Origin of the sequence: Methylophilus sp. UBA6697 (genome assembly GCF_002454655.1) — a bacterium.
Classification (GTDB): domain Bacteria; phylum Pseudomonadota; class Gammaproteobacteria; order Burkholderiales; family Methylophilaceae; genus Methylophilus.
Genome location: NZ_DKJH01000003.1, coordinates 1 through 56,306, shown reverse-complemented (window position 1 = coordinate 56,306; position 56,306 = coordinate 1). Strand labels below are relative to the sequence as shown.

The 56,306-nt window shown below is 51.6% G+C and carries 62 protein-coding genes, 2 tRNA genes and 1 pseudogene (1 of these 65 running past the window's edge); 30 read left to right on the top strand and 35 right to left on the bottom strand.

The window, feature by feature from the left end; genetic code table 11:
- From B3355_RS01540 to B3355_RS01525, 4 genes are all read left to right on the top strand, one after another.
- A protein-coding gene (locus B3355_RS01540) for a DUF4442 domain-containing protein (RefSeq protein ID WP_292779577.1) crosses the window boundary here: on the top strand, positions 1-321 show its 3' portion. 99 nt of this gene lie to the left of the window's left edge; only the last 321 of its 420 coding nucleotides appear in the window; the start codon falls outside the window, past its left edge; it ends in the stop codon at positions 319-321.
- Between the two features lie 253 nt (positions 322-574).
- Complete coding sequence (vapB, locus tag B3355_RS01535) at positions 575-811, top strand: type II toxin-antitoxin system VapB family antitoxin (RefSeq protein ID WP_024929701.1); 237 nt, start codon at positions 575-577, stop codon at positions 809-811.
- Positions 808-1,212 carry a type II toxin-antitoxin system tRNA(fMet)-specific endonuclease VapC gene (gene vapC, locus B3355_RS01530; protein WP_024929700.1) on the top strand — a complete coding sequence of 135 codons (405 nt, stop codon included), beginning with the start codon at positions 808-810 and terminating at the stop codon, positions 1,210-1,212. Before vapB ends, vapC begins: the two co-directional genes overlap by 4 nt.
- 21 nt (positions 1,213-1,233) lie before the next feature.
- A complete protein-coding gene (locus tag B3355_RS01525) occupies positions 1,234-1,464 on the top strand; it encodes a VF530 family DNA-binding protein (RefSeq protein ID WP_019881722.1) in 231 nt (76 codons plus the stop codon).
- A gap of 34 nt (positions 1,465-1,498) precedes the next feature.
- Here the strand turns inward: B3355_RS01525 and B3355_RS01520 are convergent, their stop codons facing one another.
- The 5 genes from B3355_RS01520 to B3355_RS01500 form a co-directional block, all read right to left on the bottom strand.
- Positions 1,499-1,777, bottom strand: coding sequence for a copper chaperone PCu(A)C (locus tag B3355_RS01520; RefSeq protein WP_292779573.1), 279 nt, complete (start codon positions 1,775-1,777; stop codon positions 1,499-1,501).
- A gap of 22 nt (positions 1,778-1,799) precedes the next feature.
- Entirely contained in the window at positions 1,800-1,991 is a 192-nt protein-coding gene (locus tag B3355_RS01515; protein WP_292779571.1) for a DNA gyrase inhibitor YacG, read from the bottom strand.
- Entirely contained in the window at positions 1,988-2,761 is a 774-nt protein-coding gene (gene zapD, locus B3355_RS01510; RefSeq protein WP_024929697.1) for a cell division protein ZapD, read from the bottom strand. The genes B3355_RS01515 and zapD overlap by 4 nt, the downstream gene beginning before the upstream one ends.
- A 69-nt stretch (positions 2,762-2,830) precedes the next feature.
- Positions 2,831-3,430: a dephospho-CoA kinase gene (gene coaE / locus B3355_RS01505; protein ID WP_292779567.1), complete on the bottom strand. Its 600-nt coding sequence runs from the start codon at positions 3,428-3,430 to the stop codon at positions 2,831-2,833.
- Between the two features lie 11 nt (positions 3,431-3,441).
- Positions 3,442-4,281 (bottom strand): prepilin peptidase, encoded by an 840-nt coding sequence (locus tag B3355_RS01500; protein WP_292779565.1) that lies wholly within the window; start codon positions 4,279-4,281, stop codon positions 3,442-3,444.
- Positions 4,282-4,529: 248 nt separating this feature from the next.
- Here B3355_RS01500 and B3355_RS01495 point away from each other — a divergent pair, with 248 nt between their 5' ends.
- Entirely contained in the window at positions 4,530-4,946 is a 417-nt protein-coding gene (locus tag B3355_RS01495; RefSeq protein ID WP_194753103.1) for a hypothetical protein, read from the top strand.
- Positions 4,947-5,009: 63 nt separating this feature from the next.
- Here the strand turns inward: B3355_RS01495 and B3355_RS01490 are convergent, their stop codons facing one another.
- From B3355_RS01490 to recA, 7 genes and pseudogenes are all read right to left on the bottom strand, one after another.
- Positions 5,010-5,939 carry a polyprenyl synthetase family protein gene (locus B3355_RS01490; RefSeq protein WP_292779884.1) on the bottom strand — a complete coding sequence of 310 codons (930 nt, stop codon included), beginning with the start codon at positions 5,937-5,939 and terminating at the stop codon, positions 5,010-5,012.
- A gap of 229 nt (positions 5,940-6,168) precedes the next feature.
- Positions 6,169-6,245, bottom strand: a tRNA-Arg gene (locus B3355_RS01485).
- Positions 6,246-6,365: 120 nt separating this feature from the next.
- A tRNA-Ser gene (locus tag B3355_RS01480) sits at positions 6,366-6,459 on the bottom strand.
- Positions 6,460-6,750: 291 nt separating this feature from the next.
- On the bottom strand, positions 6,751-7,980 hold the full coding sequence (locus B3355_RS01475) for an aspartate kinase (protein ID WP_019881715.1): 1,230 nt from the start codon (positions 7,978-7,980) through the stop codon (positions 6,751-6,753).
- A gap of 25 nt (positions 7,981-8,005) precedes the next feature.
- Positions 8,006-10,571 (bottom strand): annotated as a pseudogene (gene alaS, locus B3355_RS01470) (alanine--tRNA ligase).
- A complete protein-coding gene (gene recX / locus B3355_RS01465) occupies positions 10,546-11,034 on the bottom strand; it encodes a recombination regulator RecX (RefSeq protein WP_292779561.1) in 489 nt (162 codons plus the stop codon). The pseudogene alaS and the gene recX overlap by 26 nt, the downstream one beginning before the upstream one ends.
- A 5-nt stretch (positions 11,035-11,039) precedes the next feature.
- Positions 11,040-12,068 carry a recombinase RecA gene (gene recA / locus B3355_RS01460; RefSeq protein WP_019881712.1) on the bottom strand — a complete coding sequence of 343 codons (1,029 nt, stop codon included), beginning with the start codon at positions 12,066-12,068 and terminating at the stop codon, positions 11,040-11,042.
- 272 nt (positions 12,069-12,340) lie between these two features.
- Between recA and B3355_RS01455 the strand changes: the two genes are divergently transcribed.
- Positions 12,341-12,694, top strand: a complete 354-nt coding sequence (locus tag B3355_RS01455; RefSeq protein ID WP_292779557.1) for a hypothetical protein — start codon at positions 12,341-12,343, stop codon at positions 12,692-12,694.
- A gap of 6 nt (positions 12,695-12,700) precedes the next feature.
- Here the strand turns inward: B3355_RS01455 and B3355_RS01450 are convergent, their stop codons facing one another.
- The 5 genes from B3355_RS01450 to mog are packed head-to-tail and all read right to left on the bottom strand — an operon-like array spanning position 12,701 to position 15,620.
- Positions 12,701-13,204 carry a CinA family protein gene (locus B3355_RS01450; protein WP_292779555.1) on the bottom strand — a complete coding sequence of 168 codons (504 nt, stop codon included), beginning with the start codon at positions 13,202-13,204 and terminating at the stop codon, positions 12,701-12,703.
- On the bottom strand, positions 13,201-13,710 hold the full coding sequence (locus B3355_RS01445; protein ID WP_292779553.1) for a phosphatidylglycerophosphatase A family protein: 510 nt from the start codon (positions 13,708-13,710) through the stop codon (positions 13,201-13,203). Before B3355_RS01445 ends, B3355_RS01450 begins: the two co-directional genes overlap by 4 nt.
- The gene (thiL, locus tag B3355_RS01440) at positions 13,694-14,641 is read right to left on the bottom strand and encodes a thiamine-phosphate kinase (protein WP_292779551.1); all 948 of its coding nucleotides are present in this window, start codon (positions 14,639-14,641) and stop codon (positions 13,694-13,696) included. Before thiL ends, B3355_RS01445 begins: the two co-directional genes overlap by 17 nt.
- On the bottom strand, positions 14,634-14,990 hold the full coding sequence (locus B3355_RS01435; RefSeq protein WP_292779549.1) for a hypothetical protein: 357 nt from the start codon (positions 14,988-14,990) through the stop codon (positions 14,634-14,636). Before B3355_RS01435 ends, thiL begins: the two co-directional genes overlap by 8 nt.
- A gap of 30 nt (positions 14,991-15,020) precedes the next feature.
- Positions 15,021-15,620: a molybdopterin adenylyltransferase gene (gene mog / locus B3355_RS01430; protein WP_047518449.1), complete on the bottom strand. Its 600-nt coding sequence runs from the start codon at positions 15,618-15,620 to the stop codon at positions 15,021-15,023.
- Between the two features lie 171 nt (positions 15,621-15,791).
- Between mog and B3355_RS01425 the strand changes: the two genes are divergently transcribed.
- Together B3355_RS01425 and B3355_RS01420 are read left to right on the top strand one after the other, a co-directional pair.
- Positions 15,792-16,508, top strand: a complete 717-nt coding sequence (locus B3355_RS01425) for a PDZ domain-containing protein (protein ID WP_292779546.1) — start codon at positions 15,792-15,794, stop codon at positions 16,506-16,508.
- A 97-nt stretch (positions 16,509-16,605) separates the two neighbouring features.
- Complete coding sequence (locus B3355_RS01420; protein ID WP_047514325.1) at positions 16,606-18,576, top strand: site-specific recombinase; 1,971 nt, start codon at positions 16,606-16,608, stop codon at positions 18,574-18,576.
- Positions 18,577-18,633: 57 nt separating this feature from the next.
- Here the strand turns inward: B3355_RS01420 and B3355_RS01415 are convergent, their stop codons facing one another.
- Positions 18,634-18,885, bottom strand: coding sequence for a sulfurtransferase TusA family protein (locus tag B3355_RS01415; protein ID WP_019881702.1), 252 nt, complete (start codon positions 18,883-18,885; stop codon positions 18,634-18,636).
- 77 nt (positions 18,886-18,962) lie between these two features.
- Positions 18,963-19,523: a ribosome biogenesis factor YjgA gene (gene yjgA / locus B3355_RS01410; RefSeq protein ID WP_292779541.1), complete on the bottom strand. Its 561-nt coding sequence runs from the start codon at positions 19,521-19,523 to the stop codon at positions 18,963-18,965.
- Between the two features lie 73 nt (positions 19,524-19,596).
- On the opposite strand from yjgA, the gene pmbA reads away from it, so the two are divergent.
- Positions 19,597-20,919 carry a metalloprotease PmbA gene (gene pmbA / locus B3355_RS01405; RefSeq protein WP_292779539.1) on the top strand — a complete coding sequence of 441 codons (1,323 nt, stop codon included), beginning with the start codon at positions 19,597-19,599 and terminating at the stop codon, positions 20,917-20,919.
- A gap of 81 nt (positions 20,920-21,000) precedes the next feature.
- Here the strand turns inward: pmbA and B3355_RS01400 are convergent, their stop codons facing one another.
- The 6 genes from B3355_RS01400 to panC all read right to left on the bottom strand — a co-directional run bounded on the left by B3355_RS01400 (position 21,001) and on the right by panC (position 25,967).
- Positions 21,001-22,095 (bottom strand): MlaA family lipoprotein, encoded by a 1,095-nt coding sequence (locus B3355_RS01400; protein ID WP_349679990.1) that lies wholly within the window; start codon positions 22,093-22,095, stop codon positions 21,001-21,003.
- Between the two features lie 220 nt (positions 22,096-22,315).
- Positions 22,316-23,749: a cryptochrome/photolyase family protein gene (locus B3355_RS01395; protein ID WP_292779537.1), complete on the bottom strand. Its 1,434-nt coding sequence runs from the start codon at positions 23,747-23,749 to the stop codon at positions 22,316-22,318.
- 2 nt (positions 23,750-23,751) lie between these two features.
- Positions 23,752-24,219, bottom strand: a complete 468-nt coding sequence (gene rlmH, locus B3355_RS01390; protein WP_024929681.1) for a 23S rRNA (pseudouridine(1915)-N(3))-methyltransferase RlmH — start codon at positions 24,217-24,219, stop codon at positions 23,752-23,754.
- 21 nt (positions 24,220-24,240) lie between these two features.
- Positions 24,241-24,612, bottom strand: coding sequence for a ribosome silencing factor (gene rsfS / locus B3355_RS01385; protein ID WP_019881696.1), 372 nt, complete (start codon positions 24,610-24,612; stop codon positions 24,241-24,243).
- Positions 24,613-24,626: 14 nt separating this feature from the next.
- Entirely contained in the window at positions 24,627-25,007 is a 381-nt protein-coding gene (panD, locus tag B3355_RS01380; protein ID WP_024929679.1) for an aspartate 1-decarboxylase, read from the bottom strand.
- A gap of 105 nt (positions 25,008-25,112) precedes the next feature.
- Positions 25,113-25,967 carry a pantoate--beta-alanine ligase gene (gene panC / locus B3355_RS01375; protein WP_292779531.1) on the bottom strand — a complete coding sequence of 285 codons (855 nt, stop codon included), beginning with the start codon at positions 25,965-25,967 and terminating at the stop codon, positions 25,113-25,115.
- 171 nt (positions 25,968-26,138) lie between these two features.
- Here panC and mscL point away from each other — a divergent pair, with 171 nt between their 5' ends.
- Complete coding sequence (gene mscL / locus B3355_RS01370) at positions 26,139-26,552, top strand: large conductance mechanosensitive channel protein MscL (protein ID WP_019881693.1); 414 nt, start codon at positions 26,139-26,141, stop codon at positions 26,550-26,552.
- Positions 26,553-26,627: 75 nt separating this feature from the next.
- Here mscL and B3355_RS01365 read toward each other — a convergent pair whose 3' ends face one another.
- Both B3355_RS01365 and B3355_RS01360 read right to left on the bottom strand, forming a co-directional pair.
- Entirely contained in the window at positions 26,628-27,020 is a 393-nt protein-coding gene (locus B3355_RS01365; protein ID WP_019881692.1) for a hypothetical protein, read from the bottom strand.
- Between the two features lie 65 nt (positions 27,021-27,085).
- On the bottom strand, positions 27,086-27,946 hold the full coding sequence (locus B3355_RS01360) for an HlyC/CorC family transporter (protein WP_292779528.1): 861 nt from the start codon (positions 27,944-27,946) through the stop codon (positions 27,086-27,088).
- A gap of 197 nt (positions 27,947-28,143) precedes the next feature.
- On the opposite strand from B3355_RS01360, the gene B3355_RS01355 reads away from it, so the two are divergent.
- Positions 28,144-31,794, top strand: a complete 3,651-nt coding sequence (locus tag B3355_RS01355; protein ID WP_292779526.1) for a DUF748 domain-containing protein — start codon at positions 28,144-28,146, stop codon at positions 31,792-31,794.
- Between the two features lie 57 nt (positions 31,795-31,851).
- Here the strand turns inward: B3355_RS01355 and B3355_RS01350 are convergent, their stop codons facing one another.
- From B3355_RS01350 to B3355_RS01340, 3 genes are all read right to left on the bottom strand, one after another.
- Positions 31,852-32,490 carry a site-2 protease family protein gene (locus B3355_RS01350; RefSeq protein WP_024929676.1) on the bottom strand — a complete coding sequence of 213 codons (639 nt, stop codon included), beginning with the start codon at positions 32,488-32,490 and terminating at the stop codon, positions 31,852-31,854.
- A gap of 73 nt (positions 32,491-32,563) precedes the next feature.
- Positions 32,564-33,175, bottom strand: coding sequence for an L-threonylcarbamoyladenylate synthase (locus tag B3355_RS01345; RefSeq protein WP_292779524.1), 612 nt, complete (start codon positions 33,173-33,175; stop codon positions 32,564-32,566).
- 14 nt (positions 33,176-33,189) lie between these two features.
- Complete coding sequence (locus B3355_RS01340; RefSeq protein WP_024929674.1) at positions 33,190-34,053, bottom strand: 3',5'-nucleoside bisphosphate phosphatase; 864 nt, start codon at positions 34,051-34,053, stop codon at positions 33,190-33,192.
- A 126-nt stretch (positions 34,054-34,179) separates the two neighbouring features.
- Between B3355_RS01340 and B3355_RS01335 the strand changes: the two genes are divergently transcribed.
- The 13 genes from B3355_RS01335 (at position 34,180) to B3355_RS01275 (ending at position 47,525) form a co-directional block, all read left to right on the top strand.
- Positions 34,180-34,725, top strand: a complete 546-nt coding sequence (locus B3355_RS01335) for a septation protein A (RefSeq protein WP_024929673.1) — start codon at positions 34,180-34,182, stop codon at positions 34,723-34,725.
- Between the two features lie 16 nt (positions 34,726-34,741).
- On the top strand, positions 34,742-35,041 hold the full coding sequence (locus B3355_RS01330) for a YciI family protein (RefSeq protein ID WP_019881685.1): 300 nt from the start codon (positions 34,742-34,744) through the stop codon (positions 35,039-35,041).
- Between the two features lies 1 nt (position 35,042).
- A complete protein-coding gene (locus tag B3355_RS01325; RefSeq protein ID WP_033425676.1) occupies positions 35,043-35,306 on the top strand; it encodes a BolA family protein in 264 nt (87 codons plus the stop codon).
- 55 nt (positions 35,307-35,361) lie between these two features.
- The gene (locus B3355_RS01320; protein WP_019881684.1) at positions 35,362-36,171 is read left to right on the top strand and encodes a peptidylprolyl isomerase; all 810 of its coding nucleotides are present in this window, start codon (positions 35,362-35,364) and stop codon (positions 36,169-36,171) included.
- A gap of 162 nt (positions 36,172-36,333) precedes the next feature.
- Positions 36,334-36,591 carry a FeoA family protein gene (locus B3355_RS01315; RefSeq protein ID WP_019881683.1) on the top strand — a complete coding sequence of 86 codons (258 nt, stop codon included), beginning with the start codon at positions 36,334-36,336 and terminating at the stop codon, positions 36,589-36,591.
- Positions 36,588-38,378: a ferrous iron transport protein B gene (gene feoB / locus B3355_RS01310; RefSeq protein ID WP_292779517.1), complete on the top strand. Its 1,791-nt coding sequence runs from the start codon at positions 36,588-36,590 to the stop codon at positions 38,376-38,378. The genes B3355_RS01315 and feoB overlap by 4 nt, the downstream gene beginning before the upstream one ends.
- Before the next feature lie 127 nt (positions 38,379-38,505).
- Complete coding sequence (gene purL / locus B3355_RS01305; protein ID WP_292779514.1) at positions 38,506-42,417, top strand: phosphoribosylformylglycinamidine synthase; 3,912 nt, start codon at positions 38,506-38,508, stop codon at positions 42,415-42,417.
- A gap of 79 nt (positions 42,418-42,496) precedes the next feature.
- Positions 42,497-42,982, top strand: coding sequence for an ankyrin repeat domain-containing protein (locus B3355_RS01300; protein ID WP_292779511.1), 486 nt, complete (start codon positions 42,497-42,499; stop codon positions 42,980-42,982).
- A 169-nt stretch (positions 42,983-43,151) separates the two neighbouring features.
- The gene (locus tag B3355_RS01295) at positions 43,152-43,502 is read left to right on the top strand and encodes a c-type cytochrome (RefSeq protein ID WP_292779508.1); all 351 of its coding nucleotides are present in this window, start codon (positions 43,152-43,154) and stop codon (positions 43,500-43,502) included.
- Complete coding sequence (locus tag B3355_RS01290) at positions 43,502-44,797, top strand: NAD(P)/FAD-dependent oxidoreductase (RefSeq protein WP_292779505.1); 1,296 nt, start codon at positions 43,502-43,504, stop codon at positions 44,795-44,797. Before B3355_RS01295 ends, B3355_RS01290 begins: the two co-directional genes overlap by 1 nt.
- Positions 44,794-46,005: a PQQ-dependent sugar dehydrogenase gene (locus tag B3355_RS01285; protein ID WP_292779502.1), complete on the top strand. Its 1,212-nt coding sequence runs from the start codon at positions 44,794-44,796 to the stop codon at positions 46,003-46,005. Before B3355_RS01290 ends, B3355_RS01285 begins: the two co-directional genes overlap by 4 nt.
- A 33-nt stretch (positions 46,006-46,038) precedes the next feature.
- The gene (locus B3355_RS01280) at positions 46,039-46,623 is read left to right on the top strand and encodes a hypothetical protein (RefSeq protein ID WP_019881676.1); all 585 of its coding nucleotides are present in this window, start codon (positions 46,039-46,041) and stop codon (positions 46,621-46,623) included.
- Between the two features lie 8 nt (positions 46,624-46,631).
- Positions 46,632-47,525 (top strand): SMP-30/gluconolactonase/LRE family protein, encoded by an 894-nt coding sequence (locus B3355_RS01275; protein WP_292779498.1) that lies wholly within the window; start codon positions 46,632-46,634, stop codon positions 47,523-47,525.
- A 173-nt stretch (positions 47,526-47,698) separates the two neighbouring features.
- Here B3355_RS01275 and B3355_RS01270 read toward each other — a convergent pair whose 3' ends face one another.
- The gene (locus B3355_RS01270) at positions 47,699-47,884 is read right to left on the bottom strand and encodes a hypothetical protein (protein WP_019881674.1); all 186 of its coding nucleotides are present in this window, start codon (positions 47,882-47,884) and stop codon (positions 47,699-47,701) included.
- Between the two features lie 196 nt (positions 47,885-48,080).
- Between B3355_RS01270 and B3355_RS01265 the strand changes: the two genes are divergently transcribed.
- Genes B3355_RS01265 through B3355_RS01255 form a run of 3 tightly spaced genes read left to right on the top strand, consistent with a single transcriptional unit; the run spans position 48,081 to position 50,961 of the window.
- Complete coding sequence (locus tag B3355_RS01265) at positions 48,081-48,758, top strand: response regulator (protein ID WP_019881673.1); 678 nt, start codon at positions 48,081-48,083, stop codon at positions 48,756-48,758.
- Between the two features lie 15 nt (positions 48,759-48,773).
- Entirely contained in the window at positions 48,774-50,213 is a 1,440-nt protein-coding gene (locus B3355_RS01260) for a sensor histidine kinase (RefSeq protein WP_292779494.1), read from the top strand.
- The gene (locus tag B3355_RS01255; protein ID WP_292779491.1) at positions 50,164-50,961 is read left to right on the top strand and encodes a ferritin-like domain-containing protein; all 798 of its coding nucleotides are present in this window, start codon (positions 50,164-50,166) and stop codon (positions 50,959-50,961) included. Before B3355_RS01260 ends, B3355_RS01255 begins: the two co-directional genes overlap by 50 nt.
- 7 nt (positions 50,962-50,968) lie before the next feature.
- Here B3355_RS01255 and infA read toward each other — a convergent pair whose 3' ends face one another.
- The 3 genes from infA to serB form a co-directional block, all read right to left on the bottom strand.
- Positions 50,969-51,205 carry a translation initiation factor IF-1 gene (infA, locus tag B3355_RS01250; RefSeq protein ID WP_019881670.1) on the bottom strand — a complete coding sequence of 79 codons (237 nt, stop codon included), beginning with the start codon at positions 51,203-51,205 and terminating at the stop codon, positions 50,969-50,971.
- A gap of 80 nt (positions 51,206-51,285) precedes the next feature.
- Entirely contained in the window at positions 51,286-51,492 is a 207-nt protein-coding gene (locus B3355_RS01245; RefSeq protein ID WP_019881669.1) for a cold-shock protein, read from the bottom strand.
- Positions 51,493-51,737: 245 nt separating this feature from the next.
- A complete protein-coding gene (gene serB, locus B3355_RS01240) occupies positions 51,738-52,577 on the bottom strand; it encodes a phosphoserine phosphatase SerB (protein WP_292779487.1) in 840 nt (279 codons plus the stop codon).
- A 149-nt stretch (positions 52,578-52,726) separates the two neighbouring features.
- Between serB and B3355_RS01235 the strand changes: the two genes are divergently transcribed.
- The gene (locus tag B3355_RS01235) at positions 52,727-53,503 is read left to right on the top strand and encodes an elongation factor-1 alpha (RefSeq protein WP_235272887.1); all 777 of its coding nucleotides are present in this window, start codon (positions 52,727-52,729) and stop codon (positions 53,501-53,503) included.
- 108 nt (positions 53,504-53,611) lie between these two features.
- On the opposite strand, the gene B3355_RS01230 is transcribed toward B3355_RS01235, so the two are convergent.
- Positions 53,612-54,061, bottom strand: coding sequence for a PEP-CTERM sorting domain-containing protein (locus B3355_RS01230; protein ID WP_292779483.1), 450 nt, complete (start codon positions 54,059-54,061; stop codon positions 53,612-53,614).
- Positions 54,062-54,351: 290 nt separating this feature from the next.
- Between B3355_RS01230 and sucC the strand changes: the two genes are divergently transcribed.
- Both sucC and sucD read left to right on the top strand, forming a co-directional pair.
- Positions 54,352-55,521 carry an ADP-forming succinate--CoA ligase subunit beta gene (gene sucC, locus B3355_RS01225; RefSeq protein ID WP_024929658.1) on the top strand — a complete coding sequence of 390 codons (1,170 nt, stop codon included), beginning with the start codon at positions 54,352-54,354 and terminating at the stop codon, positions 55,519-55,521.
- Between the two features lie 2 nt (positions 55,522-55,523).
- On the top strand, positions 55,524-56,306 hold a 783-nt coding region (gene sucD, locus B3355_RS01220), incomplete at its 3' end, for a succinate--CoA ligase subunit alpha (RefSeq protein WP_292779478.1).

Below are 56,306 nucleotides of genomic sequence, written 5' to 3'. Positions count from 1 at the left end.
ACCAATCATCTAGGTACCGTCCACGCCAGTGCTATGCTTGCAGTCGCTGAGGCTGCCTCAGGCGCTTTTCTAGCTAAGCAATTTTCTAGTTATTCAGGGTTTGTGCCTGTTGTTAGGCGTCTCGAGGCGAAGTTTCGTAAACCAGCGGTTGGTCAAATATCGGCAAGATGTGTCTTCACTCCAGAAATACTAGACATTTGGAAAGGCGAGCTGACAAGTCGCGGACGGCTATCCATAGCTATTCCAGTTGAGGTTGTTGATACCGCTGGGATTATCGTTATGTCTGCCACCGTTGAATGGTTTATTTCGAGTGCAGCCTAGCCCACTATTCAACTAGTACGGGCTAAAGCCTTAAAGGTAAAGTACTAGGCATTCACCCGCGAGTGCTCAACATAGCGCAAATGCATTTTACTGGTAAGTAGGCTATGCATTGACGTCCAGTCAACTGCCACTCTTGGCTAAAACAATAAAGTGAATTCATGCATCATTAGCTCTTCAAAAAACACCAGCTTGCAACACTCACACAACCAGCTATATACTAATGCAATATACATTTATTCAATGGAGACTTTGCATGAGTATCAGCACTGTTTTTATCAACAATAGAACTCAGGCAGTTCGGATTCCGGCAGATGTGCGCTTACCTGAAAACGTTAAGCAGGTGACGGTGCGGGCAATTGGCAAAGAGCGGATTATTGCCCCGCTGGAGTCAAGCTGGGATAGTTTTTTCATCAATCCATTACATGCAACTGATGATTTTATGCCTGAACGGGCAACACAAACGCAACCCGAGCGCGAGGCGCTGGAGTGATTCAATACCTGCTTGATACCAATATTGTGATTTATGTGATCAAGCATAGACCGATTGAAGTGCTTGAAACCTTCAATCAACATGCCAATAGAATGGCTATTTCAAGCATCACGTTGGCTGAGTTGTTTCATGGCGCAGAAAAAAGTAGCAAACCATCGCACAACTATGCCGTGATTGAGGATTTTGCCAGTCGGCTGGAGATATTCGCTTACGCAACTAAAGCAGCACATCACTATGGCAGTATCCGCAGTGAGCTAGAGAAACGCGGGCAACCCATAGGCGTGAATGACTTACATATCGCGGCTCATGCACGTAGCGAGGGGCTGGTATTAGTCACCAACAATCTGAAAGAATTCGAACGTGTGCCGGGATTATTACTTGAGAACTGGGTCAATCGCTGATTGAACCGCTTTTTATCACATATGAATACACAACAACCAAATAACCCTTTGCATGGCCTCACGCTTGAGCATGTCGTTGAGCAACTAGTCGAGCATTACGGCTGGGACAAACTCGCACAGAGAGTGAATATCAACTGCTTTAAGAGTGATCCTTCTGTGAAGTCTAGCTTGAAATTTTTGCGGAGGACGCCATGGGCGCGGGCCGAAGTAGAAAGCTTATATCTCGCAACTTTTGCTAAAAGTCACGGCTGATATTGATCGGGGTTTAACCCCATATGAATCGTTTTTAAATCAGGGCGAGGCTTTTACCGGCATGGTGACAAACTGGTCGGTNNTGCATGGTCATGCTGTGCATTTCTACCGTGCCAGCACGCTCTGTTTCTGCATACACAAGGGCGACATCCTGTGCGCTGGATAATGTGACGTAGGCGGCGCCTACAGATTGGCCTGGATTGGAAGCGCGTACCCAGGCATCAGTCAGTTTCACCTCTGCGTGCGCAATGCCTAGCCAGCCGATCAGGCAAACGCTGGTGACGAGGCGGGATAAGAAGGCTGTTTTTTGCATATTCAAGAATCCTGGCAACCAGTTAGTCTGGCTCGTATAAGTCTGGCGGGATGCTATCAGGAATACGAAACTTCTCCGTAGCCCAATCGCCGAGGTCGACCAGTTTGCAACGCTCACTGCAGAATGGGCGGTATGGATTAGCGGTGGAGTACTCTGAAGTTTCGCCACAAGACGGACAAGCCACCTTGCGGGATTTAACGGCGGGCTGTGTCAATTGTGTCCAGCCCCGGTAAAGTTACAGACGATCATCTTAAACGGGATGTCCTGCTCACAACCTTTGGGGCGTTGCACGAAATCCAACTTTTGAAAGCGGATATTGATCGCGTATTTATTGGCACTGACTTCAGGGAAGCATTCGTCGTGGTCTATCTCGATGCGTAACAATTGTGCCGGCTTATGACCGGACAATTGCTGCTGATAAGCGCCATGATGCGCCACCAGTGACAATACCTGGCCGCTGCCGCGCAACAATTGCAGAATCAGTCGAATCGACTCATACATAGGCATCAGTTTGGTCAGCCAGTTGTCGAAATCGTCCTTACGGCGCTCTGCGCCCAGGTAGAGCCAATGACGGTAAGACGGCAAATCAAACTCGCACACGCCACCAGGAATACTGGTGCGTTGCTTGACGCTCATTAACCAGTCATTTTCACGCAACGACTGGCCAAGTTTTTGATGGTCAGAACGCAAAGCGGTGGCACAGCGATCCAGGCTGGACAATGTGCTCGCCAGTGCATTGCGATCGATATTTGGATTGGTTTGCAGAAAGGATAACTGGACTTTGTGTCTGTCCAACTCTTGTAGCAGATCGACTTTCAAATCCCCGCGATCAATCAAATCCAGGATTTGCAGCATGGAAATCAGCGCGACATGATGACTGATCTCATGCCCAATCTCAATGTGGTGCAACATCTTGACGAACAGATCTTCTAGGCGGAGATAAGTTCTGATGCGCTCGTTAAATGGAAACTCGTAGCTCGACACGGCAGCCTTTTCTGTCAGCTGATACTTGAAAAGTATGCAATAAAAGCCTGATTATGAAACCCTTTTCACTCACTGGCAAGTCTTAGAGAAATTTTTATGAAACTCTAGCACTTTTTCCTGCAATTTAGCCAGTGTTTGATCGTTTTCGATCACCGAATCTGCAATGGCTAAACGCTCCTCGCGGCTGCTTTGCGCAGAGATCATGGCCTGTGCCATGCCTTCTGATAGTTGGCTGCGCTGTATCACGCGCGCAAGTTGCATCTGCTCATCGCAATCGACGACCAGCACGTGATCAATCATGCGCCAGTCATCACGGCTTTCCACCAGCAATGGAATCGCCAGCACCACGTAAGCATCGGCATATTGTGCTATCTGCCGGATAGCCTCCAAACGAATGGCCGGATGCATAATTTGATTGAGTTGATCCAGCGCATCTGGCTCGGCAAAGACCAATTCGCGTAATTTTGCCCTATCCAGCTGGCCATCAGCATTAAACATGGCATCGCCAAATTGCGTGCGTACCGCCTGCATGGCCGGGCTACCAGGCGCGCTCATGTCACGGGCGATATGGTCTAAATCGACTACGGGCACGCCTAATGCCATAAACGCGTTGCATACTTCGGTTTTACCACTGCCTATGCCGCCAGTCACGGCCACGACTTTGCTCATGATGGTGCTCGTTACGGTATCAGGTAATAGGAAGCCAGCGCTTGTCCGTAAAACAAGGCAGCAATACCACCCAGGGCTAAAAATGGGCCAAACGGGATCGCGGTTTGGCGTGTTTTGCCTTTCAGCAAGATCAGGCCGATGCCAATCACACTGCCCACCACTGAGCTCAGCAAAATAACGGCGGGCAATAGCTGCCAGCCAAACCAGGCACCAATGGCGGCCAGGAGTTTAAAGTCACCATAGCCCATGCCTTCTTTGCCAGTGACCAGTTTAAATAGCCAGTAGACTGACCACAACACCAGATACCCTGCCATCGCGCCGACGACGGCTGAAGTCAGGTCGGTAAAGCCGTATTTGATATTAAGCAACAAGCCCAGCCACAACAAAGGCAGCGTAATGTCATCGGGTAGCAACTGCGTGTCAAAGTCGATAAACGTCAATGCGACCAGCGCGAACACGAACACTAGGGCAAATACGGTCAACATGCTGTAGCCATACTGTACGGCCACCCCCAGCGACAGCAAGCCAGTTAATAACTCAACCAATGGATAACGCACAGAGATCGAGGCTTGACAGCCGCGGCAGCGCCCACGCAGAAACAGGTAGCTGATGACAGGAATATTTTCGATGGCGGTAATCCGGTGTCCGCAATGCGGGCAAGCCGAGCGCGGGGTCACAAGGTTATATTTGGGCTGCTCCGGCGCAGTTTGCCCTTGTAAATCCAGGCAACTGGCATGCCATTCACGCTCCATCATTTTCGGTAAACGATGTATCACCACATTGAGGAAACTCCCCACCAACAAGCCGATCAGCAGGCACACAGCTTGTAAGAAATGGGGTTGCGTCTGCATTAAACTTAAAACGGGTTCAAGGATTTCTGACATGATACCGATAACATAGTTAAGGTTGCTGCATGATCGCATCGTTAATGCAAGTAAGCAAGGCTAAAAGACGGCAAAACCTGTTTAAAAGCCGCTTTCACCGCCTTGAAAACCACTTGCCTGGCACCATTTATGTGTAAGATGGATACTACAGTGCAACCGACCAGGTATGTATCTGTGTTTAAGTGACATCCGTTATCAAGTGAAGGAAGTTGCCTATGTCTGATCAAATCAAATTTACGCCACCGACCGAAGCAGGCCTCAATCAGGTCGAGTTAAATCAAGTCGAGCATCCTGCCTGGGATGAGCCCGTCATTTGCCGGGTAGAAGTTGACTTGCCAGGCTGGCTGACAAAACTGACCGGACAATCACACTGGGAAGTCTACAGTGAAGAGGAAGAGGAAAACTGCATCAGCTTTGGCATGCGCTCACTACAAACACGCGGCTTGCACAAAGCGGCCGAGCTGATTGCTGAAAAGGATATGCAGGCAGAAGTGACGTTGTACCACAACGGCTACGCAGTGGTCGACGTCAATGGACAGTCATTGTTTGATGGCGCGCTCACCAACGCCACCAATGATTGTGCACGACTAAGCTACTACCACGTCAGTGGCGAGCCAATCGCATTGAACTGATATTGCAAAAGTAGATTGAACTGAAGCTGTCACAGTCAGCCTGGCCACAGGCTGACCGCCTAATTATTGCTGACGACTGACAGAGAAGTTAGCCAAATCCAGCAAGGCCTGCTTGGCTGCTGTTGGCGCGAATACGGATAAGGCCTCACAGGCCAGCCTGGCTTCCTTTTGTGCGACAGAGCGCACGTAATCAAATGCTTTCACCGCATGCAAAATTTCCAGCACAGCGCCTAACTGAGACACCTGCCCTTCCAGCAAGGCCTGCTTCACCAGATCGGCTTGCGCTGCTGGTGCTTGTTGAATCGCATACAACATCGGCAGCGTCACTTTGCCTTCCGCCAGATCATTGCCTAAGGTTTTGCCTATTTTCTCGCTGTCGCCGGTTAAATCCAGCACATCATCAATCAACTGAAACGCAGTGCCTAAATGCATGCCATACGTGGCCAGACCCTCTTCCTGCTCAGCATTGGCCTGGCACTGCACAGCGCCCAAACGTGTCGCTGCTTCAAACAGTTTGGCTGTCTTAAAGTGGATCACCTGTAAATAATCCTGCTCACTGACGCCAATATTGCGCACATTAAGCAGCTGCAACACTTCGCCTTCAGAAATCACATTGGTCGCATCGGCCAAGATCTCCATCACGCGCATGTTTTGCAACTTCACCATCATCTGGAAGGCGCGTGAATACAAAAAGTCCCCCACCAATACACTGGCCGGGTTGCCATACACATGATTAGCTGTCGACTTACCACGACGCAGCTCAGACGCATCTACCACGTCATCATGCAACAAGGTCGCGGTATGAATAAATTCGATGATGGCGGCTAATGAATGGTGCGCCGGCGTCACCGCGCCAGCCAAATCGCCGGACATTAATACCAGTGCCGGACGCAAGCGCTTGCCACCACTGTGGATGATGTATTCCGAAATTTGATTAATCAGCGGAACTTGAGATGACAAAGACTGGCGAATAACGGCATCCACCTGCTGCATATCGCCTGCAATCCGCGCCAAACAAGCATTTAGAGACACTGAAACACCAATGAAAAAACAAAGTTAAAGCATACCATACCTGCCCCGCCTCTCGCTACGCTCAACGCGGCAGAATATACATACAGACAGCCTTGATCATGCAGCAAGTCCGGCGAATAAGCGGCAAATACATGATGGATGACAGAAAAGAAAAAAGCCTTGCTTCCGAAGAAACAAGGCTTTTTATTTTTGGCGCGCCCGGAGCGATTCGAACGCCCGACCCTTTGGTTCGTAGCCAAATACTCTATCCAACTGAGCTACGGGCGCCAAGGTTTGCTGCTATGCAACAAAAACAGCATTATAACACTATTTTAAGCTTTGTGGCGGTGCAGATTCACATCCAACAACCAATCTACCAAAAACAATACCCGCACGGAGCAAGGTTTTTGGCGGTGAGCGAGGGATTCGAACCCTCGATACAGGTTTAAGCCCATATGCTTCCTTAGCAGGGAAGTGCCTTCGACCTCTCGGCCAGCTCACCTTATTAAAACAATCAAGTCCTAATAAAAACCAACACAGCTTACGCTGTTTTCTTTGCAGCATTGCTACTGCATCGAAGGGCGCCATACTACGTGAAAACCCTTCAGAAATCAACGTCAAAAACAAGAATGTTTTATTTCTTTACATAAAGGAAACGTGAAATCAGCGAGCGAGCGGGATGAAGTGCAAGGCGCACGGAACGCAGAAACCGGAATGTACTGTAGTACATGAGGATTTTGAGTACCGCGTAACGCAGCAATTCGCCCGCGCAGCCGCTTATTCCGCGTTTCTATTAAGCGTTTTCTAAACCGAACGCTTTATGCAGCACGCGTACCGCCAGCTCCATATATTTCTCCTCGATCACCACGGCGATTTTAATTTCGCTGGTAGAAATCATCTGGATATTAATGCCCTCTTCGGCCAGTGTACGGAACATCTGGCTGGCAATGCCCACATGTGAGCGCATGCCCACGCCGACCACAGACACCTTAGCGATCTTGTCATCGCCACTGATTTCACGTGCCTGGATATGGCCTTGCACCTTATCGCGTAACAAGGCCAGCGTCTTATTCATTTCATTCTTATGCACGGTAAAAGTAAAGTCAGTGGTGCCATCAGCGCCGACGTTCTGGATAATCATGTCGACATCGATATTGGCATCTGCCACCGGGCCCAGGATTTGATAAGCGATGCCTGGTTTATCAGGCACGCCAGTCACGGTAATTTTCGCCTCATCGCGGTTAAAAGCGATGCCGGAGATAATTGGTTCTTCCATGTTTTCCTCATTTTCTTCGAATGTGATCAGTGTGCCATCGCCTTCTTCTTCAAAGCTGGACAGTACACGCAATTTGACTTTGTATTTACCGGCAAACTCCACAGAACGAATCTGCAGCACTTTAGAGCCTTGAGAAGCCAGTTCCAGCATCTCTTCAAAAGTGATTTTTTCCAGGCGGCGCGCTTCAGGCACCACGCGAGGATCGGTGGTATACACGCCATCCACATCGGTATAAATCTGGCATTCATCGGCTTTTAACGCGGCAGCCAAGGCCACACCAGTGGTATCAGATCCACCACGGCCCAGCGTGGTGATATTGCCATTGGCATCCACGCCCTGAAAACCTGCCACCACACAGACATAGCCGTCATCGAGGTCTTTTTTCAGGTTGTGCTGGTCAATATCCAGAATACGCGCTTTGTTATACGCATCATCGGTCAGAATTTTGACCTGAGTGCCGGTATAGCTTTTTGCCTTGATACCAAGCTCCATCAGCGCCAGGGCAGTCATGCCTATAGTCACTTGCTCACCGGTGGACACCATGACGTCCAACTCACGTGGATCCGGATCCGGCATGATCTCCTTGGCCAAGGAGATCAAACGGTTGGTTTCGCCGGACATGGCAGATACCACGACCACCACTTGATGCCCCATGGCTTTATAGCGCGCAACACGACGCGCCACATGACGGATACGCTCGGGATTGGCGACTGAGGTGCCACCATATTTTTGTACGATTAATGCCATTATTTCGCTCTGTTAATCAATTGAATTAATTTAGTTTTGCTTCTGCCCAAGCCTTCACGCTTGCCAGTGCCTGCGGCAAACTGGCTGGCTCGGTACCACCAGCCATCGCCATGTCCGGCTTGCCACCGCCCTTGCCACCGACCTGGCCTGCCACATGGTTCACCAGCTCACCTGCTTTCACCTTGGCCGTTAAATCAGCAGTTACGCCTGCTGCCAGGCTGACTTTACCGTCAGTCACACTGGACAAGACAATGACGGCAGATTTGAGTTTATCCTTGAGCTTATCCATGGTTTCGCGTAAAGCATTGGCATCAGCACCTTCCAGCGTTGCCGCCAACAATTTGACGCCATTGATATCCAGGGCTTGCGCCGCCAGGTCATCGCCCTGCGAGGATGCCAATTTGGATTTCAAGCGTGCAAGTTCCTTTTCCAGCGACTTTACGTTATCCATCACTTGGGCGATCTTGGCAGGCAGCTCATGCGCTGGCGCTTTCAACTCACCAGCCACCTGATTAATCAGGGCTTGTTGCGTCTGCACCAGCTTCAATGCGCCCTCGCCGGTGGTCGCTTCCACGCGACGCACGCCAGCAGCCACACCGCTCTCAGCAGTAATCTTAAACAAACCGATATCGCCGGTACGGCTGACATGTGTCCCCCCGCATAATTCACGGGAAGTACCAATATCCAGCACGCGTACTTCGTCACCGTATTTTTCACCAAACAGCATCATGGCACCGGTTTGCTGCGCAGACTCAATGTCCATCACACGGGCTTGCGTGGCTGCGTTGGCAAGAATTTCCGCATTCACCAAGGTTTCCACTTTGGCAATCTCTGCATCCGTCAGCGGCGCATTATGCACAAAGTCAAAACGGGTTTTTTCNNCGCATGGTGTTGGCACGCGCTTGCAAATTGACTTTGGCAGCTAACGTATCACCGACTGACAAGCTGCCGGTTTTGAGTACGCCATGGTGACCAAATACCGCCGCCTGGATTTTTTGCGTATCTTCTACAGCAAAAATACCGTTGGCAGACTTGAGTTCACCGCTATCACCAATCTGGCCACCAGACTCGGCGTAAAAAGGCGTGTCATCTAGTACCACCACCCCCATGTCGCCCTCGTTTAAGGTGTTGACCGGGCTACCGTCTTTATACAATGCTAATACGTTGGCCTGCGTTTCCAGCTTGTCGTAACCGTGGAAAGTCGTCGCCGCGCCATCATATTCAAGATTCAGCGCCATCTTGAATTTACCGGCCGCGCGTGCCTGTTCTTTTTGACGCGCCATGGCAGCATCAAAACCAGCCGTATCCACGGTCACTCCACGCTCGCGGCAGATATCTGCGGTCAAATCCAGCGGAAAGCCGAAGGTATCATGCAACTTAAACGCCAGGTCGCCATTAAAAATAGCAGGTTTGGTCGCCAGTTCGGCTTCCAGAATCTGCATGCCGTTTTCAATGGTTTCAAAGAAACGGTCTTCTTCCTGCTTGAGGATGTCGGTGATGCGTACCTGGTTACTAATGAGCTCAGGATACGCCTCACCCATTTCAGCCACCAGATCCGCGACCAGCTTGTGGAAGAATGCGGCCCTACAGCCTAATTTGTAACCATGACGAATCGCGCGGCGGATAATGCGACGCAGCACGTAACCACGGCCTTCATTGCCAGCAATCACGCCATCGGCGATCAGGAAGGAACAGGCACGGATATGGTCGGCCAGCACTTTGAGTGAGGGGCTATCCAGGTCAGCGGTATGGGTTTCGCGTGCAGCTGCTTTAATCAGCGCCTGAAACAAGTCGATTTCGTAGTTGGCATGCACACCCTGCAACACGGCAGAAATACGCTCCAGGCCCATACCGGTATCGACCGACGGTTTGGGCAAGGGATGCATCACACCTGCTTCATCGCGGTTAAACTGCATGAAGACGTTGTTCCAGATTTCGATGAAACGGTCGCCGTCTTCATCAGGTGAACCTGGAGGACCTCCTGGAATATGCGCACCGTGGTCATAGAAAATCTCGGTACAGGGACCACAAGGACCGGTATCACCCATCATCCAGAAGTTGTCAGACGCATAACGCGCGCCCTTGTTGTCGCCAATGCGGACAATTTTATCCGCAGGCACGCCGACTTCTTTATTCCAGATATCGTAGGCCTCGTTATCTTCCGCATAGACAGTGACCATAAGGCGCTCTTTGGGCAAGGCATACACTTCGGTCAACAACTCCCAGGCAAACTTGATCGCATCGCGCTTGAAATAATCGCCAAAGCTGAAGTTACCCAACATCTCAAAAAAAGTATGGTGGCGAGCGGTATAACCGACGTTTTCGAGATCGTTATGTTTACCGCCTGCGCGTACGCATTTCTGGGCTGACGCCGCGCGGGTATAAGCGCGCTTGTCAAAGCCGAGAAACACATCCTTAAACTGGTTCATACCCGCATTGGTGAACAGCAGGGTCGGGTCACCATGCGGCACCAGCGAACTGGAAGTCACCACCTGGTGGCCTTTGGAAGCAAAAAAATCCAGGAAAGCCTGGCGGATTTGCTTGCTGGAAGGGTTACTTCCGTAACTAACTGTAGTCTTCTGGACTGTCATTTTCTGCGTGTCTATTCAAAATATGTTTAATCACTTGAAACGTAAAACCGCGGCTTTGTAAAAAACGGGCTTGTTTCGCCCATTCTTCACGCGTCGTCGCGGCCGCTTTAAACTTTTTGCGCCAGACTTCCCTGGCGCGTGCTACTTCATTCTCTTGCAAACCGGCAACGGCTTCGGCAATCAAGGCGTCATCCACCCCTTTTTCGCGCAACTCGTTAGCCACCCGTGCCGCCCCAAATTTGGCCTGGCGCGCATGCACCATTTGTTCGGTGTAGCGTGCATCACTTAACCAGCCGCGCGCTTGAAAATCTGCGATCAAGGCCGGTATATCATCGGCTTCATCGGCGTAAGCCTTAAGCTTTTGCGCCAGCTCGGCCGCAGAATACTCCCGCTTACTTAATAGCTCCAGCGCACGCCGGCGTAAGGATTTTTCTAACGGCTTTTTTGCTGGGGGTGGTGGCAACGGAATTAATCGTCCTCGCCTCTGGCTGAAGGCATGCTATCGGCCAGCACATTCGAGTTGTCGCGAATCTTGGCTTCGATCTCTGCCGCAATCGCTGGATTTTCACGCAGGAACTCTTTGGCGTTTTCTTTACCCTGGCCGATTTTTTCACCGTTGTAGCTATACCAGGCACCGGCTTTTTCCACCAGCTTGAGGTTGGTGCCGAGTTCAATCACTTCGCCCAGGCGTGAAATGCCTTCGCCGTACATGATGTCAAATTCGGCCTGCTTAAATGGCGGCGCGACTTTGTTTTTAATCACTTTGACGCGGGTTTCAGAACCAATGACTTCATCGCCCTTTTTAATCGCGCCGGTACGGCGGATATCCAAACGTACAGAAGAGTAGAACTTCAGTGCGTTACCGCCTGTGGTGGTTTCCGGGTTGCCAAACATGACGCCAATTTTCATACGGATCTGGTTAATAAAAATCACCAGCGTATTGGTACGCTTGATATTGCCGGTCAACTTGCGCAGCGCTTGCGACATCAAACGCGCTTGCAAACCCATATGGCTATCGCCCATTTCGCCTTCAATTTCAGCACGTGGTGTCAGCGCCGCAACCGAGTCAACGACCACGATATCGACAGAACCAGAACGCACCAGCATGTCTGCAATTTCCAGTGCTTGCTCGCCGGTATCCGGCTGGGAAATCAGCAACTCAGGCACATTCACGCCCAGCTTGGCCGCATATTGCGGATCCAACGCATGCTCGGCATCGATAAACGCGGCCACGCCACCCAGCTTTTGCATTTCTGCAATAGCGGACAAAGTCAGTGTAGTTTTACCCGAGGATTCCGGGCCATAAATCTCCACGATCCGGCCACGCGGCAAACCGCCTACGCCCAGCGCGATGTCCAGACCCAGCGAACCGGTGGAGACGACTTGCAAGTCCTCACCGATATCGCCGTCGCCCATGCGCATAATGGAGCCTTTGCCGAACTGTTTTTCAATTTGAGAGAGTGCGGCGGCGAGCGCTTTGCTTTTGTTGTCATCCATGCTGATTGCTTTCTTTGACCAATAAAAATGCGTTGTTTACACAAACGCTATATACTTCAAACAATAACTTCTAATTATTTCATAAATCGACCATCAGTGAAATGGCGAAGCCATGAATTAGGCGAGTGAATGCCAACTGCGAACGCTCACCGGCGACTGTCAATGAATAACGACAAGATCGCCGATTTGAACGCAGTGGCTGTCAACCGTTAGATGACAGGTGCGTTAAAGCTTCAGGGAGCATTAATTTGTTTTCCGTGTGAGGAGAATTTATGAAAATCGTAAAATATATTTTGACGTTCACGCTGGGCAGCCTGGCTGCCTTTAGCGCACAAGCACAGGACAACTGGTCTGTCGGCGTGGTGGTCGGCAATCCGTACCCACCTGCTTACTACGCACCACCTCCGGTATATTATGCGCCACCACCAGTGGTCGTTTACCGCCATCCGCAAAGTAACTTCTATGGCGTGCCAGCAGTGGCTTATCCGCAACCAGCGCCTGGATTTATCCAGTTTTCGTATGGAAACGGCGGCTATGGCGGTTACAACTACGGCCCGAGAAACTTTTACGGTGGTGGCTGGAATGGCGGCGGCGGCCATGGCCACGGCCACCATCATCACCGCTAGTTTTGATTACAACGCATTAGCCATCTTTAGCAAGCCAGCCAGCAAATAGCTGGCGGCCTGCTCACGCACTTGCGTTCTATCGCCTTCAAAATGACGGGTTTCTATCACCGTAGTATTGCCGCTGTCACCATCACCGCGAGATGCCCAGGCAAAGCACACAGTGCCGACTGGCTTGTGCAGTGACCCGCCACCTGGACCAGCAATGCCGGTGATGGCAGCACTCAGGTGTGCCTGACTATATTGCAACGCCCCCAGCGCCATAGCTTCGGCCACTGGCTCGCTGACTGCACCAAACTCGACAATCAATGCAGCAGGCACACCCAGCATTTCAGTTTTTGCCGCATTGCTGTAGGTGACGAAACCACGGTCAAACCAGCCTGAACTACCGGCGATGGCAGTTACCGCTTGCGCAACCATCCCGCCAGTGCAGGACTCGGCGAGCGCCAGTTGCCAATGCTTTGCTTGCAGCACCTGCCCCAGGCTAGTGCTTAACTCAAGCAGCATAGTCATGACAAAAATCCTTGCGCGACTTGCAATACCAGCATGGCCATGATTGCGGCCAAGACATCATCCAGCATCACCCCAAAGCCACCTTTTACGCGCTGATCGACCCAGCCGATCGGAAAAGGCTTCCAGATATCGAACAAGCGAAAGCTGGCAAATGCCGCCAAGCCCCAGCCCAAGGTGAAGGGCACCGTGATCAACACCGCGGCCATCGCCACCACTTCATCCCACACAATGGCACCATGGTCACTGACACCTAGTGCGCGCCCTGTCACTTCACAACACCAGACGCCGAGCAAGAACAACACGCCTAAACTTAAGCACTGCTGTGCGAGTGGCAAATTCATCAATAGCCAATACAGTGGAAAGCCCAATAATGTGCCGACGGTACCGGGCGCTTTGGGCGACAAGCCGGTGCCCAGGCCAAAACTCAGGCAATGTAAAGGATGTGAAAATAGCAAGCGCCAACTTGGCGGCTGCGGTGGCTGACGGTTATTAGCCAAAATGCGCATACCCTTTCTGCGATAAGTCGATACGGGCCTCACCGTTCAACACCTGCAAACCTGCATGCGCAGTCACTTTGCCGATACGGCTCAAGGGCAACCCCAGTTGCGTTGAAAGTGCCTGCAAAGCATCCCTGTGCTGCGGCGCAGCAGTAAAACATAATTCATAATCATCGCCACCGGCCAACACTGCCTGTTGCAACACAGAGTCAGTCACTGACGACAGCGGCAACAATGGCTTAGGCATCGCCGCCCAATCCAGCTCAGCACCAACGGCAGACGCCTCTAGTATGTGCGCCAGATCTGCCAGCAAGCCATCTGAAATATCCAGTGCGGCGGTCGCCATGCCACGCAATGCCAGCCCTAACGCCACGCGCGGTTGCGGGTGGTGCATGGCCGTGGCCAGCGCAGCGAGTTCTTCGGCATGCACATCCAGCTTGCCTAAACGATGCTGCAACCATAAGGCAGCTTGCCCCAATACGCCACTGACCCAGATATCATCGCCCGCTTGCGCGCCATTGCGCTGCAATGCCTGGCCTTGTGGCACTTCGCCCATGATATTAATCGCGATATTCAAGGGCCCGCGCGTGGTGTCACCGCCAATCAGTGACACGCCAAAAGCATCAGCACAGGCAAACAGCCCTTCACTAAACCTTTGCAACCAGGGCCCATCAACCTCTGGCAAGGCAATGGACAAGGTGGACCATTTTGGCTCGGCGCCCATGGCGGCCATATCACTGACATTCACCGCCATCGACTTCCAGCCGATGGCAAATGGGTCAATATCGGCAAAAAAATGTGTACCTGCCACTGACATATCTGCCGACACCGCTAGCTGATAGCCAGGTCGCACGCGAATCAGGGCCGCATCATCGCCCACGCCCAGATCAGCTTTTGCCGGCCGGGTAAAATATTTGGCGATGAGCGCAAATTCAGCCACGACGACTCTGCCACCAGCGCAACCACACGGTGGCTATGCCCCAAGCCAGCAAAATACCAACGACATCCGCCAGCCAGTCATAGACGCTGGGCTGCCTGGTGGTGGTCAGTATGCCTTGCAATACTTCCATCAGCGCACCAAATGCGGTCAGCCCGAACAAAGTCGTTTTAGGAAAACGTTGAAATGCCAACAAGCCCCAGAAAGTGACACCACCAAAGGCAATCACATGCTGAATTTTGTCTTTGTAAATCGAGCCATCGTTTGTTGGCGCCATTTCCATCAGCAACAAATAGGTCAGCAAAGCAAAACAACTTATAAAAATCAGCCGGGAAATGGTGTGGTAACGCATGCAATCTCTTTAATTACTGAAGAATTGAGTTTATTTACGAATGGCAGATTTAGGACGAAAAGATTTGACGATGGTTTCGTCAGTTTCCAGATAAGGCATCGGTTTGTCGCTGGTCGCCAGCAAATCCAGGCAATACGGCACTGCCGCAAAAATACCCGGCACCAGCGTATTGCCTTCGTTATCTTTAAGGCCTTCCAGCGTTTCCTGTATCGATTTGGGCTGTCCCGGCAAGTTAATCACCAGGCATTGCTTGCGGATCACCGCCACCTGGCGCGACAAAATCGCCGTTGGCACAAAACGCAAGCTGATTTGCCGCATTTGCTCACCGAAGCCTGGCATGTCACGGTCGGCAATCGCCAATGTCGCCTCCGGCGTTACATCCCTGAGCGCAGGGCCGGTGCCGCCCGTGGTAAGCACCAGGTGGCAACCTTCTTCGTCCACCAGTTGCTTGAGAGTCTGGGAAATGGTCGCTTGATCATCGGCAATCAGACGGCTGGATACTGTATATGGAGAGACCAGGGCTTGCGCCAGCCAGGCGGTAAGCGCCGGGATGCCCTTGTCTTCATATACGCCTTGCGAGGCACGATCACTGATAGAAACTAATCCAATGCGCGCGAATTGTTCTTGCATAACCTGGTCTATGTCAATGGTGACTGTGTTAATGTACCAATACATCATAACATTACAACCTGCCATTCGATCATGGAGAATTCGATGAACCCCCTGTGCAAGCCTGGACAGTCCGTTATGCCCGCCCCTTCCTTATCAAGCAAGTGGTCCTTATATATTAAGCATGCTGCCATGCTGGTAGCCCTGGCCTTCAGCCCTGCCACCTGGGCAGAAGACAACCCTTACAGCAACCATTACCAGGCACAAAATCAGGGTGATTTACACTCGTTGCAAGCGAACCCAGAACCGCAGCTGTTCAGTGGTACGCGCCGCGATGAAGACAATATCAGGATGCTGGAAAACGGCTACGACCTGATGGGATTCAGTAGCTTTGAAGCGGGCGAAGTCGATGCCGAGCAAGCCCGCAACCATGGCCGCGCTATCCAGGCCGACAGCATCCTGGTTTATATGAAAAAGGCTGGCGGCGCTTCGCCGTCATCCAGAATGGAAGTCATCAAAGAAGCGGTTAAAAAAGGGCAATCACTGACCGAAAAAGATGTGGCGGCAACCGCCGGCAGCTATCGCTATTACGCCACCTACTGGGCAAAACTGCCACCTCCGCTGCTGGGTATCCATGTGATTAAACTGGTGCCTAAACAGGCGACGCAGGGTGAGAATGTGCCAACTAGCACTGCCAGCAGTGAGGGCGTACGCGTGATTGCAGTGATTCATGGCTCTGCAGCTGAAAAAGGCGGTGTGGTGCGTGGCGATCAATTACTGAGCCTCAACAACGAAAAAGTGGATGATGCGGCCCAACTCTCCAACCTGGTGAGAAAATACCGTGGCAAAGCCGTCAAATTGCAATTAGAGCGACAAGGAGAGCCACTGGCGACTGACGTACAGTTATAACGGCCACGACGTTAGTAGCCCCCGAGCGATTGCCACCCTACTCCTCATGTAAGCGGCCATCCCTTTGTTAAAAATAGAATTACAGAAAGTGTTGTGCATGTTTCAACCTACCTTCGAGCATCAGGCAGCCCGTGAAGCTGCCGGTGACCTGGACGATATCCAATTCTTGCGGGCGCTGTTCGACGATATCCGCCCCAAGGTGTCAACCGACATTGAGAGCGCCAGCAAGGCGTTACAGGCTTTGTGCTTTCTGCTGCAGCAACATCCACAGTATGCCTTGTCATTGCGTAACAGCTTGCTCAGGTTACTGGACGAAAAAAGTGTGATTTCGCTCTATTCCGACCATGGCATCCAGTCTGACCTTGGTTTTTTCACCGAAATCTACCGCCGCCTCTGGCACAAGCTACTGCCCGATGTGCCAGACCCCAAATACCTGAAAGATGTGTTTGGGCAGATATTTCACAAAAACAGTGATGTCGACTGGGTTATTGGTATGCCTGACACCGTCTGGCGCGACTTCATGCAGACACTGGACATCAGCCAGGGTGACGCGCAGCAACAGCAAAACTGTATCCAGGAAGTCAAAGATGCACTACAGGTGCTGTCATATCGCTTATCCGCTTCCGGACTGGATCCCGAGCTGATTTTGCAACATGAAGACCTGGAGTCGAATGGCTCGCCGTTTATTACGCAAAACATCGAAATTCAACAGTTTCTGGCACTGCCGGCGATTCAGGCAGAAGACATCCAGCATTTGTACAGCGTGCTCAAACGCTGCGAGCAGCTGACGTATGAAATCCGCAAATCGAATGCCAAAACCGGGACCAGCATTTCGCTCACGGCGCTGATGCAACGCATATTGCAGCAAATTCAACGCATGCAGTTATTGCTGGATATTTTGCATGGCCTGATCCTGAAGCATGATGTCAGCCATGCCATCACACGCTTGCTCAAACAACTGGTAGATGCCGAATGCAAGAAAAACAACCTGTCTGAATACTGGCGCCAAAATACTGAATTACTGGCCTTGCGCGTGACTGAAAACGCCAGCCACACCGGCGAGCATTACATCGCGCAGCACCGCAATGAATACTTCAAACTGATGGGCTCCGCCATGGGCGCGGGCATTATCATCGCCATCATGGGCATGATTAAAATCATGATTGCCAGCTACCACCTGCCGCCGCTGACAGAAGCAATCTTGTTTAGCCTCAATTACGGCCTGGGCTTTGTCATTATCCATTTGCTGCACTTTACCGTCGCCACCAAACAACCGGCGATGACGGCGGCAACCATCGCTTCCACCATAGATGACCATGGCCACGATAGCAAAAACATCCATAACCTGGTGAATATCGTCGCGCAAACCACCAGCAGCCAGACCATTGCCATTCTGGGTAATGTGGTGGTGGTAATTCCGATGGCGATCCTGATTGACTGGCTGATCATGCAAGCCACCGGCCATCATTTTATTGGCACAGAAAAAGCGCATGCCTTACTGGATAGTAATAACCCGCTAATCAGCCTGACAGTCATGTATGCCGCGGTAGCGGGTGTCTGCCTGTTTTTATCCGGGCTGATCGCTGGCTACCACGACAATTTAGCCGCTTACAACCGGATTCCGGAGCGTTTAGGCCATTTGCACTGGCTGCAAAACCTTCTAGGCAAGGATCGCCTGTGGCGCATTACCGAATATATCCGCCACAACCTGGGAGCGCTGGCGGGTAACTTCTACTTTGGCTGCTTGCTGGGTTTTGCGTCCGGCTTGGGCGTTATGTTGGGCTTGCCGCTGGATATCCGCCACGTCACTTTTGTGGCGGCATTTGCCGGCTACGCTTTGCCAGCCCTGGACTTTCAGGTCAGTCACTACATTATTGCAACCACCATACTCGGCATTGCATTAGTCGGCACCACTAACCTGATCACCAGCTTCGGCCTGGCGATTTATGTAGCGATGAAATCGAGGAAAGTGCGTTACCGTCACTGGAAAGCTTTTTGGCTGGAACTGTTGACTGCGCTGTATCGTCAACCTGGCAAGTTTTTACTACCGCCAAAAAAACCGGAATAAACTTGCAGCAGCAGGCTGTTTTTTACAGCCTGCTTATAAAACATGACGCACAGTCGCTTATTCGCCCGCCAATACAGCTTCTTTTGCAATCAAGAAATGAAATACGCCATTATCCTTGTTCAAGGACAATAATTTGACCGGGTGATTATTGATCAAATTACGAATATTCTGCTCACTGCCAGCGGCGGTGGTTTTTACCAGCATGACCTGCCCCGGCAACAAGTGATCCAGCGCATCCTTTGTTTTCAACATGGGCAGCGGACTTTCCAGACCGGTTAAATCAAGTTCCAGATCAATATGGCTATGCATGTCGCCTCCCCTCTTTCATGTCATTAGCAAGTCGTTGACACAGAGTCGCCACTCGCTAATTCAATCTTGTTTTATGATTAATCGTCCAAAGACTCGTCTTCTGGCATCTCTACATCAAAAGCATCATCTTCGGCACCACTTTTACCCTCCATCACTTCGCGAATCACTTTAAACAGTTCGCGGCTACTTTTGGGTGGCTTGCCTGCGGCGTGCTCTTTTTGTGCATTGCGAATCAGGGTACGCATTTGCTGCACATTGGTTTGCGGAAACTCAGCAATAAACAACTCGATCACTTTAACATCCTCAAGCAAGCGCATACGCCAGCGCTCCATGTGATGAAAGCGGGCATTTTCTTCCTTGTGTTTGCCGTCCCATTTTTGCAGTTGCTCGACGATAGGCGCCAAATCAGTGTCACGCATCAAACGGCCGATATACTGCATCTGGCGACGAATGGCGCCATTCGCGGTAATGCGCTTGGCTTCGGCAATGGCATCCAGCAAGGATTCCTCTAATTGAAGTTTCTTCAATCTATCCTTAGGTAGCGCAACCAATTGACGGCCTATTTCCTGCGCAGCATCCGCCTCTGCTTTCAATCTGGTTTTACTGGGTTGGGAATCATCAAAGGTTTCAGATGTCATGGTAAAAGCAATCTCTGCCAAATCGGGTATGATAACAGTTTTAACTGCCAAGCAAGAAACAAGCGCGTACAGCATGCAATCGGATCAACTTCAACAAATCGCCCAAGACATTATTCAACTGACACGTAAAGCAGGCGCCAGCAGTGCCGAAGCAGAGGTCAGTTTTGGCACCGGCCAGAATGTGTCCGTCAGGCAAGGCGAGACTGAAAACATTGAATACAACCGAGACAAAGGCTGTTCAGTCACGGTGTATTTTGGCCAGAGAAAAGGCTATGCCAGCACCTCTGACTTAAGTCCTCAAGCCTTGAAAGACACGGTTGAGGCCGCCTGTAATATTGCAAAATATACCGCGCAGGACCCATTCTGCGGCTTGGCCGATGCTAATTTGATGGCGACAGAATTTCCAGATTTATCCTTGCACCACCCCTGGCAAATTGACGTCGATGCTGCGCTGGCATTGGCCAAGCGTTGTGAAGCCGCCGCCCTCGCCGTAGATACGCGCATTAGCAACAGCGAAGGTGCCAGTATTTACAGCCAGAGCGGTGCATTTGCTTATGCCAATAGCCATGGTTTTATTGGCGGCTATCCAAGTTCACGCCATAGCATCAGTTGCTCGGTGATTGCCGAAGCAGATGGCCTGATGCAACGTGATTACTGGTATAGCAGCGCGCGCGATGCACATGACCTGGCCACACCGGAGCAAGTCGGCCAGACGGCGGGCTCGCGCACCGTCAAGCGCCTGGGTGCTCGCCCGATCAAAACCGGCCAATACCCGGTCTTATTTGAGGCGCCATTGGCAAGCGGCCTGATCGGTACCTTGATTAGTGCGATCTCTGGCGGCAACTTATACCGTAAATCCTCTTTCTTGCTCGACAGCCTGGGCCAGCCCATTGCCAGCGCATTGCTGCAGATTGATGAAAACCCGTTTGTACTCAAAGGTGCTGGCAGCAGCGCCTTTGATAGCGAAGGCGTGGCTTGCCGCCCACGCACACTGGTTGAAAACGGTGTGTTACAAGGATATTTACTGGGGAGCTATTCTGCCCGCAAGCTGGGCATGCAGTCGACAGGCAATGCCGGTGGTGCGCACAACATTATGGTGCGTTCAACAGGCCATAGCCTTGAGCAACTGTTGCATACCATGGGCACTGGCTTGCTGGTGACAGAGCTATTGGGGCACGGTATGAATATGGTGACAGGTGACTATTCCCGAGGGGCTGCTGGCTATTGGATAGAGAACGGGCAGATTGTGCACCCGGTAGAAGAAATCACCATTGCGGGCAATATGAAAGACATGTTGAAAAGCATTGTTGCGATTGGTAACGATACTATTCCGAACAGCTCAAGACTGACTGGATCGATACTGATTGAGCGTATGACCATCGCCTCTGCGGAATAAATATCGCGGTCACAGCGACAGCAAATAAAAAAGGCTTTGCACAATGCAAAGCCTTTTTTGTATCACCGAAGATGTCGGCTACTATTGCGCGGGCGCCGCAGCATCCAGGGTCAACAAGGTTTCATCAACACCCGCAACCATGGCTGCAGTTGCAGCTTCGTTTTCAACCACGGGTTCTTGTTCTGCAGCAGCTTGATCTGCTTGAGACTGATCCAGCATCGGCGGCAATGCCTCAGGCGCGATTTCCGCGGATTCGCTTAACTCGATGACCATTTCAGCAGCGGTCGCCTCAGAAACGACAGACTCAGAGGCATCCACCGCTTGCGCTGGCTGCGCTACCGGTGCACCTTCAGTGACTGCATTCTCAGTCGCAGTGCCTTCGATTGGCGCGGCAGATTGCAACAATACGGCATCCGTGGTGGCTGGCGTTTGTTCTGAATGGTTTGGCGTATCTTCATCTGCAGGCTCGAACTCATCTTCCAGCAACTCTTTAGGTACCAGGCCATCCTGGATCAGGCTGGCACGGCGTTGCAGGTAAGCATCACGCATAAATGCATAGGGATCAATCGACGCGTTATCCACCAAATCGGTCGCATCCAGCAATTGCGTGCGTTTATCCAGCAACTGTACCGCACGTACCTGGTTGTGGGCACGGATCTGGCCAGTATTATGCAAATAGGTAATCGGGTCGGAAGTCACGGTATCAATGAACAAACCGCTGGCATCACGCACGGTGCTCGGCCCAACAATCGGCAGCACCAGATACGCGCCGGAACCTACGCCCCAGTAACCCAGGGTTTGACCAAAGTCTTCCTGATGTTTTGGCACATTGTCCATGCTGGCCACATCAATAAAACCAGCAATCCCAAAGGTAGAGTTGATGACAAAGCGGCCAGCATCGGTAAAGGCCTGGGCAAACTTCAGTTGCAACAGGTCATTCACGACGGTGGTCAAGGTGCCGAGGTTGCTAAAGAAGTTGCTGATGCCAGTACGCACAGGCGTAGGCGCAACGGCTTTGTAGGCTTTGGCAACCGGTTTCATGGCATAACGGTCAGCCACATCGTTAAATTTATAAATTCCCCGGTTGATGCCTTCCAGTGGGTCTTTATTGGTTGTGGCGCAACCAGAGACACTCACCAAAACTGCAGTCAGTACGATCGCTCTTAATGTTTTCATATTTGTCATTATGTTTAGAAGCTTTTCAAGCGCATTTAAATTGTTGTATCCCCAACACAGCTTGCAGTGTGTACTTCGCAAATGTGTGTCATCTCAGTTAACGGAAATCTCTTCTAAAAGTTGAAGGGATCATTGTTAAAAAGTCGGTTAAATTAACCAGCAGGCGTGATTCAGACCTCACCTTAGCACGAAGTAAAACGATCTTATTCTACATCAAATGTCATCTTTGCTTCACATTATTTTTGTATAAGCGCAAGGCCTCTTCGCGCTGTTGCGCATGATCCACCACAGCCACCGGGTAGTCGAGCACTAAGCCTTTGTCAAACAAGCCTTTTTTACGAAATTTCTCTGCCCATGGCGCATGAATTTGCTGGTCATCAAGACCGGCAAGCTCCGGCACATATTTACGGATAAACTTGCCTTGCGGATCAAACTTTTCTGACTGCGATTGCGGGTTAAAAATCCTGAAATAAGGTTGCGCGTCACAACCGGTCGAGGCTGCCCATTGCCAGCCACCATTATTGGCTGCAAAGTCAAAATCGATTAACTTTTGCTCAAAATAACGCTCACCCCAACGCCAGTCTATGAGCAGATCCTTGACCAGGAAACTGGCGACGACCATGCGCAAACGGTTATGCATGTAACCGGTCTGGTTTAACTGTCGCATGGCCGCATCCACAATCGGAAAACCCGTGCGCCCTTCGCACCAGGCAGCAAACCAGCCAGCGTTATTGGTAAAAGGCAGCGCCTCATACTCCGGCTTATAAGAACGACCTTGTTGCAGATCTGGCCGGTGAAACAGAATCTGGAAATAAAAATCACGCCAGATCAACTCACTCAACCAGATCGCCGCCCCCTCATTACCCGCCAGGGATAACTGCCAGGCCGCATGCGCCAGTTGGCGGATGGAAATTGTGCCGAAACGCAAATGCACCGACAGATAAGACACGCCTTTGACCGCCGGGTAATTACGCGCGTCATGATACTGGTCGATACGATGCAGAAAATCCTCGAATAACTGCTGCGCACCAGCCATACCGGTTGGCAAGCGCAATTCGGCAAGATTGGTGCGCTCAAACCCCAGCGATGCCAGCGTCGGCATGGGCGCTGGCGCCACGGGCGCAAGATGACTGATATATTTTTTGACCGGGTAAGCTTTTAAATAAAAGGCATTCAACTTGGCCAGATGGGCATTTTTATACGGGGTGAACACCCCATACGGCTTGCCGGTTTGTGTCATCACCTCATCTTGCTCAAACAGCACCTGATCTTTGAATAAATGCAGGGTTTGACCAGCCTCAAGCAGCGCCTGCGCTACTATTTCATCGCGGGCAATCGCGACCGGCTCGTAATCTTTGTTGGCATAGACTGCGCTGACATTGAGTGCGCGCGCCAGCGCCGGGATTTCTACTTGTGCCCGGCCATGACATACGATCAGGTCACTGCCGTGCGCTTGTAAGGACTGCTTGAGTTCGCGTACGCTTTCCCAGATAAATTCAACCCGGCGATCTTGTTTATCCGTTAAGGCATGCAGAATATCCGTATCAAAAACAAAAGCGACAGTCACTTGCGTATGCCGCTTCAAGGCGTGATACAGCGCGGCATGATCATCATCGCGCAGGTCGCGACGCAACCAGACCAGGGCTTTAGACATCGTTACTCTCGGTGATAGGGATGACCACTTAGAACCGTGTGGGCGCGATAAAGTTGCTCGGCCAGCATCACACGCACCATGCCATGCGGCATGGTCAATTTAGACAAGCTGAACAGCCATTGCGCCTGCGTTTTGAGTTGTGCATGCAAACCATCAGCACCACCCACGACCAAGGACACATCACGCCCCATTTCCTGCCAGCTTTTAAGCTTTTCTGCCAGTTGCAAGGTAGTCACGGCCTGGCCACGCTCATCCAGCGCCACCAGGTAATCTTTACCGGCCACTTCCAGGATACGCTTGGCTTCGGCTTCCTGCACCACTTCACTATTCTTACCGGCCGCACGCTTATCAGGTTTGATTTCGATGATGCGTGTTTCAAGCTCACGCGGCATGCGTTTCAAGTATTCCGCGCAGGCGGTTTCAACCCAGTCGGGCATTTTATGGCCGACCGAGATGATATTGAGTTTCATACCTGGAGGAGTGTCGTGCTTTTAGGCAGCAGAAGCCGTGCGACGCGTCTGTGACTCGGTCCACAGTTGTTCAATGTTGTAATAAGCGCGAGTGGTTGGCACCATGACATGCACCACGATATCGCCTAAATCGACCAATACCCACTCGCCTTCTTTTTCGCCCTCTACGCCGCGCGCTTCCAGGCCTTTTTCTTTCAGCTTTTCACGCACATTATCGGCGATTGCCTTGCATTGGCGGGTAGAGTTACCACTGGCGACAATCATGTAGCTGGTCACCGCCGTCATACGGCGCACGTCCATTACGGTGATGTCAAAGGCTTTAATATCTTCCAGCGCGTCGACGACGGCCAGTTTCATCTCTTCAAGAGACAGGGTATCAATGTTTGGTTGCATAGGTGTATTCAAAATCAGGCGGCTTGCGCAGGAATATGGTTTTTTTGCTCGACAATGCGGTTTTGCGCATCGACGTAAACCAGTTGCGGATGGTAGTGAGTCAATTCGGCTTCGGTATATTGGGAATAGCTGGCAATAATAATCAAATCGTCAGGATCCGCTTTGTGCGCCGCAGCACCATTCACCGAAATCACGCCAGAGTGACGCTCGGCACGAATGGCATAAGTTGTGAAACGCTCACCATTGTTGATGTTGTAAATCTGGATTTGCTCATATTCATGAATATTGGCGGCCTCCAGCAAGGCTTCATCAATCGCACAGCTGCCTTCATAGTGCAGCTCGCTATGCGTCACACGCACTCGATGCAGCTTTGATTTCAACATGGTTCTTTGCATTGCGTCCCTTAGCTCGAACTTCCACTCGCGCGGAAAAGGTCGTAATTATAAAGTTATCAATAGCTTAGCGCAAAATAAATTTATCAAAAAACACACGCAATTGCATCAGGCGCTGACTTCGCAGTTATCGATGAGTCGCGTCTTGCCCAACCTGGCTGCCGCCAGTATCACCCATTCACGGGTCTGCGCATCCGGCAAGGTCAGCGACTGTTGACGCCGAACCTCTACATAATCTACCTGCCAGCCCTGTTGGCTTAACGCTAAACAGGCTTGCGTTTGCAAAGCCGCATAGTCACGCTGGCCAGTCAGCAAGGCTTGTTTCATGCCTTGCAACTGCTGGTTTAACTGCGCGGCCTGTGTTTTTTCTGCTGCGGTCAAATAGCCATTTCTTGAGCTCATGGCCAGGCCGGAAGCCTCACGTGCGGTTTCCCCGGCAATGATTTCAATCTCAAAATTGAGTTGCCGCACCAATGCGCGGATCACCATTAGCTGCTGGTAGTCTTTTTTGCCAAACACCGCCACTTGCGGTTGCACCATATGAAACAGTTTGGCGACTACAGTCGCTACACCGGCAAAATGGCCAGGACGGCTGGCGCCACATAGATCATCGGCCAAAGGTGGCGGTTGAATCACCATCTGCTGGTGCAAATCCTGGCCATCAAAGTCGGGGTACATCTCCTCCACTGCTGGTGCAAACACCACATCAGCGCCCACGGCTTGCAGTTTGTCACAGTCAGACTGCAAGGTACGCGGATAACTGCCGAAATCCTCATTGGCACCAAATTGCAGCGGATTTACAAAAATACTGACCACCACCAGGTCCGCATGCTTCTTCGCCAGCGTCACCAGCTGGCAATGCCCCGCATGTAAATTACCCATGGTTGGCACAAACCCCACGCGCTGGTCGCGGCGACTGGCCAGAAATGCGCGCAACTCGCGCAAGCTGTGAAACAACTGCATGTAGACTCTTTTTAATCCATCAAAAACCAGAATGATTCAATATATCACACAGCACCCTATTCAACCGTGACAGGTAAAAGATCAGCGCCCCGGCAATTGACAAGCTGGCAAGTCCGCGCCTATAGTCATCATTTGCAACTATCTACAATTATTAACATCAGGAGTAAGTGAATGAGTGTGATGACCGAGTTTAAACAATTTGCGCTGAAGGGCAATGTCATGGACCTGGCGGTCGGTGTCATCATTGGCGGTGCCTTCGGCAAGATCGTTGATTCCATGGTGAACGACATTATCATGCCGGTCATCGGCCGAATCTTTGGCGGTTTTGATTTTAGCAACCTGTATGTGCCACTCAACGGCCAGTCGGCTGACCTGGCCCTGGCAGAGGCCAAAAAACTGGGCGCGGTGCTGGCTTACGGTAATTTCATCACCATTGTGCTCAACTTCGTTATTCTGGCATTTATTATTTTCCAGATGGTTAAATTCATGAACAGCCTGAAACAGGCCGAACCAGCGCCTGCGCCAGCAGCGACACCGGAAGATATCGTCTTGTTACGTGAAATTCGTGACAGCCTGAAAAAATAATTTTCTGGCGATAGTGATATGACAAAGGGCGCTGTGGCGCCCTTTGCTTTTTAACTACCCACAAAAATCTAAAGATTACAAATCGGCGGGATTCGGTTGTACTTCATACGTCTGACCAGCATTGGCATCAGACCCATCATTATTCAGAAACACCACCACACTGACCTGGTCATCAATCAGATCAAGCTCTGTGGTTGGGTAATAAGCCCCCGCGGCATCTTTATTGATATTGTGATAATGCCAGATAGAAGCCACCACGCGCCCACTGTCTTTTAACTTCACATCTTCAGCGCGCGCTGGCTCGCCCAATAATGCAATTAACTGCGCACGATTCAGCTTGCCCACCGCATCAACAAAGCCCTGCTCGTCCTCAGGCAACTTGCCAGCCGCCGCACCTGCCAGCACCGCGCCGCTTAAAGACAATAATGCAACAGCCAATACCCCGTTTAACCAAGTTTGTGCTCTCATCATGATTCTCCTTTATACTCAGAAACTCAGGCAATTAAAACAGCAATAGGTTCATACAAGAGGCACTACACAGACTCGATAGGATACGCCTCTTCCGGCAACTGTTCGACTAATAACACATGTACACGGCGACTGTCGGCATGTACCACGGTGACACTGAGATTATCAATACGGATCTGCTCGCCTCGCTTGGGCAAATGACCGAAGTGATTCACCACCAGGCCACCCACGGTAGAAAACTCTTCGTCGCTAAACTCGGTGCCTATGGCTTCATTAAATTCAGGAATCTCGGTCAAGGCTTTGACGCGATAAATGCCCGGCTCCTGCTGAATGATATTGCCTTCGCCTTCATCATCATCGTATTCGTCCTCGATGTCGCCGACAATTTGCTCCAGCACATCTTCAATCGTCACCATACCAGCTACGCCACCATACTCATCGACCACAATGGCAATGTGGTTACGGTTACTGCGGAACTCTTTTAACAACACATTCAGGCGCTTGGACTCGGGAATAAACACCGCCGGACGCAGCATATCGCGCAGCTCGAATGTCTCGTTGGCGTAATAGCGCAACAAGTCCTTGGCCAGCAAAATGCCGATCACATCGTTTTTATTATCTTCAATGACAGGGAAGCGGGAGTGCGCCGTTTCAATGACAAACGGCAGAAAGCTTTCTGGCGGCTGGGCAATATCAATGACGTCCATTTGCGAACGCGGGATCATGATATCCCTGACCTGCATTTCACTGACTTGCAGGACACCTTCAATCATGGCCAGCGAATCGCTGTCCATCAGGTGATTTTCATAAGCCCCATGCAGCAACTCGACCAGTTGCTCGCGGTCTTCTGGCTCGCGCAGAAGAAAATGGCTTAATCGTTCTAAAAGTGAGGGTTTGTGAGACAACTTATCCGGCTCTGAAGCCATAGTTACTGCTGAAAACAGCATCCTGTATAACGCGTTAACTTAAGCATACATGAAAACGGATGGCAATGTCACCTTCATGACATGGGTTGCCTGACTTATTCGTGGCTATCCCTGGCCGTGTGTGGCACGCAAAGATTTGTCACTTTCCGGTGTCAACAAACGATATAAAAGATTTAATTTCTGCTAAATTAACACCTATGTTGAATCGCCTGCCCCCTTTCTTACGTCCCCTGGTGCAATCACTGACTTTCAAGGTGCTTGCCGGGCTTATTGTCTTCTACTTTTTATTTGCCTGGCTGGCTATCAATCCGCTGGCAAAATGGCTGTTACCATGGGTAGCCGAACACCAATTGGCCAGTAAAGCCAGTGTAGAAAAAGTCACATTTGACCCGCTGCACCTCATCGCAACCATCGAGAAGCTGGCGCTGACCGAAAAAAACGGTGCGCCACTGGCATCGTTTGACAAACTGGTGGTCGATCTTGAAGCCAGCGGCCTGTTCAACTGGGCCTGGAAACTCAAGCAAATTACGCTGACAGCGCCGCGCGTCGATGTGCATATCTCCAAACAGGGCCGCCTCAACTGGGCTGACCTCATTGCAAAACTCAACGAGGACCCAACGCCGCCAAATAAAGACTTGCCGCGTGTCATCATTGAAAATATCGCGATCAGCCAGGGCAATATCGATTACCAGGATGCGCAACACGCCACGCCGCTACAAGCCTCACTCAAGCCACTGGACTTTGAACTCGAAGGCTTTTCCACGCTACCTAAAGACCGTGGCGACTACCTGATTGCCGCCAAACTGCCGTACCAGGGCGCGACCATCAAGTGGAAAGGCAATTTTGGCGTCAATCCACTGGCATCACAAGGCTCACTGGCGATCGAAGGTTTGCAAATCGCCAAAGTCATGCAATGGATAAACACGGCCAAGTTGCCGCTGCAAGTCACGGCAGGTACGTTTGCCAGCCAGTTTAACTATGACTTTTCTTTGCCGAATCAACAACCGAAACTGTTAGTCAGCGATGCAAAGCTACGCGTGAACGATTTGGCAGGCGCATTGGCGCAAGGTGATCAACTCGCTTTTTCGCAGTTGGAAGTCAAAGCCAAACATCTGACGCTAGATCAACAAAAACGGTTATTGGTCACGACACAAGACATCAACATTCAACTCGACCAACTCAAACTGCATAAACTACAGGCAGACGTTTCAATTGCCAAAAGCAGCCTGGCTTTGCCCAAGCTGGTCTTCGAGCAGGACAAGCAGGCACAACTCACATTTGACAAGCTGAACCTGCATATTGAGCAAACTCAGTTACAACAAGCACAAAAAACATTATTTACATTGCCAGAACTGGCGATCGAAAATGTCAGCCTCAATTTGGCAGAACGCCGGGCCAATGTGGCACACATCTTATTAAGCAAAGGGCAGTTATCGGCGACACAAACGGCTGCCGGGCTTGATTGGCAACACGCGTTTGCCGAACCTGCAGCAGCCACGCCCCCGCCTGCTGAGGCACCTGCGGTGCCAGATGAAAAGGTCGATGAAAAGGCCAGCGCCCCCTTTCAATTTGCGGTAGACGACATTGCCCTGGCGCACTGGCAGCTCGCTTACACCGACCAGCAATTTGCCAAGCCCTTGCAAGCCACGGTTGGCGACTTAAATCTACAGCTGGCGGTAGATAATACGTCAGGCTTGGCGCTAAAAAATGTGCAACTGGAAGCAACACAACTGAGCGTCCAATCAGATAAAAAGCCGGCCGCACAATTAGCCAGGTTTGCGCTGAATAATGCACAACTGGCGCTGGACCAACAAAAAGTTGATGTTGCCGCGATTCAGTTGCAAGGATTCAAAACAACCGTGATCAGGCAAGCGGATCAACGCCTGAACTGGCAAGCCATGCTGGCACCTGCCTCGGGCAGCCACACGGCGACTGCCAAGACAAGCACACAGGCAGCGGCGCCCGCGAAACCATGGTCTTACGCCGTGAAGCGGCTGGCTTTGCAACAGGCAGATATTCATATTGAAGATCAATCGACACCGACACCTGTGGTGCTGGATGTGGTGGATGCCAGCGTGGAAGCTAGCGACCTGAGCCAGAATATGGCACGCTTGCTGCCGGTGAAAGCTGGATTCAAGGTCAAACAAGGCGGTCAGTTCAACCTGCAAGGCAAACTGGCTGCAGCGCCTTTTAAAACAGAGTTGCAATGCACACTCACAGACCTGTCACTGAAACCCTTTGCCCCTTATATCCAGCAAGCTGCCTTACTGCAACTGGAAAACGGTTCTGCCAGCCTGCAGGGCAAACTACAACAAACCAGCAGCGGGGCAACCAAGTTTGACGGCGGCTTTAGTGTCAACCAGCTGTCCATCCTGGAGGAGGCGAGCCAGCAACCGTTTTTACGCTGGGAGAAACTGCAAGGAGACGGCTTGGCGCTATCACTGGCGCCCAACAAACTGCAATTAAGCACGCTGACCTTAAGCAAGCCGCAAAGCAAATTTATCATTTATCCTGACCGTAGCCTGAATATCACCAAGGTCATGCGCACGGCTACGCCAGACCAGACAGCGGCAACCGCATCGACCACAACGAAGGCGGCGCCAGCCCCCGTGAGTCAAACCACCGCAACGGCAACGCCTGCCAGCACTAGCAGCGACTTCCCGGTTGCAATTGATACGGTACGCATCAATAACGCCGAGCTAGAGTTCGCTGACTTATCACTGCCACAACCGTTTGGCACGTACATCCACACCCTGGGCGGCGTCATCAACGGCATTTCCAGCAACCCGTCATCGACTGCACAAGTCGAACTGGACGGCAAGGTAGATGATTACGGTGCAGCACGCATCCGTGGCTCGTTGCAACCGTTTAAAACCACAGAGTTTACCGATATCAAACTGGCATTCACCAACCTGGAGATGAATCGCCTCACGCCCTATTCCGGTAAGTTTGCCGGGCGCAAAATTGAATCTGGCAAGCTGTCTGTAGACTTGGGCTATAAAATCAAACAGCGTGTACTGGCGGGTGAAAACAAGTTTGTCATCAACAAACTCACCCTGGGTGAAAGAGTTGATAGCAAAGATGCGCCTAACCTGCCCCTGGACCTGGCGATCGCCATTTTGGAAGACAGTGATGGAGTGATTGACCTGGACTTGCCGGTCAGTGGCAGCCTGGACGACCCCAAGTTCAGCATAGGCGGGATTGTCTGGAAAGCCTTCACCAACGTACTGACCAAAATCGTGACCGCGCCATTCAGCGCGCTAGGCAAACTGTTTGGTGGTGGTGAAAAGCTGGAAGCGATTGTGTTTGACCCCGGCAATGCCACAATGGCACCGCCGGAACTGGAGAAATTACACACGGTAAGCAACGCGCTCGCCAAACGCCAGCAATTAGCACTGGGCATTGTACCTGGCTACGATGTAGCCGCAGATACACGCGCCATTCAGGAAGCCAGCTTGCGCAAACAAGTGGCAGCAGAAGCCGGTGTACGCCTGGAGCCTGGGCAGGCAGCGGGACCAATTGATTTAAATAATCCCAAAGTGCAATCGGCCATACAAACATTGCATGACCGCCTGAACAATAAAGGCTTGCTCAAACGACTGGCAGCCAAACTGGAAAAAGCGCCCGAAGGTTTTTACGCGCAAGCACAGGAAGCACTAACCACTAGCATCCAGGTCACCGACGCTGACTTGCAAGCCTTGGCCAAGGCACGCGCCGACGCCATCCAGAAAGCGTTACTGGCTGCAGGCGTCGGTGCCGAACGGGTTTCGATCACTACCCCAACAACCGTGAAGGCAGACCGCGATCACGTGCCAAGCAAGCTGACGCTGGACGCTATCAAACACTAGCTGCAAATAGCATGAAGCCGCTGGTTCAGCGGCTTCACCAATACCTCACCAGCGCAGCTACATGACCAGCATGGTCAATAACTGCTGAAAAAACTTGAGCACCGGCGACAATAAAACACCCAGAATGCCAGTGAATAATAAGGCGATAAGAATCAGCATGCCATAACGCTCTATTTGTGCAAACTTGATCGCTGCTTGCATGGGTAACAGGCTGACAGCAATGCGGCCGCCATCCAAAGGTGGCAGCGGAAACAAGTTCAGCACTAGCAAGACCAGGTTAATCTGGATGCCTGCCAGGCTCATCTGTGCTAAAAAAGCCTGGGCTGACTCCGGGAATAATGCAATCCGCGCCAGTATCAATCCCCACACAATGGCCATGGCAAAGTTAGACGCCGGGCCCGCCAGTGCCACCCACAACATATCCTGCTTGGGACGACGCAATTGTCCAAAGTTGACAGGCACCGGTTTGGCCCAGCCGAACAGCACGCCCCCCAGAATAATGCTGAGTGCAGGCAGTAAAATCGTGCCAATCGGGTCTATATGCTTGAAAGGGTTGAGGGTAATCCTGCCCATGCGCTCGGCGGTCAGGTCACCAAAGAACTTGGCGGCATAGCCATGCGCCGCCTCATGTACCGTGATCGCAAACAGGATGGGCAAGGCGTAAGCGGCAATTTTCTGTACAACAGTGAGTTCCATGTAACACTTCCAGCTAAAGTCAACACTCTGTCACAGCGTCTAAGAATAAATGTCCGGCCAAATCAAGTGCCTATCAAGGCCAAGGCGCAACGCCCGCGCGCACCAGCTCGGGCGGGTCTTGCGTCAAATCGACCACCGTAGTGGCGCCCACATGCACAATATCACTGTCGATCACTGCGTCAATCTGATGTTCCAGCGCTTCACGGATTTCCCAGCCGACAGACATGGGCGCTTCATCGCCAGGCAACTGCAAGGTCATGCTGAGCAAGGGCGAATCCAGCGACTCCAGCAAGGCTTGCGTGACGATATGCTTAGGCACACGCAAGCCAATGGTGCTGCGCTTGGGATGCTGCAATCGGCGCGGCACCTCGCGGCTGGCCTCCAGCAAAAAGGTATAAGCGCCCGGCGTCATCGCCTTAAGCAAGCGGAACTGGCTGTTATTCACTTTGGCATAAGTGCCGATCTCAGCCAGGTCACGGCAAATCAGGGTAAACGGATGCTCATCATCGACGCCACGCAAACGGCGGATACGGGTTTGTGCCTCTTTGAACTCCATCAGGCAGACCAGGGCATAACTGGAGTCAGTAGGACAGGCCAGCACTCCACCCTGCTTTAACCACTGCGCAGCTTGCTGGATTAATCGGGTTTGCGGGTTCTCCGCATGAATCACAAAATACTGTGCCATGATTAGAGGATGCGCTAACTCGCTACTGCTTGCAGTTGACTGGCTTCGGGCCAGTCCTGCCACACAGGCACGCAACCGGCGGGCAATGCGGGCAAACGCCCCATATCCATATAAGACATGCCCGGGCCGTGGTAATCAGAGCCTTGCGAAGCCTTTAGATCAAAACGATGCGCCAGCTTGGCAAATTGCTCATACTGCGGCGGTTGGTGGCTACCAGTGACCACTTCAATCGCTGCACCGCCCAGATTTCTGAATTCATTTAATAGCAGATGCATATTCACAAACCCCAAGTCATAACGACCCGGGTGAGCCAGCACCGCCACCCCGCCGCTATCACGAATCAGCTGCATGGCTTCTTCCAGGCTCATCCATTCATGGTTGACATAGCCTGGCTTGCCTTTGACCATATATTTTTTAAACACTGACTTGATGTTTTTGGCATGGCCACGTTTCACCATAAACTGTGCAAAATGACTGCGCGTCATCACGCTGTTGCCCGAGAGTTCGCGCGCGCCTTCATATGCATCTGCGATACCTGCCTTGGCCAACCCTGCGGCAATTTGCCTGGCGCGGGCATCACGTCCCTCGCGCACTTTAGCAAAGGCAGCTAACAACTCTGGATGTTGCGGATCGACACGCAGACCGACAATATGCAAGGTACGATTTTTCCAGGTGACGGAAATCTCAACGCCATCAATAAAAGAGATACCTAACTGCTCGGCCGCAGCGCGTGCCCGTGCCAACCCGCCCACTTCATCGTGATCGGTCAGCGCGAGCACCCGCACCCCCCTGCTCGCCGCATGCGCAACCAGGTCTTCAGGCGAAAGCAGCCCGTCTGACAGGGTGGAGTGGCAATGTAAATCAATGGGAACAGACATGATGGATATGGGGCGCCGTTTGAATAAAAAGGATGACAACAAAGCGACTAACTTTACATTTTGACAGAAATCATAGCAAAATAGTGCCCTCACAGATAGCAGGAATTCAGTCACCTGAAGCCAGTCATGCAAGTCATTACCGATTTACTCCCCGTTATTCTCTTTTTTATTGCCTATAAAAAAGCGGGCATTTTTACTGCAACCGCTGTCGCCATGATCAGCACCCTGGTCCTGATGCTGATACTCTGGATCAAACGCGGCAAGATAGACAAGATGCTGGTGATTAACGGCGCGGTGATTACCGTGCTCGGCGGCATCACCTTATTGCTGCATGATAAAACCTATATTATGTGGAAACCCACTGCAATTTACTGGATCGGTGCACTGGTATTGCTCTTCAGCCGCTACGCGCTCAAACGCAACCTGATCGAAAATATGCTGGGCAAAATGATGGCACCGCCGCTGGCGATCTGGGACCGACTCAACCTGTGCTGGATTGCTTTTTTGGTAGGCATGGGCATACTCAACCTCTATGTGGCTTTTCATTTCAGCGAAGATGACTGGGTCAATTTCAAACTGTTTGGCGCCACCAGCCTGATGTTTATCTTTATTATTGTGCAAGTGTTTGCGTTAAAAGAACATTGGATTGAACAAAACACCCCATCTGCCTGACTAAGAGAAAACCACCATGCTTTACATGATTTACGCCCAAGACACTGCTAACAGTCTGCCGCTGCGGCTGGAACATCGTCCGCCACATCTGGCACGCTTGCAACAGCTACAGAATGAAGGGCGCTTGCTACTCGCCGGGCCATTGCCCGCCATTGATAGCGTGGACCCTGGCGCAGCCGGGTTTAGCGGCAGCCTGATTGTGGCAGAATTCGATTCTTTACAGGCAGCCACCAACTGGGCCAATGACGACCCTTTCGTGCATGCAGGCGTCTATGGCAAGGTAGAAGTCAAACCTTTTAGAAAGACGCTGCCATAACATGTTAAAAGCAGAAATCGAGCAACGTTTGCAGCCGCTGGCACCCACACTTCTTGAGATACAGGATGACAGTGAACTGCATCGCGGACATGCAGGGAACACGGGCGGCGGGCATTTCACGCTCACGGTAAAAAGCTCGCTATTTTCAGGAAAATCACAGATAATGCGGCATCGCATGGTCTATCAATGCTTACAAGATTTAATGCCTCATCGCATACACGCGCTCAGTATTCAGGCCCTATCGACTGATGAGTCATTTAGTTGAAACATTTCTGTTTTTTAATATCGCACCAACTCAAATCGTTATATAAGGATATTGCATGAAATTTTTGAAAGTAATGTTGGCGATTGCTTGCTTAAGCGCACTGCCACATGTATACGCGGCCGATGCCGATGCGGTTGCCACAGTCAATGGCAAACCAATTAAAAAAACCTGGGTAGACTTTATTTTACGTGATGCTGAAGCACGTACCGGCCAGAAAGCCAATGATGGCATGAAAGCCGCCGTGGTCAACGAGTTGGTTGGTTCAGAACTGGCTTACCAGGAAGCGCAAAAAGCTGGCATCGACAAACTGCCTGACTTTATCGCAAGCGAAGAACTGGCACGTCGTAAATTGCTGGTCAACGCATTCCTGGCTGACTTCATCAAGAAAAATCCAGTCACGGATGCCGAGAAAAAAGAAGGCTACGAACAGTACAAAAAAGAGCTGGGCGACAAAGAATATAATGCGCGCCATATTCTGGTAAAAACTGAAGCAGAAGCCAAAGCCATTATTGCCGACCTGAAAAAAGGCACTGACTTTGCGAAAATTGCTAAAGAGAAATCACAAGATCCAGGCTCTAAAGACAAAGGTGGCGATCTGGGCTGGTTCTCACCGGCTGGCATGGTAAGACCATTTGCCGAAGCACTGGTTGGTTTGAAAAAAGGCGAAACAACGCCTGAGCCAGTACAGTCACAATTCGGCTGGCATGTGATCAAGCTGGTGGATACACGCGCACTGCAAGCACCGCCTTATGAAAAAGTGCAAGAAGGTATTGAGCGTACGTTGCAACAACGTAAACTGGAAAAATACATGTTGGGCCTGAAAGACAAAGCAAAAATTGATGTCAGCGGCATCGAGAAGAAGTAATCAAAACCGCTTGTAACAAATCAATAAAAAAGCCAGTCTAAACTGGCTTTTTTATTTGCTGCGCATCGCCTCTGCATGAGGCGATCACCCGCCAGACCCGCACAGAAACATTCCTTTGCCCGTCAATCTGAGATAAAATCAAGAATTATTCTCATTTGTAATATGCACATGCATCTTGACGCCCTCAAACCCGGCCAGTCAGCCATGATTGATCGCATCCATGCTGAACAGGCCTTATCACAACGCCTGAGCGCTTTGGGTTTCCGGTCTGGCAAACAGCTGGAAGTCATCCGCCAGGCCGCGTTCAATGGCCCATTGCATGTACGCATCGGCTCGACAGACGTCATTATCCGCCTGCAGGATGCCAAAGCCATCCATGTGCACCTTCTCTCCAACCAGACAGAATCCATCACTGCATGAAACGTGTTGCCCTGCTCGGAATGCCCAACACGGGCAAATCCACCCTGTTCAATCGCTTAAGCGGTGCGTCCGCCCGGGTCGGCAACTGGCCAGGGATTACTGTGGATTTAATGAGTGCCAAAATACTGCTGGGCGGCCATATTGCTGAACTGGTAGATTTGCCCGGCCTCTATGATTTGCATGGTTTCTCAGATGATGAGCACGTCGTGCGTCATTTTCTCAGCCACCATCCGGTTGACCTGGTGCTGATTATTTTAAACAGTGCCCAGATTGACCGCCAATTATCGCTCGCTTTGCAAATTCGCGCCCTCGGCTTACCTGCAGTATTGCTGCTGAATATGGAAGATGAAGCCAAACGCGCAGGCATTACGATTGATGCACAAGCGATGAGCAAACAACTGGGCATACCAGTGCGCACCATTAGCGCCAAATATGGCCAGGGCTGCCCTGAGGCATTGCAACTGGCGGCACAAACGATCCTGCAGCAACCTAACCTGGTGACGCCAGAAACCATCGCGGGCAAGCTGGAGATGGACAATGTCATCGAGCAGGAAATGCACCAGATTATTGACCGCACCGTGCATTTTCCGCTGCAACTCAATCACTCGCTGACCGACCGCCTGGACAAGGTACTGTTACATCCATGGCTGGGCTTGCCACTCTTCCTGCTTTCAGTGTTCCTGTTGTTTCAGTTTATTTTTACCGTCGGCGCCCCGTTACAAGAGGGCATGGCATGGCTGTTTGACAGCTTGCGCAGCACGGCGTTAGAACCACTGCTGGCCAGTTTACCCACCTGGTTAAATGGTTTGCTACTGGACGGCCTGTATACAGGCTTTAGCACGGTGGCCGCGTTTGTGCCAATTATTGTCCTGTTCTTTTTAGTCATGAGCATGGTCGAAGATAGCGGTTACTTGTCACGCGCAGCCTTTCTCATGGACACCCTGATGGCAAAAATGGGGCTGGATGGCCGTGGCTTTGTCATGATGCTGATGGGCTTTGGCTGTAACGTGCCCGCCTTGATGGGCACGCGCGTCATGCGTAGCCGCCCCATGCGCTTGCTGACCATGCTCACCATCCCACTGTCCCTGTGCTCGGCCAGATTACAGGTATTCCTGTTTATCATTGCCATCCTGTTCCCGCCCTCACAAGCCGCACTGGTACTGTTCTCGCTCTACCTGGTCAGTTTCGCCACGATTTTCATCACTGCCGTCTTGTTCAAAGACAAATTTGCCAGCCGCGAACCGTTTGTACTCGAACTGCCGCCCTATCGCTTTCCAACCCCGCAACAAATCTGGATGCGTGGCTGGCAAGAGGTGAAACACTTTCTGTCACGTGCAACCAAATTTATCGTCATTGGCGTGGTCATGGTCTGGCTGCTCACACACCTGCCTACCACTGCCGTGCCGGCCAGTGCCGAGACCTGGGCGGGCAGCATAGGCCGCTTTTTTGCGCCAGTGCTGGACCCGATTGGCATTGACACCCATTTGGCAATTGCCTTGATCTTTGGCTTTGTCGCCAAGGAAATCGTCGTTGGTTCGCTGGCGGTTATTTACGGCTTGCAAGGCGATGCGCTCAGCCAGCAGATTGCAGCCAATATCGACTGGGTACAAGGCATGAGTTTTATGCTGTTCACGCTGATTTATACGCCCTGCCTATCCACCATTGCTACCCTTAAATCCGAAAGCAAAAGCAGTGGCTTTATGTGGCTATCACTCACCTGGTCATTAGCACTGGCGTGGGTTGTAAGCTTTGCGTTCTACCAAAGTGCCCGCGCGCTGGGTTACTAGTGCCTACCATTCTCAATCGGCCACCTGTGCGTGGCCGATTTTATTTGGGATTCGATTAGCCCTGCGAGACGACGCGCTTTCTGTTAAAATGACGGTTTGAATTTTCATTGAAAAATCCAACCGTCACATGTCCAGTCAAGCGCATTTTTTTAGTCTGCGCGGCAGCGCCGCCCTCTCGCAATTCCGTCTCGATAAACTGTATAGCGCCCTCAACATCAGCGCACCGAATATCGCCCATATTTATACCGAATTTGTGCATTTCGCCTTTAGCGAAACGGCATTGAGTGCCACTGAACAAGACACCTTGCGTCAGATTCTGACTTACGGCCCGCACACGGATATCGAATCACCGACTGGCGAATTGCTGTTGGTGACACCACGCATAGGCACCATTTCACCATGGGCCTCACGTGCCACTGATATTGCCCATAACTGCGGCCTCAGCAGCCTGCTGCGCCTGGAGCGCGGCATTGCCTACTATGTGACAACAAAAAATGGTCAGCCACTCACCGAGACCGAAAAACAGGCCTTGCGCACAGCAATTCAGGACCGCATGACAGAAACAGTGATCTACCGCCTGGCCGATGCCGAAAAACTGTATCACCACGCCGATCCTAAACCGTTATCCAGCGTGGATATCCTGGCCGGGGGCAAGGCCGCGCTCGAAGCTGCCAACAGTGACATGGGGCTGGCGTTGTCGCCGGACGAAGTCGACTATCTGCTGGAAAATTACAAAAAAATGGGCCGCAACCCGACCGATGTCGAGCTGATGATGTTTGCCCAGGCCAACTCCGAGCACTGTCGCCACAAGATTTTCAATGCCGACTGGGTGATTGATGGTGTACAGCAGGAATTGTCGCTGTTCAACATGATCCGCAATACGCACAAACTGCACCCTGGCCACACCGTTGTGGCCTATTCGGATAACTCGTCGATTGTGCAAGGCCAGAAAACCAAGCGTTTTTACCCTTCTGCCGACCAGAGCTACCAGTTTGTAGAAGACAATATGCACTACCTGATGAAGGTAGAAACGCATAACCACCCGACCGCGATTTCACCGTTTGCCGGTGCTGCGACAGGTGCAGGCGGCGAGATCCGTGACGAAGGCGCCACCGGTATTGGCTCGAAACCCAAGGCAGGCCTGGCTGGCTTCTCGGTGTCTAACCTGAATCTGCCTGACTTCAACCAACCCTGGGAAACCAACTACGGCAAACCTGGCCGTATCGCCAGCCCGCTGCAAATCATGATAGATGGCCCCTTAGGTGGTGCCGCTTATAACAACGAATTTGGCCGTCCCAACATTGCCGGTTATTTCCGTACCTTTGAGCTGGAAACAAGCACTACCGACGGACAATCAGAAGTACGCGGTTATCACAAGCCCATCATGCTGGCCGGTGGTGTCGGTAACATTTCTGACAGCCATAGCTTTAAAAATAGCATCCCTCCTGGCTCAGCCCTGATTCAACTCGGCGGCCCGGCCATGCTGATTGGCCTGGGCGGCGGCGCAGCCTCCAGCATGGATACCGGTGCCAACACCGAAAACCTGGACTTTGACTCGGTGCAACGTGGCAACCCTGAGTTGCAACGCCGTGCACAAGAGGTGATCGACCGTTGCTGGCAGATGGGCGAAAAAAACCCGATTTTGAGCATTCACGACGTCGGCGCTGGTGGTATTTCTAACGCCTTCCCAGAGCTGGTGAACGACGCCAAAGTCGGTGCAGTGTTCCAGCTGCGTGACGTACACAACGAAGAGCCTGGCATGAGCCCACGCGAATTGTGGAGCAACGAAGCGCAGGAGCGCTACGTACTTGCCGTCACACAAGACCAACTGCCATTATTTGAAGCGATTTGTGAACGCGAGCGCTGTCCTTTCGCGGTGGTGGGTGTGACCACGGAAGAACGCCACTTAACCGTGGAAGATACGCACTTTGCCAACAAGCCCGTCGATATGGAGCTCTCTGTATTGCTGGGTAAACCGCCAAAAATGTTACGCGACGTCAAGTCCGTGCAAAAATCACTGCCTGCCTTTGATACCAGCAACATAGACTTGAACGATGCCGTGGCACGCGTACTGCGTTTACCAGGCGTGGCCGATAAAACGTTCCTGATTACCATCGGTGACCGCAGTGTGACCGGCCTGATCGCGCGCGACCAGATGGTCGGCCCATGGCAAGTGCCGGTCAGCAACGTAGCCGTGACTTGCGCCGGTTTTGAAACCAATATTGGCGAAGCCTTTGCCATCGGCGAAAAAGCCCCGCTGGCGCTGATTGACGCCCCGGCTTCTGGCCGCATGGCGATTGGTGAGGCCATTACCAACATTGCTGCCGCCTCGATTAGCGAGATCGGCAACCTCAAACTGTCTGCCAACTGGATGGCCCCTGCTGGCCATGTTGGTGAAGATGCCGCACTGTACGCCACCGTGAAAACGGTAGGTATGGAATTGTGCCCGGCACTGGGCATCAGCATCCCGGTCGGTAAAGACTCCATGAGTATGAAAACCGTGTGGCAAGACAATGGCGAAAACAAAGCCGTTACCGCCCCCATCTCGCTGGTGATTTCTGCGTTTGCCAATACGCCAGACGTACGCAAAACACTGACGCCACAACTGCGTACCGACTTAGGCGACAGCGAACTGATCCTGATCGACCTCGGTAACGGCCGTAACCGCATGGGTGGTTCGGCCCTGGCGCAAGTCTACAAGCAACTGGGCAATACCGTGCCGGATGTCGATCAACCAGCGCAATTGAAAGCGTTTTTTGCTGCGATCCAGCAACTCAACAGCGATGGCAAACTGCTGGCTTATCATGACCGCTCTGACGGCGGCCTGTATGTCACATTGGCAGAAATGGCGTTTGCTGGTCATTGCGGCCTCAATATTGACTTGTCCAGCCTGGGTAACGATCACATCAGCACCCTCTTTAACGAAGAACTAGGTGCCGTGGTACAAGTGCGTGCAGCGGATGCCGCCGCGATGGCAGCGCAACTGCAACAAGCGCTGGGCGCCTGTGTACACCGTATCGGCCAGGTCAACACGGGTCATGACATTGCCATCAGCCAAGGCAACACACAATACAAAGCTTCGCGGATTGAGTTGCACCGTATGTGGTCTGAAACCACTTACCGCATGCAAAGCCTGCGTGATAACCCGACCTGTGCGCAGCAGGAATATGACCGCATCCTCAATGCTGACGACGCCGGTTTGCATGCCAAGCTGACGTTTGACCTCAACGACAATATCGCTGCGCCGTATATCAACACTAGCAAACGCCCGAATATGGCGATTCTGCGTGAGCAAGGCGTAAACGGCCAGACCGAAATGGCGGCGGCGTTTGACCGCGCAGGTTTTAACAGTGTTGACGTGCATATGAGCGACGTCATTAGCGGCCGTGTGTCCCTGAAAGACTTTGCTGGCCTGGTCGCCTGTGGTGGCTTCTCTTACGGTGACGTGCTGGGTGCGGGTGAAGGCTGGGCCAAGTCCATCTTGTTCAACAGCCGCGCACGCGATGAATTCAGCGCCTTCTTTAACCGTACCGATACCTTTGCACTGGGCGTGTGTAATGGTTGCCAGATGATGAGCAACCTGCACAGCATTATTCCTGGTGCAGAGCACTGGCCGCATTTCGTGCGCAACAAGTCCGAACAATTTGAAGCACGCGTGGCGCTGGTCGAGATTCTATCCTCGCCATCCATCTTTTTTGATGGCATGGCAGGCAGCCGTATGCCGATTGCTGTGGCACATGGCGAAGGTTTTACGGAATTTACTGATGCCAGCGCTGTCACAAGTGTGCTACAACAGCAACTGGCAACTGTGCGCTATGTTGACCATGCTGCGCAAGCGACCGAGGTCTACCCGTTTAACCCGAATGGTTCGCCACAGGGCTTGACCGGTTTCACTACGCAAGACGGCCGTTTCAGCATCATGATGCCGCATCCTGAACGTGTATTCAGGGCTGTACAACACTCCTGGCGTCCTGATGGATGGCAAGAGGACGGCCCGTGGATGCGCATGTTCAGGAATGCACGCAAGTTTGTGGGTTAAGCGAAACCGACTCACGTGGTTTCGCCATTAAAATAAAGTGGTTATTTTTAAAAATGAAAATCAGGTGTTTGGAGAGATTATGAAATCAGTTAAGTTTTTAGTGGCCTTGTTCTCACTGTCATTTGCCTTACAGGCATTTGCCTTGTCAGATGAGGAGTATATGGAGTTTACCGAGGCGCTCACCGGTGGTAACGTGAAAGTGGTCAAAAAGTTTGTTGAAGCTGACCCGACCTTGGTAAAACAGAAATTCTTTGCCTGGGAGCCACTGCAAATGGCGGCATCAAAAGGCAAGCTGGACGTGGTGAAATACCTAGTGTCCAAAGGCGCTGACCTGAACTATGTACACCCGGCCAGCCATAATACGGCTTTCCATATGTCCGCATTTATTGGTGATACCGCTACCATGAAATACTTGGCTTCTGCGGGTGCGGATGTGAACATCAAACTCAAAGGCGATGTATCCCTGGTACGTTATTTCAAAGAAGAAAATGACCAGAAAATGGTCGACCTGCTGACTGCACTTGGCACCAAAAACGATGGCTGTCAGGAAGAAAAATGCTTTTAATCGCTGGCAACTCGCAACGATATTAAACAAAAACGGTCATGAGATTCATGACCGTTTTTGTTTTAAGGCAATTGTTTTGAGGCTGTGTAACCATAGTCACTCACGCCGCGGCATCCATTTAGAATAATGTGATACATCAATATCACTCACAATCAATCCTGGGGGAAGCATGAAGCAGATATACGCGCGTATTCTATGGGCTTGCATTGCAATATGGTCGCTATCGACGCATGCAGAAGACTCGTCGGCCATTCATACCCTGGCGGCCTCCTGCGCTGCCTGCCATGGACCCAATGGCAATAGCCTGGGCGGCACGCCTACGCTGGCAGCCCTAAACCAAGATTATTTTGTACAGCGCATGCAGGGCTTTAAAGATGGCTCGGTGACTTCTACCGTCATGCATCATCACGCCAAAGGGTTAACTACAGAAGAAATAACCGCACTGGCCAGCTATTTCGCACAACAACCCAGACAAACACCGCATGCCTTGCCACATCAATCATTCCTGGGGGCACAATAATGCAGCCGGATTCTATCTTGACCACCCATCCCGTCAGCGCAACACGCAGGCAATTTGTGCGCTCAGTGATTTATGGCGGACTCGCCTTTTATGGCCTGCCCGCCTTTGCGCGTGCCAGCAAACCACCACTGGGCCATGTAGTGATAGTCGGCGCAGGATTTGCAGGCCTCACCGCCGCCAAATACTTACGCGCCTGGAGCATGGGCAACCTCAAAGTCACCATCATTGAGCCTAATCCGCAATTTATTTCCTGCCCGCAAAGCAACCTGGTGCTAGGTGGTAGCCGCACGCTGGATCAGCTGAGTTTTGCTTATGACTTATCACGCAAGCAACATGGGCTGCACTGGATACAAGACAGTGTCACGTCAGTTGACCTTGTGAATAAACAAGTGCAACTCGCGCGTGGCAATCTCAGCTACGACCGCCTGATACTCGCACCTGGTGTTGATTTCAATTACAGCAAGATTCCAGGCATGCCTGCCCCGGTCGCCGATATTCCACATGCATGGAAAGCGGGCAAACAAACGCTGCAACTACGGCAGCAATTGGAGAGCATGCCGGATGGAGGCGTGTTTGTGATGACCATTCCAACCGGCGCTTACCGCTGCCCGCCCGGCCCTTATGAACGGGCCTGCCAGGTCGCGTATTATTTCAAACAGCACAAACCGCGCAGCAAAGTGATTATCCTGGATGCTAATGCCGACATCACCTCCAAAAAAGGTTTGTTTTTGCAAAGCTTCAATGGTGCCTACCAGGGCATCATTGAATACCATAACAATAGCGAAATCCTGCAACTGGATGCTGCCAGCAAAACCATTAAAACCGATTTTGAAACGGTGAAAGCAGACGTGCTGAATGTGATTCCGTCGCAATTGGCCGGCAAAGTCGCGCAAGTGGCGGGCATGAATAATGTCGATGGTCGCTGGTGCGAAGTTGACTTTGTGACGTATGCATCGAGCCTGCAAGCTGATGTACATATCATCGGCGACAGTATTTCGGCAGGCTTGCCGAAATCGGCGCATATGGCCACCTCGCAAGCCAAAGTGTGCGCTGCCGCCATCATAGACCTGCAAACTGGCAATGCCCCTAACCCGCTGCCTGTGTTCGCAAACACTTGCTACAGTTTTGTCGACAACCAGCAAGCCATGCACGTGGCCAATGTCTATCGTTATGACCCAGCCAAGAAATCCATGGTATCAGCCGAAGGTGGTGGCGTTTCGGCCAAAGCCAGCGTGCAGGAAGGCGAATACGCACAAGCCTGGGCAGAAAACATCTGGGCAGACACATTGACATGATGGCAGCACACGCCCAAACCTCTTCCCCCAATAAAGTTTCGCGCTTGCTGTTGATCGCATTGACAGGGTTGTGTACGGCAATTGGTTTGCACTATGCCATGGCACAAACGCCAGAGGTGGATGCTGCTTTATCGACGCTGGAAGTCCCCGCCGGGCTCAAGATAGAGCGATTTAGTGATGTCAGCACCTTGGGCGCACCACGCATGCTGGCGCTGGACACACAGGGACGGCTATTGGTCAGCTTGTCTGATACTGGCCGTATCGTGCGTTTAAACGCACAAGGGGAAGCAGAAGTCATTGCCCAAGGCCTCAATGCGCCACACGGCATCACCTTGCTAGGAGAGGACTTGCTGGTGGCTGAACAGACCGGCGTGGTCAAACTGCCGAAACAAGGCGATGGCTGGGGCGCCCCGCAACCGTTTATCCGCAACTTGCCTAGCGGTGGCCATAGCCTGAAAACACTCCAAATCTCGCCGGACGGCTATCTGTTTATCAATGTCGGCTCCAGTTGCAATGTCTGTGTCGAAGATAATCCGATGCGCGCAACAATACTAAGATATACGGCAGATGGCCGTCCTGCTGGCGCGCTGCTGACGGTCGGTCGTCATGCACAAAGTGCAATCTGGGCCCGTGGCCTGCGTAATAGCCAAGGTTTTGCCTGGCAACCACAAAGCGGAGAGATGTTTGCCACCAACAATGGCGCCGATAATCGCAGTGGACAGAAAAATGGCCATATCGATGACGACTTGCCACCAGAACACCTTAACAAGATTGAAGCAGGCCAGCACTATGGCTGGCCGTATTGCTGGAGCGACCCCGCGCAGCCCGGGCAACTGATGCAAGACCCCAACTTTGTTGGCGAAACAGGTGCTTGCCAACAGGCGCAAGCGCCCGTACTAACACTCCCCGCACACAGTACGCCCATAGGCATCACTTTTTTGCATCAAAGCCGGCTAGCAGGCGACATCCAACAGGATGCGATTGTGGCCTTGCATGGTTCCTGGAACCGCAAACAACCCAGCGGCTACGCCTTGCTGCGTGTACAATTCAGGAACCAACAGCCCGTGGCAAGCGTCCCATTCATTAGTGGCTGGCTGCAAGGCAAACGAGCCTGGGGACGACCAGTAGACGTGATCGTCGGTGCCGATGGCTGGCTATATGTGTCAGATGACCTGACCGGCTGGATTTACCGTATTCGCAACCTGTAGCCACCGCTGCAAGGATATTTTCAGGAGCAATATATGAAACGCATTTTGTTGTCTATCAGTAGCGCACTCTGCCTGGGCTGGATCAGCCTTAGCCAGGCGGGTACGCAACCGGCTTTGGTCATTCAGGTGCCAGAGTCTTTTTACCAGCATCCGGTACGCCTGTTGAATCCCTACCTCAACTATTGGCATAACCGTGCCGAAGCAGCTGAAGCTGTCGGCTTGAGCAGCTTTCAGGCGCAAAACTTTACCACCTCCAGTTGTGAGGCCGAAGCCAAAGGCCAGGCGCTGGTGGTGATTGAACCCAATATGTTCTATAACCCGCAAACGGGTGTTTTTTACAGCGAAATCACTGCCAAGGTGTATAACCAGCCTGCCGCAGACAGCGCTCTGGGAAAACCGCTGCTGACAGTCAAGGGCGAAGGCCAATCACGTGGCTGGCTGACTTACAATGTGGAGCACTCGACACATAAGTCTTACCAGCAAGCGTTTGACCAGGTGATTCAGCAATTGCAGCAAAATCCTGCTTTCCAGCAATCCCTGGCACAAGCGCCGGTACAAACCTACGAGGCTTTGTGCAATAGTATTAATACCTTATCCCAACCTAAAGCCTTTTTCTAGGAGTGTTTATGTTGTTTTTCCAGCCTCGCCGTGTCTTGACCTCTAGCGCCATCTCAAGCTTAGTCGCTGCCTGCTTACTGACGATCACCAGCCAAAGTCACGCGCACGGCTTAGCGCCTGTGAATGGATTACTGACGCCGGAATCTGTTGTGCAAGCCGCCGACGGCAAAATCTACGTGTCTGAAATCAATGGCTTTGGCCAGGATGGTGATGGACAGATTCGCGTCATCGACCATGGCAAAACCTCGGTCTTGGTACAAGGCCTGGATGACCCTAAAGGGCTGGTGCTGATCGGCAATGATTTATATATTGCTGACAAAACGCGCGTGTTGCGTGTCGCACTGAACCAGCCAACCGCCAGCGCTGAGGTGTTTCTGGCAGCGACTGACTTTCCTAAAGTGCCGCAATTTCTCAACGACTTGAGCGCAGATGCCAATGGCAACCTGTATATCAGTGACAGTGGTGATATTCTGGGCAGCGGCAAAGGCGGCATTATTTATAAAGTCACGCCTCAACGTCAGCTGAGTTTGCTGCTAGACGGCACGATCGATGCACGTATTTTAGCCCCAAATGGTTTGCTGGCCGATGCCAAAGGTGAGCATCTGCTACTGGTGGACTTCACTTCCGGCGTGCTTTACAACTACAACCTGTTGAGCAAAAAACTGGATGAAGTGGCCAGCGGCCTGGGTGGCGGCGATGGCATTGTCAAACAGGCAAATGGCACGATTTATGTCAGTGACTGGAAGTCAGGCAAAGTATTCCGCATTGACCAGCAACATAAAGTCACCCTGATCAAAGAAGGCTATCAATCTGCCGCAGATATTGCGCTGACTCAAGATGACCACCATTTGCTGGTGCCGGACATGAAGGCAGGCAAGCTGGATATCATAGATTTACGTTAGACGTTGACTTGGTGGGCTTGCACCAGGACCTGGCGCAAGCCCAAATCCACATATTCCAAATCACACATAAAAAAAACCACGCTTGCGCGTGGTTAAAGTGAGAGGATACACACGAAACCGCTGATTGCTTCAACGCACTGCAGGGAATTCAGTACGCTTAGGCAACTTCGCAGTTACTTGGTTTGCGCAGTTTTTTTGTCAACCTCCTTTTGGGAGTTGACCGCTGGCTGCGCAACAGCGTGTCTGGCTACTTTCAAATGTTTCTGCATTTCAACCTGATCATGTGGCGAGGGGTTGGTCCCGGCCAGGGCATAGGCTGAAAGAATGAATCCCGACATGACTAACAGGGTCTTGATCATGATCGCTCCTTAATCGCTGCTGCTCATTTAATATTCTGTGTTTAATGGCATCGTGGCTCGTATTGCGTTGTCCACCCTTGCACAATACGCTGCTCTCCTTACAGCTAACTTACGTCTGGCTTGCAGCAAACTTACAAACGAAAAACCCGCCAGCATTGAGGTACACTGGGCATATTCAGACCAGCGGATATCAGCGATGCGTTTATTAATTGTGGAAGATGATTTAGTGATTGCTAATGGACTGGTGCGTGCCCTCAGCCAGTCACAATACGCGGTTGATCACGTCACCGATGGCAAACAAGCCTTACGCGCCATTCAGGATGACGTATACGACATGGTGATTCTGGACCTTGGATTACCCACGATGGATGGCATGCAGTTGTTATCGCACCTGCGCCAGCAGGCTAACGCGATTGCGGTGCTGATTTTGACCGCACGTGAGGATGTAGCCACGCGTGTGCAGGCGCTGGATCTGGGCGCTGATGACTTCCTGACCAAACCATTTCACCTCGAAGAACTTGAAGCCCGCGTACGTGCACTGATACGCCGTAGTAAACTGGGCAACAACCTGCCATTACAGTGTGGCAACCTAAAACTCGATGTCGCTAATAAACTGGCCAGTATTAATGACCAACTGATTACCCTATCGGCACGCGAACTCAACCTGCTGGAAACATTGATGATGCGTATGGGTAAAATCATTGCCAAAGAGCAAATCATGGAGTCTTTGTGCAATTGGGACGAAACCCTGGGTGACAATGCCATTGAGGTGTATATTCACCGCCTGCGCAAGAAAATTGAACCCAGCGGCGCCCACATCCGCACTGTGCGTGGTTTGGGCTATATGCTGGAAGCCGAACACTTAAGCCTTTAATGACACACTGAATACATGGGACCACGTTCACTCAAAAACCAGCTGCGTTTGTGGCTACTGTTGCCCATGCTGCTGGTACTCGGGGTGTCTGCCGCCCTCTCTTACTCACGCGCCTTGCACTATGCGACACAAGCTTATGACCAGTCGTTATTGCGTACCGTGCTTGCCTTGGCTGATGAAGTCATTATCGACGCCAACAACGAAGTCAAAATTGAAATTCCCGAAGTCGCCAGCCACTTGCTCAGTTACAACGAAGGTGACCGCATTTATATCCGCATTATCGGGCCGCGCGGCAAACTGGTGTTCGGTGAAGCCAACCTGCCACTCCCCACCAAACCGCCAGCGGGCAACCAACAGATTTATTACAACAGCCTCTACAAAGGTGAAGCCATTCGCGCCGTGACCTTTGGCCTGCCCGAAAGCAAAGCGATCAATGCGCGCAATATCCTGATCACTATGGCAGAAACTACTGGCAAACGCGATGCCATGGTGGCAGAAATGGTAGAGGAAATGCTGCTACCGCAAGTGCTGATGATGCTGTTGGCTGCGATTGTGATTGAACTGGGCATCCACTTTGCGCTAAAACCCATGCAAGACCTCAGGGAATCTTTACATCAGCGCTCCCACCGCGACCTCAGTCCGCTAGACACCAGTTACTCGCCATTGGAGCTGCACCCCCTGTTGCATGCCATGAATGCCCTGCTGTCGCGGGTAAAAGCGGGTTTGCAGCAACAACAGCAATTTATTGCCGATGCCTCGCATCAATTACGTACGCCGATTGCAGGCTTGCAAACACAAGCGGAACTAGCACTCAGAAGCCACCCACCAGAAGCCGTGCAGGAACCATTGAACTACATGCTACGCAGCACAACACGTTTATCACACCTGATTCAACGCTTGTTGAGCATGGCCAGAACCGATGCCGCCAGTAGCCAGCTGATCGTTCAGCCAGTGTCGCTGACCAGTATTATTTATGAAGAGTGCGCGCGCTGGATAGGCCCGGCTTCAGATAAACAACTGGAACTGGAAGTGCTGATTGAAACGCAGCAGGACAAGGTGTTGGGGGATGCCTTGATGCTATCGGAAATGCTCAATAATTTGCTCGAGAACGCCATCCAGTACACGCCAGAACAAGGCCTGCTTGCGATCCGCTTATGGCAAAGTGAGCAGTCTCTGATGTTACAAGTGTCTGATAGCGGCGTCGGCATCCCTGCCGACCAGACAGCGCTGATCTTTGAGCGTTTTCACCGCCTAGACCCCAATCAGGGCAACGGTTGCGGCCTTGGATTGGCCATCGTCGCCGAAATTGCAGAACACCACAATGCCAGCATCACCGTCTCGGCCGGGCTGCCTCACCCAATCACGCATCACATCGGCAGCCAATTCACGGTAAAATTCCAACGCTATGACATCCTGCCTGAGAACCCTCGCCCTGCAAGCACTGACCCTCAGTGATCCGCAACAAAAATGCCAGCAAGTCAGTTTGCTTTGGCAAACTAATCTCGACTACAACGCCCATCTCACGCTGACCGCGCCAGTACAATCCATTCCAGGCCGGCCGGAAAAGCCTCATCTGGTGCCGCCCAAGCAAGTACAGCGTCGCGCCATGAATACGGCTGAAGGCCGTGCGGCGCTGATACATGCATTAGCGCATATTGAATTCAATGCCATTAACCTGGCGCTGGATGCCGTGTGGCGCTTTGCCAACATGCCGGAAGACTATTACCGTGACTGGCTGCAAGTCGCCAAAGAAGAGGCTTACCACTTCTCGCTGCTACGCGCGCATCTGCAAACACTGGGCTTTGACTATGGTGACTTTGATGGTCACAACAGCCTGTGGGAGATGGTCGAAAAAACGCAATCCGATGTACTGGCGCGCATGGCGCTGGTGCCGCGTACCATGGAAGCGCGCGGCCTGGATGCCACGCCCCCGCTCAAACAGAAACTGTCGCAAGCAGGTGACCATGCCGCCGCCGCGATTCTGGATATTATCCTGCGTGACGAAATCGGCCATGTGGCCATTGGCAACCGCTGGTTTCAATATTTATGTGACCAACGCGGATTAGATATCGTCGCGACGTTTGAAACCTTGCGCCAACAATATCAAGCGCCCAAGCTGCGGCCACCGTTTAACATGGAAGCGCGTAAGCAGGCGGGGTTTAGCGAGATTGAACTGGCATACTTAAATGCAGAGACCCACTAAATGTTTTTTATGAAGGCTTGCGTGGCGGTAGATGACGGAAAGTAATGCGCCCTTTACCCATATCATAGGGTGACATTTCAATAGTGATTTTGTCGCCAGCCAGAATACGTATTTTATGTTTGCGCATTTTGCCGCCAGTGTAAGCAATCAGCTGATGGCCGTTATCCAGCGTCACGCGATAGCGCGCATCTGGCAATATTTCCGTCACTGCGCCCTGCATTTCAATCAACTCTTCTTTAGCCATGAGGTATCCTTAAAATAAAAAACAAAAAAGCCCGTACAAACGGGCTTTATCCGGGGGTGAATTCACCCAAACGCACGTGCTTAAGCAATCACTTGAATGGCTGACGCTTGTTTACCCTTAGGGCCTGTTGTTTCTTCATAAGAAACACGCTGATTTTCTGCCAGGCTTTTAAAACCAGCAGATTGAATCGCTGAGAAATGCGCAAATAAGTCATCGCCACCTTGGTCTGGCGTAATAAAACCAAACCCTTTTGCATCGTTAAACCACTTCACAATACCTGTTGCCATAATAATTCCTTAAAAAATGAATGGGTTTCCCCTATTAAAGGCGAGGGTCAAGTAGCGGGATTAACGATAGAACCGAAAGATAACACCAGAGAAAACAACAATGCTTGAACTTCGCGTGGGCACACTATGCACGTTAATCGCCACAATAGCAAACGATTTTTTAAGAAAAGTATAAATAAATCAATTATTTATTTAAAAAACCATCCTAACANNACTGCCTCTCATTGATCGACTGAGCGCCGCAACTAAATGGTCAACAGATTGGCGACGCCATCCAGGCCCACCACATTCATTGCATACATGGCTTGCTGCTGCACCACCGGTTTGGCGTGATAAGCCACACCGACCGCAGCCACGGCCATCATAGTCAGGTCATTGGCACCATCACCAATGGCGATGGTTTGCGTGGCATCCAGACCGAGTGCTTCGCGCAGATTCAATAACTCATCGGCCTTGCGCTGGGCATCTACAATGTCGCCCAGCACCTGGCCGGTCAATTTGCCATCGACAATTTCCAGCGTATTGGAGACGGCATAATCCAGCCCTAGCGTATCTTTGACATAATTGGCGAAAAAGGTAAAGCCGCCAGACACCACCATGGTTTTAATGCCATGTTGCTTGCAGGTATTAATCCAGTCTTGCGCGCCTGGATTAAAGGTTAAGCGCTCCTCAATCACACGTTGTAGCGCTGTCTCTGGCAAGCCTTTGAGCAAGGCCACACGCTTGCGCAAACTGGCAGCAAAATCCAGCTCACCGCGCATGGCAGCCTCGGTGATCTCGGCCACTTGCGGCTTGAGGTTCATCATGTCGGCAATTTCATCAATACACTCAATGGCAATCAGGGTCGAGTCCATGTCCATGACGCACAGACCTATGTTTGGCAGGCGGTGGGCATCCTGCACAATGGCGCAATCAATCTGCTGGCTGGCACAAAATGCCTTCACATCAAGGTATGCCCCCTCTGCGACCGGTAGGTAATAAGCATGTTGCGCCACTTGCATAAACTGCGTATGCCCACCCACCAAGCCATGAATATGAGACAAATGCGCCATACTGATGGCAGGACCTTGAACCACTAAACGCATGATAAAAATCACTAATTAAACAAAAGCGCGATTATACCAGTTGCCTACATAAACGCTGAGAACAGGCTGTTTTTAAGGAGTATTTCTGTTTTTGGAATGCCACAAGCGATGGTATGCTTGCAAGCAAATTAAAAAACCCCGGGAAACGTATGAAACAAGACTCACAAACATTGCCATGGCTGAACCTGCCCAACCTGCCATTGCCACTTAAAGCGCTGTTTATCGGTTACCTGCTAGTGATTGGCGTTGGCTTGTGCATGGCTGGTTTGCAAATCATGCTCACACACGGTATGGCTGATGGCAAATTCGGCTTATCCGTCAACGATATTGTCTACAGCTATTATGGCGACCGCAGCGGTACCAAACTGGCCAGCAAGTTAAATGGCTCCATGTCTGACAAAGCACCGCTGGAAGTGCGCCAGGACATCATCAAATGGGCACAGCAAGGTGCACCGGAAGACCAGTGGGAGTCACATTACAAGCAAATCTTTGCCCAGCACTGTATTGTCTGCCACAGCAACATTCCCGGCATTCCCAACTTCACCAAGTATGAAGAAGTGAAATCACGTGCTGAAGTGAATGAAGGCGCCACGATTAGCGGCCTGACCCGTGTCTCACATATCCACCTGTTTGGCATCAGTTTTATTTTCTTTTTTATCGGCCTGATTTTCAGCTTTGCGGTTAACGTGCCCAAAACTGCCAAAATCGTCGCCATCGCCTTCCCGTTTGCGTTCCTGATTGTGGACGTCATGTCCTGGTGGCTGACCAAGCTGTCACCGCATTTTGCCTGGCTGACCATTATCGGTGGTGTTGGCTATAGCCTGGCTTCCAGCTATATGTGGGTAGTCAGCATGTATCAGATGCTGGTGCTGTCACGTAATGGAAAAGTGTATGGCAATGCCTGGGCGCAGGATTTGAACCAGTAACAATCTGGACTAGTGGCGCGATTGAATCGCGTGCCAGCCCACCGCAACAAAAAAGCCGTTTAACGCTGAGCGTTAAACGGCTTTTTTACATACAAGGAGATAAATCAATCAGATCAGTTTGCGACGGCTCACTACAGCCCCCATGACACCCAGGCCTAATATGATCATGCTGTAAGTGTTAGCTTCAGGCACAGGTGTGGTCACCGTATTGATCGTAGAGGTCAAAGCATAGCTACCGCCACCAGTCACGTTAAAACGCAAGCTGTAATCACCAGCTGCCAGGTTGGTGAAATTAAAACTGTAAACATCACCGGCAGACGCAGTGAAATCAGCAAGTGGTTTCAGCAGCGTTCCTGTGCCAGGCGTGTTTAAATACAAGCCAAATACTGCACCAGCATTATTGCTTTCCTGTAATTTTTTACTGAGATCCAAGCTACCAAAAAAATCAAAAATAGTACTTTGGCTAGGAAGATTAATAATGGTCGTTTTATCGAGCGAGGCGCCGTTCACATCGACACCAGAAACATTCAATACCAGCGCATTCGCGTTCATTGACATAGCCATTGCCGAAACTAATAGTAGTTTTTTCAACATAATCGCTCTCCAATAATTTTTTATGTATAAAATATTACTACGATAACTATATTGAAAGCGATGACGAATGCCAATAGTCAATATGGGCTAACGCTTTAACGCAGGCATTTTTTGCAAAGTCTTACATACCTGACACCAGCAACGATAAACGTATAAAATCGCATACTCGCATCACGGTTTTTTTGCCTGTGGTCTAGCCTTGAGCGCCCATTTGCGCGAAAATAGGCGCTTAATCATAAAAAGCGCTCACGCTCATGAATCTGCACGAATACCAGGCCAAACAATTACTGCAAAAGTATGGTTTGGCAACCCCGGCCGGTCTGGTCGTCCAATCCGAAGAAGCTGCTGCCGCTGCCACCAAAGAATTAGGGGGGGAAGCCTGGGTCGTCAAGGCACAAGTGCATGCGGGTGGGCGTGGCAAGGCAGGTGGCGTCAAGGTCGTGAAATCCGCACTTGAAGCACAAACAGTTGCCGGTAGCTTGCTCGGCAAGCATCTGGTGACCTACCAGAATGCCCCTGATGGCCAGCCGGTGCATCAGGTGCTGGTTGAACAGACCTTGCCAATTGCACGCGAGCTGTACTTGTCCATGCTGGTTGACCGCACGCTGGAACGCGTGGTCATGGTCGCCTCCAGTGCAGGCGGTATGGATATCGAAGAAATTGCTGCCACGCAGCCGGAAAAAATCCTGCAGGAAGTCTGCGACCCACTCAATGGCCTGGTGGATTACCAGGCGCGCAACCTGGCATTTAGCCTGGGTTTAAGTGGTGACCAGATTGGCGCGTTTACCAAACTGGCCAAAGGCTTGTACAAACTGTTTAAAGACAATGACCTGGCACTGCTGGAAATCAATCCACTGATTGTCACCGCAGATGGCAAGTTGGTCGCGCTCGACTGCAAAATGACCGTCGATGACAACGCACTGTATCGCCAAAAACCTTTTGCCGAAATCCGCGACTGGTCGCAGGACGACACCAAAGAGGCCGAAGCCCACCACAGTGGGCTCAACTATATTGCCCTGAATGGCAATATTGGCTGTATGGTCAACGGTGCTGGCCTGGCCATGGCGACCATGGACCTGATCAAGCTGCACGGCGGCATGCCTGCCAACTTTCTGGATGTGGGCGGTGGCGCCACGGCAGAGACTGTGACTAAAGCCTTTAAAATTATTCTGGCAGATAGCAATGTTAAGGCCATTCTGGTCAACATTTTCGGTGGCATCATGCGTTGCGACATTATCGCGACCGGCATCATCACAGCCGTGCGCGAAGTCGGCATGACGATTCCTGTCGTGGTTCGCCTCGAAGGTACCAATGTTGAACTGGGCAAGCAAATGCTGCGCGACAGTGGCTTGAATATTATTTCTGCGGAGGGCCTGACGGATGCGGCCCAGCACGCGGTCAAAGCAGTAAGTAAAGGTGTGTAGTCATGGCGATTTTAGTTGATAAAAATACCAAAGTATTGTGCCAGGGCTTCACCGGTAAACAAGGCACCTTTCACTCTGAACAGGCATTGGCCTATGGCACCAAAATGGTGGGTGGTGTGACGCCAGGCAAAGGCGGCCAACAACATCTGGACCTACCTGTATTCAACACCATGCGCGAAGCGGTGAAAGCAACCCAGGCCAATGCCAGCGTCATTTATGTGCCGCCACCATTTGCGGCTGACTCGATTCTGGAAGCGGCAGATGCTGGCATTGAGCTCATTGTGTGCATCACAGAAGGCATCCCGGTACTGGACATGCTGAATGTGAAAGCCGCTTTGCGTGCCAACGGCACCAGGCTGATTGGCCCTAACTGCCCGGGCATCATCACGCCTGGCGAATGTAAAATCGGCATTATGCCGGGCAGCATTCATCAACGCGGTAAAGTCGGCGTGGTATCCCGCTCTGGCACCCTGACCTATGAAGCCGTGCATCAAACGACGGCGCTGGGTTTGGGTCAAACCACCTGTGTCGGCATTGGTGGCGACCCGATCAAAGGCCTGAACTTTCTTGAGTGCCTGGAACTCTTTCAGCAAGACCCTGAAACTGAAGCCATTATTATGGTCGGCGAAATTGGTGGTAGCGATGAAGAGGCTGCGGCTGACTTTATCAAGCATCACGTCACCAAACCAGTGGCCGCTTATATCGCAGGCCTGACTGCACCAAAAGGCAAGCGTATGGGCCATGCCGGTGCCATTATTTCGGGCGGCTCAGGTAAAGCAGAAGAT

Bases quoted from the DNA above. Each gene is read 5' to 3' on its own strand.
- B3355_RS01495 (WP_194753103.1), top strand. From the start codon at position 4,530: ATGTCTGATCAAATCAAATTTACGCCACCGACCGAAGCAGGCCTCAAT.
- B3355_RS01490 (WP_292779884.1), bottom strand. From the start codon at position 5,939: ATGCAGCAGGTGGATGCCGTTATTCGCCAGTCTTTGTCATCTCAAGTT.
- B3355_RS01525 (WP_019881722.1), top strand. From the start codon at position 1,234: ATGAATACACAACAACCAAATAACCCTTTGCATGGCCTCACGCTTGAG.
- sucC (WP_024929658.1), top strand. From the start codon at position 54,352: ATGAATCTGCACGAATACCAGGCCAAACAATTACTGCAAAAGTATGGT.
- B3355_RS01350 (WP_024929676.1), bottom strand. From the start codon at position 32,490: ATGGAACTCACTGTTGTACAGAAAATTGCCGCTTACGCCTTGCCCATC.
- B3355_RS01235 (WP_235272887.1), top strand. From the start codon at position 52,727: ATGAAACAAGACTCACAAACATTGCCATGGCTGAACCTGCCCAACCTG.
- B3355_RS01300 (WP_292779511.1), top strand. From the start codon at position 42,497: ATGAAATCAGTTAAGTTTTTAGTGGCCTTGTTCTCACTGTCATTTGCC.
- recA (WP_019881712.1), bottom strand. From the start codon at position 12,068: ATGGATGACAACAAAAGCAAAGCGCTCGCCGCCGCACTCTCTCAAATT.
- B3355_RS01345 (WP_292779524.1), bottom strand. From the start codon at position 33,175: ATGGCACAGTATTTTGTGATTCATGCGGAGAACCCGCAAACCCGATTA.
- B3355_RS01290 (WP_292779505.1), top strand. From the start codon at position 43,502: ATGCAGCCGGATTCTATCTTGACCACCCATCCCGTCAGCGCAACACGC.
- B3355_RS01450 (WP_292779555.1), bottom strand. From the start codon at position 13,204: ATGACTATGCTGCTTGAGTTAAGCACTAGCCTGGGGCAGGTGCTGCAA.
- B3355_RS01400 (WP_349679990.1), bottom strand. From the start codon at position 22,095: ATGAAAACATTAAGAGCGATCGTACTGACTGCAGTTTTGGTGAGTGTC.
- B3355_RS01265 (WP_019881673.1), top strand. From the start codon at position 48,081: ATGCGTTTATTAATTGTGGAAGATGATTTAGTGATTGCTAATGGACTG.
- B3355_RS01420 (WP_047514325.1), top strand. From the start codon at position 16,606: ATGTTTCAACCTACCTTCGAGCATCAGGCAGCCCGTGAAGCTGCCGGT.
- B3355_RS01330 (WP_019881685.1), top strand. From the start codon at position 34,742: ATGCTTTACATGATTTACGCCCAAGACACTGCTAACAGTCTGCCGCTG.
- B3355_RS01315 (WP_019881683.1), top strand. From the start codon at position 36,334: ATGCACATGCATCTTGACGCCCTCAAACCCGGCCAGTCAGCCATGATT.
- rsfS (WP_019881696.1), bottom strand. From the start codon at position 24,612: ATGCAACCAAACATTGATACCCTGTCTCTTGAAGAGATGAAACTGGCC.
- B3355_RS01395 (WP_292779537.1), bottom strand. From the start codon at position 23,749: ATGTCTAAAGCCCTGGTCTGGTTGCGTCGCGACCTGCGCGATGATGAT.
- B3355_RS01360 (WP_292779528.1), bottom strand. From the start codon at position 27,946: ATGGCTTCAGAGCCGGATAAGTTGTCTCACAAACCCTCACTTTTAGAA.
- B3355_RS01285 (WP_292779502.1), top strand. From the start codon at position 44,794: ATGATGGCAGCACACGCCCAAACCTCTTCCCCCAATAAAGTTTCGCGC.
- purL (WP_292779514.1), top strand. From the start codon at position 38,506: ATGTCCAGTCAAGCGCATTTTTTTAGTCTGCGCGGCAGCGCCGCCCTC.
- B3355_RS01340 (WP_024929674.1), bottom strand. From the start codon at position 34,053: ATGTCTGTTCCCATTGATTTACATTGCCACTCCACCCTGTCAGACGGG.
- B3355_RS01325 (WP_033425676.1), top strand. From the start codon at position 35,043: ATGTTAAAAGCAGAAATCGAGCAACGTTTGCAGCCGCTGGCACCCACA.
- B3355_RS01435 (WP_292779549.1), bottom strand. From the start codon at position 14,990: ATGCGTTACCACACCATTTCCCGGCTGATTTTTATAAGTTGTTTTGCT.
- infA (WP_019881670.1), bottom strand. From the start codon at position 51,205: ATGGCTAAAGAAGAGTTGATTGAAATGCAGGGCGCAGTGACGGAAATA.
- B3355_RS01365 (WP_019881692.1), bottom strand. From the start codon at position 27,020: ATGAGAGCACAAACTTGGTTAAACGGGGTATTGGCTGTTGCATTATTG.
- B3355_RS01320 (WP_019881684.1), top strand. From the start codon at position 35,362: ATGAAATTTTTGAAAGTAATGTTGGCGATTGCTTGCTTAAGCGCACTG.
- B3355_RS01255 (WP_292779491.1), top strand. From the start codon at position 50,164: ATGACATCCTGCCTGAGAACCCTCGCCCTGCAAGCACTGACCCTCAGT.
- coaE (WP_292779567.1), bottom strand. From the start codon at position 3,430: ATGAGCAAAGTCGTGGCCGTGACTGGCGGCATAGGCAGTGGTAAAACC.
- panD (WP_024929679.1), bottom strand. From the start codon at position 25,007: ATGCAAAGAACCATGTTGAAATCAAAGCTGCATCGAGTGCGTGTGACG.
- B3355_RS01260 (WP_292779494.1), top strand. From the start codon at position 48,774: ATGGGACCACGTTCACTCAAAAACCAGCTGCGTTTGTGGCTACTGTTG.
- B3355_RS01415 (WP_019881702.1), bottom strand. From the start codon at position 18,885: ATGCATAGCCATATTGATCTGGAACTTGATTTAACCGGTCTGGAAAGT.
- B3355_RS01335 (WP_024929673.1), top strand. From the start codon at position 34,180: ATGCAAGTCATTACCGATTTACTCCCCGTTATTCTCTTTTTTATTGCC.
- panC (WP_292779531.1), bottom strand. From the start codon at position 25,967: ATGCAGTTGTTTCACAGCTTGCGCGAGTTGCGCGCATTTCTGGCCAGT.
- B3355_RS01425 (WP_292779546.1), top strand. From the start codon at position 15,792: ATGCTGGTAGCCCTGGCCTTCAGCCCTGCCACCTGGGCAGAAGACAAC.
- feoB (WP_292779517.1), top strand. From the start codon at position 36,588: ATGAAACGTGTTGCCCTGCTCGGAATGCCCAACACGGGCAAATCCACC.
- B3355_RS01280 (WP_019881676.1), top strand. From the start codon at position 46,039: ATGAAACGCATTTTGTTGTCTATCAGTAGCGCACTCTGCCTGGGCTGG.
- B3355_RS01295 (WP_292779508.1), top strand. From the start codon at position 43,152: ATGAAGCAGATATACGCGCGTATTCTATGGGCTTGCATTGCAATATGG.
- rlmH (WP_024929681.1), bottom strand. From the start codon at position 24,219: ATGAAACTCAATATCATCTCGGTCGGCCATAAAATGCCCGACTGGGTT.
- B3355_RS01355 (WP_292779526.1), top strand. From the start codon at position 28,144: ATGTTGAATCGCCTGCCCCCTTTCTTACGTCCCCTGGTGCAATCACTG.
- B3355_RS01245 (WP_019881669.1), bottom strand. From the start codon at position 51,492: ATGGCAACAGGTATTGTGAAGTGGTTTAACGATGCAAAAGGGTTTGGT.
- B3355_RS01475 (WP_019881715.1), bottom strand. From the start codon at position 7,980: ATGGCATTAATCGTACAAAAATATGGTGGCACCTCAGTCGCCAATCCC.
- B3355_RS01230 (WP_292779483.1), bottom strand. From the start codon at position 54,061: ATGTCAATGAACGCGAATGCGCTGGTATTGAATGTTTCTGGTGTCGAT.
- B3355_RS01275 (WP_292779498.1), top strand. From the start codon at position 46,632: ATGTTGTTTTTCCAGCCTCGCCGTGTCTTGACCTCTAGCGCCATCTCA.
- vapB (WP_024929701.1), top strand. From the start codon at position 575: ATGAGTATCAGCACTGTTTTTATCAACAATAGAACTCAGGCAGTTCGG.
- B3355_RS01270 (WP_019881674.1), bottom strand. From the start codon at position 47,884: ATGATCAAGACCCTGTTAGTCATGTCGGGATTCATTCTTTCAGCCTAT.
- mog (WP_047518449.1), bottom strand. From the start codon at position 15,620: ATGCAAGAACAATTCGCGCGCATTGGATTAGTTTCTATCAGTGATCGT.
- mscL (WP_019881693.1), top strand. From the start codon at position 26,139: ATGAGTGTGATGACCGAGTTTAAACAATTTGCGCTGAAGGGCAATGTC.
- B3355_RS01500 (WP_292779565.1), bottom strand. From the start codon at position 4,281: ATGCAGACGCAACCCCATTTCTTACAAGCTGTGTGCCTGCTGATCGGC.
- serB (WP_292779487.1), bottom strand. From the start codon at position 52,577: ATGCGTTTAGTGGTTCAAGGTCCTGCCATCAGTATGGCGCATTTGTCT.
- pmbA (WP_292779539.1), top strand. From the start codon at position 19,597: ATGCAATCGGATCAACTTCAACAAATCGCCCAAGACATTATTCAACTG.
- yjgA (WP_292779541.1), bottom strand. From the start codon at position 19,523: ATGACATCTGAAACCTTTGATGATTCCCAACCCAGTAAAACCAGATTG.
- B3355_RS01455 (WP_292779557.1), top strand. From the start codon at position 12,341: ATGAAAATCGTAAAATATATTTTGACGTTCACGCTGGGCAGCCTGGCT.
- B3355_RS01445 (WP_292779553.1), bottom strand. From the start codon at position 13,710: ATGCGCATTTTGGCTAATAACCGTCAGCCACCGCAGCCGCCAAGTTGG.